This window comes from Exiguobacterium sp. s133 (assembly GCF_018618595.1).
Lineage (GTDB): Bacteria > Bacillota > Bacilli > Exiguobacteriales > Exiguobacteriaceae > Exiguobacterium_A > Exiguobacterium_A oxidotolerans.
Window position 1 is genome coordinate 56,651 of sequence record NZ_JACSMK010000013.1, and the last position, 43,073, is coordinate 99,723.

A 43,073-nucleotide genomic window follows, 5' to 3' on the forward strand; every position below is an offset into this window, starting at 1 on the left:
ATTACGCCACATGTACTCCGTCATTCATTCGCTACTCATCTACTTGAAAATGGTGCAGATTTACGGGTTGTCCAAGAGATGCTCGGTCATGCCGACTTGTCGACGACGCAAATGTACACGCATGTCAACAAAGGTCGGTTACATGAAGTCTATAAGAATCATCATCCACGTGCATGATGTTCCTTATAAAACAAAGGTCTGACTTCAGACAAATGAAGCGTTTTGTCTAGTCGGTTTGTGGGAAAATCATTAGGGCAGTCGTTCATTACAGTACGTATTAGGAGGAAATACAAATGGCACAACAATTCAAACGTGTATTTTTAGTCGTCATGGATTCTGTTGGTATCGGTGAAGCACCCGATGCGGAACAATTTGGAGATTTAGGAGCACATACGCTTGGTCACATCGGAGAGCATATGAATGGCTTGAATATTCCGAACCTGGAAAAGCTTGGTCTCGCGCATATTGAAGCCGTTCAAGGTGTTTCGGCTGATGCCGCACCAATCGCATCATACGGTAAAATGGAAGAAGTATCGGCGGGGAAAGATACGATGACGGGACACTGGGAGATCATGGGTCTTCGCATCGATACACCATTCCGTGTCTTTGAAAAATTCCCGGCTGACTTGATTGACCGTCTTGAAGCATTCTCTGGTCGGAAAATCATCGGTAACAAACCAGCTTCTGGTACGGAAATCTTAGATGAACTCGGTCAAGAACACGTCGAAACGGGCGCATTGATCGTCTATACATCTGCTGACTCTGTCTTACAGATTGCAGCCCACGAAGAAGTCGTCCCACTCGAAGAACTTTACCGAATTTGTGAATATGCACGTGATATCACGCGCGACGATCCATACATGCTCGGTCGCATCATCGCACGTCCATTCCTTGGGGAGCAAGGCGCATGGGTTCGGACATCGAACCGTCACGACTATGCCTTAAAACCGTTTGACCGGACTGTCATGAATGAGCTTGAGACAGCTGGATTCGATGTCATTTCGCTCGGAAAAATCGCTGACATCTTTGACGGTGAAGGTGTGACGGATGCAATTCGTACGAAATCGAACATGGACGGAATGGACCAACTCGTTGGTCAACTCGAACGTGACTTCACAGGGCTTTGCTTCTTGAACCTTGTTGACTTCGATGCCTTGTTCGGACATCGTCGTGACCCGCAAGGTTACGGGGATGCACTTGAAGAATTTGATGCACGTCTCCCGGAAGTATTCGAGCGGATGCAAGAAGATGATCTCTTAATCATTACAGCTGACCACGGAAACGATCCGATTCACGCTGGAACAGATCACACGCGTGAGTACGTCCCGCTTCTTGCGTACCAAAAGAGCGGTGTCGCAAACGATTTAGGAACGCGTGCAACATTTGCTGATCTTGGAGCGACGGTTGCTGCAAACTTCGGTGTTAAAATGCCGGCACACGGAAAAAGCTTTTTAACAGAACTTTAATTTCAAAGGAGCGATTTTGGATGACAGTCAACTGGAATGAAACACGTTCATATTTAGAAAGTAAAATGCAGGCAAAGCCGGAAATCGGTTTGATTCTCGGATCAGGTCTCGGCGTACTGGCTGATGAAATTGAAAATCCAATCGCGATTCCGTATGGCGATATTCCGAACTTCCCTGTTTCGACAGTGGAAGGACATGCGGGACAACTCGTCTTCGGGACGCTCGAAGGCAAACAAGTCGTCGCGATGCAAGGACGATTCCACTTCTATGAAGGCTACTCGATGGAAATGGTCACATTCCCAGTTCGTGTCATGAAAGCAATCGGCGTCGAAACATTAATCGTGACGAATGCAGCGGGTGCTTGTAATGAAGCATTCGAACCGGGAGATCTCATGTTGATCACAGATCACATCAATTTCTTCGGAACGAATCCGTTGATCGGTAAGAACGTCGATGAGATGGGACCACGTTTCCCGGACATGTCGAAGCCGTATGATAAAGAATTACTGGAACTTGCCCAAGCGACGGCAGATGAGCTCGGAATCAATGTTCGTCAAGGCGTTTACTTCGGCAACACCGGTCCGACATATGAAACGCCCGCTGAAGTCAAAATGGCACGGATGCTTGGTGGAGATGTCGTCGGCATGTCGACGGTTCCTGAAGTCATCGTCGCACGTCACTCAGACATGCGCGTACTCGGAATCTCATGTGTATCAAACATGGCAGCAGGTATCTTAGATCAGCCGCTCCATCACGATGAAGTCATCGAAACGACGGAACGGGTCCGGGCACACTTCCTGTCGCTCGTGCGTGGTTCGATCAAAAAAATGTAACAACACCTTAGAGGAGGAAATAGATTATGCGTATGGTAGATTTGATTGCAACGAAACGAGACGGCGGCGAGTTACCAACAGCCGATATTAAAGCAATGGTCGAAGGATTCACGAACGGGGACGTTCCGGATTATCAAATGTCAGCCATGTCGATGGCCATTTTTTATCAAGGGATGTCAGATCGTGAAATCGCAGATTTGACGATGGCGATGGTCGAATCAGGTGACGTCATCGACTTATCACGGATTCACGGCAAAAAAGTCGACAAACACTCAACAGGCGGCGTCGGCGATAAAATCAGTCTGATTGTTGCACCACTCGTCGCGTCAATCGGAATTCCGGTTGCGAAGATGAGCGGACGCGGTCTTGGTCATACAGGTGGAACAATCGATAAATTGGAAGCCTTCCCTGGTTTCGATGTTGAATTATCGGAAGAAGCCTTCGTCAGCCAAGTCAACGACATCAAGATGGCAATCATTGGTCAGACCGGGAACTTAACACCTGCTGACAAAAAACTTTACGCATTACGTGACGTGACAGCAACAGTCAATTCGATTCCGTTGATTGCAAGTTCAATCATGTCGAAAAAAATTGCGGCCGGCGCTGATAGCATCGTTCTTGATGTTAAAACGGGTTCAGGTGCTTTCATGAAGTCGTTTGAGGACGCGAAAGCACTTGCGACAGAGATGGTTTCAATCGGGAAAAGTGTCAACCGGAAAACGATTGCCGTCATCACGGACATGGATCAGCCACTCGGAAACGAAATCGGGAACGCAAACGAAGTCAAAGAAGCAATCGAAGTCTTACAAGGTAAAGATGTGCGTGACTTGAAAGTCATCGCCTTGACGATTGCCTCACATATGGCAGTCCTTGGTGAGTTCTACCCGACGTTCGACGAAGCGTATGCCGATCTCGAGACACGCCTCGCGAACGGTGCAGCACTCGACGTCTTTAAAAAGTTCATCGCAGCGCAAGGTGGCGACGCGTCACTCGTTGACGATATGTCAAAAGCACTTGAAACGAAATACCAAAAAGACTTCGTGGCATCAAAAGCAGGTTATGTCTCTGAAATCATCGCCGATGAAGTTGGTGTCGCAGCGATGATTCTTGGAGCGGGCCGAGCGACGAAAACAGACGTCATCGATCATGCAGCAAGCGTCACGTTATTGAAAAAAGTCGGCGATCGTGTTGAAGTCGGCGATGTCATCGCGACACTTCGTTCGAATAAAGAAACGCTTGATCAAGCAATTGAGAAAATGGATCATGCGTATCATATCAGTGAAACGAAACCGGAAGAACGTCCGCTCGTTCACGCTGTCATCGATTAAATCATGTAAAGTAGCGAGTTGGGTCTTCTTCCCAATTTGCTACTTTTTTTGTTATGATGAAAGTCAGGTTTTTCCAAAAAAGAAGGAGGAAAAAAGATGAAACCAGCTCGATTAAAAGAAGGCGATACAATCGCGATCGTGTCACCCGCATCAGCGATTGCAGCCTACGTGCCGCGCCGATTGCAACGCGGCATTGAAACATTGGAACGGATGGGCTTTCAGGTCCTTGTGATGCCGAATGCGACGGCAGTCCATAGTCATACGGCAGGAACGATTGGCGAACGGGTGCAAGACTTACATATGGCGTTTCGCGATCCGGAAGTCAAAGCGATCATCGCGACGATTGGCGGCTTCAACTCGCATCAGCTGTTAGATGAGCTCGATTATGACTTGATTCGGGACAACCCGAAAATTTTACTCGGCTATAGTGACATCACGGCACTGCATGCTGCGATTTATGCAAAAACAGGTTTGACGACGTTTTTAGGGCCGGCGATTTTGCCGCAGTTCGGTCTACTGGACGGTCTTGACGACTATACTGAACAGTCGTTCAAGCGAACGTTGATGCAGACGGAACCGATTGGGAAAATCGTCGCCTCATCCGAGTGGACGGATGAAGTACTCCGCTGGGACGTACATGACGACCGTCCGAAAAAACGACAACCGAATGCGGGGATGTTGATTGGTCGTACAGGCGAGGGGACAGGACCGATTCTTGCCGGAAACTGTGGCACACTCTTGTTACTTGCAGGTACATCGTATATGCCGTCTTTCGAAGATGTTGTCTTGATGCTCGAAGATGACGGAAGCGAAACACCGGAAACGATCGACCGTTATTTTACACAGTTGCGGCATCTTGGTGTGTATGATGAGATTTCAGCACTCGTTATCGGCCGGTTCGAGAGTCAGGTCGATTTTGATCCGGACTTTACATTGAAAGACATCATTTTACGGGCAACACGCGGCTACGACTTCCCGATTGTCCTCGACGCTGACTTCGGTCATACGGATCCGGTTCTGACATTGCCACTCGGTGTAACAGCTTCCGTTCGTGTCGGTGATGAAATTGAAATTGAAATAGTAGATTCTGCCGTCAACTGAGTAAAAAACCTGCGTTTTCCGAAAAAATTTGGTACACTGTTCCATGGAGTCACAAGTTGCTTGTGACGAACACCATTAGCTGAAAAGCGCGAAAGGTTGGTATACAATGCAAAAAACTGGATATATCTTATTAGAAGACGGAAATAAAATTGATTTTGAACTCTTTAACGACGATGCACCGATTACAACAGAAAACTTCGAGAGCCTTGCGAACTCGAACTTCTACGATGGATTGAACTTCCACCGTGTCATCCCGGGCTTCGTCTCACAAGGCGGCTGCCCAATCGGGAACGGTACAGGCGGTTCTGGGAAAACAATCCCATGTGAAACGTCAACTTCGTACCCGCACAAACATAAAGCAGGTTCACTCTCGATGGCGCACGCTGGTCGCGACACAGGTTCGAGTCAGTTCTTCGTCGTCCACGAGCCGCAACCGCACCTTGACGGTGTGCATACAGTCTTCGGACAAGTCACTTCAGGACTTGAGCATGCTCAAAAAATGAAGCAAGGCGCAGGCATTAAAGAAATTCGCGTAGAAGCATAAGTGTCTGACTCCTCTTCAACTAGAAGGGGAGTTTTTGTTTTTTAGACTAAGGGAACAGATAATAAGGCACAAATAGAATTTCAGGAGGCGTTTCATGATGCGTTTAAAAGGTAAAAAAGTGATTCAACTCGTCAGTAATGATTTTGAGGATTTAGAGTTATGGTACCCGGTCCACCGGTTACGTGAAGAAGGGGCAACGGTCGACATCGTGGGTGAGAAAGCAAATGAAAAGTATATCGGGAAATACGGTGTTCCAATCGTCTCCGACATCGCGTTTGCTGACATTAATCCAGCAGACTACGACGCGATTCTCGTCCCAGGCGGCTGGTCACCGGACTTACTGCGCCGCTTTGATGCCGTCTTAGAGATGGTGCGCCATTTTGATGAGACAAAACAGCCGATCGGTCAAATTTGTCACGCTGGATGGGTTTTGATTTCAGCAGGTATTCTCAAAGGTGTCAACGTCACGAGTACCCCGGGAATCAAGGACGACATGACGAATGCGGGCGCAGTGTGGCACGATGAGCCGGTCGTCGTCGACGGACACATCGTCTCAAGTCGGAGACCGCCCGATCTACCTGACTATATGCGTGAATTCATCGCCGTGTTAGAAAAGTCGAAGTCATAATTCGGAAAAGGTGGGGTGAAGTGATTCACTCCTTCTTTTTGTCCTTCTCGACAAAAAAATGAAGTAATTCTAGCCGATAAGGTGTAGAATAAATGAGTCTCAGTCGTTCATGGTCCTGAGAGTTGTTGAAATTAGGAAGGTGTAGAATCAGATGCTAGTAAAATATAAGAAGCTGAATGAACGGACCGCGATGGGGTTAATCGCCTTTTCGTGTGAAGTGAAGGATCCGAAGTATTTGCTTGAAACGGTTCAAGCCTATGAACAAGAAGAAGATCGTCAATTGTATCTTTACAAACAGGATGAAGACTTCGTAGGAGTGATCGGTTTTCAATTAGTGGATGGCCACGCTGAATTGAGCCACATCGCATTGTCTCCATCGTTCCGCGGGGAGCGGATGTCGTACACATTACTCGACGCTGCGGCGAAGATGATGCGTCTCGATATCATCGGCTCGACTGAAGAAACAAGTCGTCTTGTTGAAAAGTGGAAAAATCAATGAAAAAAACCGGTCCGTTTATTTCAGGGCCGGTTTTTCCATTTCCCGCGATTTTTAAGTGCGGCTTGCCTTGCGTCGATGACGTCTTGCCGGTTTCGTAACCGGTGTTTGTCGATTAAAAAGGTTCGATCAAGCGGTTCGAGTGATTGGGTCTTCATTCGTTGTTCGAGTCTTTCGTCTACTGGTAAATGGATTCTCCGGTATTCCGGCTCCATAAAAGCGGACTTTAACGTAAGCAGTTGCGTGGCATCGATGCCGAGTTGGGTAATTGACGCTGCATGCCGTTCGATTTTTTGAAAGGCTTTCGGATAGGTCCGCATCGCGCCGGTCACATTACCGCGCCGGTGGTGATACCGGGCGACGGCTAATTGAATCAAAGCGACGAGTGATTCGTCCGTCCGATTGCCGGCTTGCCACAGTTCTTCTAATACTTCATGGCATTCGAAGTAATCTTCTTGTATATTGAATTCGAAAGTAAATTGTTCGATCGGGTGCATGAGAGCACCTCCTTTCCTTTTAATATAGCATAGTCGAACAGTAACGATGTATGGTATACTAAGGCGCAAAAAACGTTGATGGGCAGGGAGAATCATGGAATCATATAGTGTGAAGATGGATGCGTTTGAAGGCCCTTTGGATTTACTGTTACACTTGATTGGGAAACTAGAAATCGACATTTACGATATTTCCGTCTCAATCGTGACGGATCAATATGTGTCCTATATTCGAGCTATGCAGCATCTTGAACTCGATGTTGCTAGTGAATATCTTGTCATGGCTGCGACGCTCTTGCAACTGAAAAGTAAACAGCTGTTACCGATTGAACAATCGGAGTTCGAGGAGGTTCCTGATTTTGATGAGGAGCCGACGCGAGAAGGTTTGATTCAACAATTGATTGAGTACAAAGCGTATAAGGAAGCAGCGGTTGTGTTGAAGGAAAAGGAAGAAGCGCGACTCGAGCTTTTTTCAAAACAACCGGAAGACCTGTTGCGTTATCTGGATACAGAAACAAATGACTATAACGGAACGTTATCATTTAGTGATTTGTTGCGTGCCTATGAAAAAATGCGACAACGTGTTGCCTGGAAAGTGAGACGGTCGAAGACGGTCAAACGTGAGGAACGGACACTGGAGCAACAGATGGTTCACGTATCAGAATATGTACTGTCGCGAGAACGGACGACCTTTTTTGGCTTCTTTACGGAACAACCGACAGTCGAAGAACTTGTCGTCAGTTTTCTTGCTGTCCTTGAACTCGTTAAACAACGGGTTATTGCTTGCGAGCAGATGAACGACGATATTTTATTACGGACCTTGGCGAAGGAGGAGAATCCGATTGGCGTATGATCGAATCATTGAAAGTCTATTGTTTGTCGTCGGAGATGATGGCATCGATCCACGTGGCCTGAGCCAAGTGCTTGAAATCAGTGAAGCAGCAGCGCGCGAACAACTGCATGCGGTCCAGCAATTGTTTGAGTCGGAAGGACGTGTCCTTCAAATTGTTGAGTCCGGTGGCGTCTTTAAGATGGTGACACGAAAAGAGATGTCACCGTACGTTCAAGCCTACGCGGGATCACTCGCGGAAGACAGTTTGTCTCGTGCTGCGATGGAGACGCTCGTCATCATCGCCTACAAGCAGCCTGTCACGCGTGCAGACATCGAAGTCATTCGCGGCGTCAAGACCGAGCGTGTCATTCATACGCTCAGTGCAAAAGGGTTAATTGAAGAAGCTGGACGCGCGAAAGGCGTCGGGCGAGCTAAATTGTATAAAACGACCGATCATTTCTTGGACCATTTTGGTCTCAATAGTATCGAGGAGTTACCTCCGCTCGAATTCGAAGAAACGTTCGAAGCGGATGGCGATCTATTTTTCAGGAATGAACCGTCACTAGAGGAGAGAATAAATTAATGGAACGTCTACAAAAAATTATCGCACAAGCTGGTGTCGCATCACGACGCAAAGCAGAAGAATTAATTACAGAAGGTCGCGTTAAGGTCAACGGAAAAGTCATCACAGAGCTTGGAACGAAAGTCGGCGGACGTGCTGAAGTCGAAGTCGACGGCGTCAAGCTCGAACGGGAAGAGCATGTCTACTATATGCTGTATAAGCCGACAGGTGTCGTCTCGACGGTTGAAGATGATAAGGGACGTAAAACGGTTGTTGATCTTGTGCCGCCGGGCCATCGTGTTTTCCCGGTCGGTCGTCTTGACTACAATACGAGCGGCTTACTTTTATTGACGAATGACGGTGAATTTTCAAACCTCTTACTGCACCCGAAATACAAAGTACCGAAGCGTTACATCGTTAAAATCAAAGGCGTGCCGGATTATTACCACGTCAAAGGTCTGGAAAAGGGGGTCGTCTTACCGGACGGATTCAAGACAGGCAAAGCACGCGTCGAAATGCGTGATGTCGACAAGAAAAAGAATACGGCAATCCTCGAGATGGTCATCTACGAAGGACATAACCGTCAAGTCCGTCAGATGGTCGAAACACTCGGCGCAGAAGTCATCAAGTTGAAGCGGGAGCAATTCGGATTCTTGACGTTAGCTGGACTCACTTCAGGAGACTGGCGTGAACTTTCAAAAAAAGAAGTCAATCAATTGCGTGAGCTAGCGGATCCCGTCGCGCCACCTACGAAAAGACGTAAGAACACAAAAAAACGTTAATTTGTAAAGCGGAAAGCTCATCCTATAGGTTGAGTTTTCTTTTTTTGTGACAAAACAATTAACGTATTTCACATTGTCTCAACATTTAAGCGATTTCAAGTACAATATGGGTGGAGGCGGTATAACATGAAAAAAACGAAGCAAAACCCGGAAGAGCGGCTCGAAGCCGCGAAACAAAAAAAGAAGAAACGCTCATTCTGGCGACTGATGATCATGACGATCGTCTTGTTTGCTGGTGCGGTCGTCATCATGCAGTTCGTCGATCAAGCGACACGCGATAAAAATGGTCGTGTCATGGCGGGAGACGATGCACCTGGCTTTACGCTCGTCGACTTGTATGGTGAGAAACAACACTCGATGGATGAGTATGCTGGAAAAGGACTCTTGCTTAATTTTTGGGGCACGTTTTGTGAACCGTGTAAAAAAGAGATGCCATTGATTAACGACAACTACAGCATGATGCAAGATGAAAATGTCAATTTTGTAGCCGTCAATGTCGGCGAAACACCGGTTCGCGTCTCGAGCTTCATCAAGGAAATTGGTGGAACGGACTATCCGATTTTAATGGATACGAACAGTTCCGTCGAGAAAGCGTACGGCATTTATAACTTACCGGTCACATTCATCATCAATAAAGAAGGCGAAGTCGTCGAAAAGTATGAGGGTGAAATTGATCAGGCGAAGTTGGAAGAAATGATTAAAAAAGCAAACGAGTAACGCATCGAGGGGGAATTGATGATGCAGGAATATAAGCAACTGGACATGCGTTATGAAGAAGCAGAGCTTCGTTCAAAACGAAAAAAACAGTCGTGGATTGACCGAACATGGACATTCTTCTCTTCCGTTAAAGTCGGACTGTGGTTGATTGGCTTAATCATTCTCGCAAGTGGTGTCGGGACGATTTTCCCGCAGGAAATGTATATCCCGCAAGCGACACCGCCAGAAGAATTTTATGGTAAGGAATACGGTACGGCAGGCGATATCTACTATGCATTAGGATTTCATAATCTCTTTGAATCGTGGTGGTACATCGGACTGATCACCTTATTACTTTTATCTATCATCATCGTATCGATCGACCGCTTCTTCCCGCTCTATCGAGCGTTGAAGAAACAACCGGTCATCCAGTCTGACCGTTTTATGGGCGGTCAGCGATTTGGCGCTGAGACGGCTGGAACGGTAAAACAAATTGACGCGATTGAGCCGTTGTTAAAAAAGAAAGGCTATAAAATCCGTCGACAGGACGGCGCTTTATTAGCAGAAAAACAACGGTTTGGACGTTGGGGTCCATACATCAATCACATCGGACTTGTTTTATTCTTTGGTGGCGCGATGTTACGGATTGTACCAGGGATGCATGAAGATGAGTTGCTGTGGCTTCGTGAAGGTGAAACGTTGCCGATCGAAGCGACGGACAACGAGTATTACCTCGAAAACAATGCCTTCAATATCGAATTTTATGACCCGGAAAAGGTCGACGCGAAATTCAGTGAAGCGCTGAAACGAGCGGGTGGTAGTGTTCCGAAAAACTACGATACGAAAATGACGTTGTATAAAAAGACGGGCATGACGGATGATTTTAAACCGGAACTTGAAAAAGTAAAATCTGGTGAAACGGCCGTTAACCAACCGTTTGAATTCGAAAACTATCAAGTCTTCCAGGAACAATATGCGGCAGATCCTGAATTCAAGACGATGTCGTTTAATATCGAAAATCAAAAAACCGGAAAAGTTGTCGATACGATTGAAGTCGATTTACGCAACCCGGACTCGACGTATGAATTGAAGGATGGCTACGAAGTCGAGTTAAAAGACTTTTTACCGGACTTCGTCGTCAAAGACGGAAAACCGACGACAAATTCTTCACGGCCGGTCAATCCGGCATTCGTCTTTAACATCAAGTCACCGGAGCACCCGGAAGGCGAACGGAGTCTGATCGGGATTAAGCTCAATGTCGGCGGGGACGAAAATCAATACAAGATGGGCTTTGCCGGGACTGAACTGTCGAATATCTCGGGAGTGCGGATTAAAAAAGATTTGACGCTGCCGTTCCTGTTCATCGGTGGAGTAATCTTTATGGCGGGTCTGCTCATCGGCATGTACTGGCCGCATCGTCGCCTTTGGATTAGAGAAACAAACGGTCGGATTAAGATTGCCGGCTTTACGAACAAGAACGCGTTAGGGCTTCAAAAAGAAGCCAATCTCGCTTTGACAGAAGTAGGTCTTCCTCAACTAGAAGACCGGCAGAAGTTGCGGGAAGAGGGGGAATCAGAATGAATTTGCTTAATTTGAGTGGGAATTTACTGCTGACATCGTTTATCTTGTATCTCATCAGTACCGGATTTTTTGCGGTTGCGACGAGTGGGAAAAAGGGACCGAGCCGGTCAGGTAAGATTGCCTTTACGCTCGCGATTATTGGATTTGCGACACAACTTGGTTATTTCTTTACACGCTGGGCAGGAGCGGGGCACGTTCCTGTGTCGAACTTATATGAATATACGACATTCTTCGGGATGATGATGGTTCTTGGTTTCCTGATTGTCTACGGGATTTACCGGAACAACGTTTTAGGATTAGTCGCGATGCCGATTGCTTTGCTCGTCATCGCCTATGCGTCGATGTTCCCGGATGAGGTCCAACCACTCATTCCGGCACTTCAAAGTGTCTGGTTGAAAATTCACGTCACGACAGCTGCACTTGGCGAAGGCATCCTCGCGGTCAGCTTTGCGACAGGATTACTTTACCTGATTCACGCAACAGATTTCAGAAAAGAATCAAAAACACGGACGTGGCTTGAAGTCGTCATGTTTTCGTTAACATGCGTGGTCGGTTATATTCTTGTCGGATTGTTATTTAACGCGCTTTCGACAAATGCGACGATTGAATATGTTGCGAAAAACGGCGCGACGATGCAACACGACTATACGATGCCCGTGTTGACTGGTCCGGAAGGCGGAAAAGTCATTTCGGGATCGGGCGCAGTCGTCGAACTGCCGAACTTCTTGAACGCGAACAAAGTCAATACAGTTCTTTGGTCACTGATCGGTGGTCTCGTCTTGTACGTACTCCTTCGATTTGTCATCTTACGGAAGCGTCTCGCGGAAAGCTTAAAACCAATCGCCCGTAAAATCGACTTAGAAACAGCAGATGAAATCAGCTATCGTGCAATTGCGATCGGCTTACCGGTCTTCATCCTGGGCGGTTTGATTTTTGCGATGATTTGGGCGCAGATGGCATGGAGCCGCTATTGGGGCTGGGACCCGAAAGAGGTTTGGGCATTGATTACGGCGTTATTCTACGTCTTCTACCTGCACATGCGCATTCAGCGTGGCTGGATCGGTAAAAAATCAGCCTGGTTATGTGTCGGTGGGTTTGGGGTCATCATGTTCAACCTGGTGTTCGTCAACCTCGTTGTCGCAGGTCTTCATTCTTACGCCTGACTAAAAAATGAAACAGGGAGTCACCGATCGATGAATGACATCGATTGGTGACTCCCTTTCTTCGTCCAGGCATCAACTATTGGATTTTGAAAGAAACGTGAAATGAATCAATCACCCTTTCCGGTCTAACCGGTTAGGGAGGTTTTTTCTTTTTGTTTCATAGTATACTAAAAGAGTAGTAGGATAGAGAAGAGAGACTAGTTTATGGGAGGAATCAACCGATGTCAGAAGAAGCTCGTATTTTAGTCGTCGATGATGAAGAACGGATTCGACGCTTATTAAAGATGTACCTCGAACGGGAGAACTTTACGATTGAGGAAGCAGACAACGGCGAGATGGCGCTCGAAATGGCGCTTGAAACGGAATATGATGTCATTCTACTTGATTTGATGATGCCGAAGCTCGATGGTATGCAGGTCTGTGAAGAGTTGCGCAAAACAAAAGCGACGCCGATCGTCATGTTGACGGCAAAAGGGGAAGAAACGAATCGTGTTCATGGTTTTGAAATGGGAGCGGACGATTATATCGTTAAACCGTTCAGTCCACGCGAAGTCGTGCTTCGGGTCAAGGCCATTCTGCGACGTGCCAGCGCAACGAAGTTCTTGCATACGGATGCGAAAACAAAAGATGTTATCGTCTTCCCGCATCTGACGATTGATAATGATGCCCACCGCGTGACGGTCGAAGGGCAAGAAGTCAACTTGACGCCAAAAGAATATGAATTGCTCTACTTCCTCGCGAAGCAGACGGATAAAGTTTTTTCACGGGAACAGTTATTAAAAGAGGTTTGGAATTATGAATTCTTTGGTGATTTGCGGACGGTCGACACACACGTTAAACGATTGCGGGAAAAACTAAACCGCTTGTCACCGAACGCGGCTCAGATGATCACGACAGTCTGGGGTGTCGGTTACAAATTCGAGAATAGTCCCGCTTGACGATGAAGTGGTTACAGAGTGTCGTCATCAAATTATGGGGAACGATTTTACTGCTCGTTTCTGTCGTTTTAATTGCTTTGACGATTTTGTTGCTCGAATTTTTTAACTCGTTTCACATTGAACAAGAACGAGGACATCTCGCGAAGCTAGGTCAACAAGTCGAGACCGTTTTCCAAGCGCACGATGGGCTAGAGGAAGGGTCGGCGACCGCCGTCGAAATTACGGATATTTACGGGGCGACGTTGATTGCGACAACGAAGGACGAAACGATTCAAACGAATATTTCAGAGGAAAAGGCACGACGTATGATTAAGGAGCTCGAGCGTCAGAACTGGAAAGCAGTTGACGGTGAAGAGGGCGAGACGGCGATTGGGAACTATGAAGTATTCAATGGCAAGGCAGCACTCGCCTATCGTGCCCCGCTCGTCACATCAAGTGAGGCGGGAACGACGTATTTGATTGAAGAACTGACGAACATCGAACAGGCGAATGAAGGCGCGAGGCAGATCATTCAACTCTGTGTCCTGCTTGCGATCATCGGGACAACCGTATTCGCCTTCTTCCTCTCGACGCGCATTACGGCGCCGCTGCGGACGATTCGTCAAGCTGTCGTCGAAGCCGGGGAAGGAAAGTTCGACCAAAGTCTGACGCAACGTTCACGCGATGAAATCGGGGACTTGGCGTTGGCATTCAATGAAATGAGCAGCCAATTGAATCAATATGTTACGGATCTCGATAAAGAACGACATCTGTTGTCATCCATTTTACGCTGTATGGCAGATGGCGTCTTGACGTTCTCTGATTCCGGGGAGTTGCTCGCGACAAATCCGCCGGCAGAAGATTTTTTGGCAGGGGCACCGGTTCCGGAAGAACTGATTGATTTGTTCAAGACCGTCATGCGGACAGAGACAGAAATGACCGTTTCCTTTGAACGGGAAGGTCGTTATTACATCATTATCGTCAGTCCGTTACTTGAGCACGAAGAGCAGATTGGTGCTGTTGCCGTTTTACGGGACATGACAGAAGCGCAGCAGCTCGAGAAGATGCGCGCCGACTTCGTTGCGAACGTCAGTCATGAATTGCGGACACCGCTCGTCATGCTCCAAGGGTACTCGGAAGCGATCGTCGACGGGATGACGGAAAGCGATGAAGCGACAAAAGAATTTGCTTCAATCATTTATGATGAGTCGCAACGTCTATCGCGTCTCGTCAATGATTTACTCGATCTTGCCCGAATGGAGGCAGGTCATCAAGAGTTACGGATTGAACCGATGGAAGCAGTCCCGTTTGCAAAACGGATGATTAAAAAATTCAAGCAAATGGGACGCGACAAACGTGTATCGTTTGACGTCGTCGGACCGAACGTCGAGTTCGAAGCGGATCCCGATCAAATGGAGCAAGTGTTGACGAACTTACTCGGCAATGCGCTTCGTTACACCGAGGATGGTCAAATCGAGATTAACATTACGGAAGATAGGGAAAACATATTCCTATCCGTAATTGATTCCGGTACAGGAATTCCGGAAGAAGATGTCCCGTTCGTTTTTGATCGTTTCTATAAGGCGGACAAAGCAAGGACGCGTGGCAAGACGGGGACAGGGATTGGTCTCGCGATTGTCGTGAACGTCGTCCGATCCCATGAAGGGGAGGTCGAAGTCGAGAGCCAGCTCGGCGAAGGCTCGACATTCCGAATTCGATTACCGAAAAAACAAAGGAAGCGAACTCTCTGATTCGCTTCCTTTCGCTATAGGAGTGAGAAAAATGAAGATTTATACAAAAACCGGGGATTCAGGGGAAACATCGCTCGTCGGTGGCCGCGTTAAAAAAAATGATGTGCAAATCGATTTGATGGGTGAACTGGATGAACTGAACAGCTTCGTCGGCCTCGCACGGACAAAAGCAACTTCGATTGAAGTAAAAGAACAATTGATTGTCATTCAACATGCCTTGTTTGATTGTGGGAGCGACTTAATGTACGTCGAACAAAAAGAATCCCGCTTGAGTCAAACTGCGACAGAAAATCTCGAGAGTTGGATTGATAGTTTAACGGAATTATCTCCCCCGCTCGATAAGTTTATCTTGCCAGGCGGAACGGAAGCGGCGGCAAGCCTACATGTTGCGCGAACGATTTGTCGACGGATTGAACGTTCGATGGTCGATGTCGCTCAAGCCCGCCACCTCTTGCCATTCATCAACCGACTGAGTGACTTTTTCTTTGCCGCAGCGCGTTATGAGAATGCAGTCAATCAAACAGCAGATATTGAATACCTTCGCAGTGCACATGTGTTTAAACGAAAGGATGGAGAGTAAATGAGTCAGTCATTCGAAACGTGGAAAAAAGAGGGGACGACGTACCATCTCGTCCCGACCGATAAATTCAAGACAACGACCGTACTCGTCACATTTTCTGCACCACTTGAAGAAAAAACGCTGACGAGCCGGGCGATCTTACCGTACATCATGGAAAAATCGACAGCGGCCTATCCATCGATGAAGGCGCTACGTGAACCACTCGAAACCTTATATGATGCGGGACTTTATGCAGATGCTTCGAAATTCGGCGAAGAGCATGTTATTTCATTCCAGCTCGACGTCGTCCGAGGTGATCTCGTACGGCATGAGACGTTGCTTGAAGAGGCGCTTGATTTGCTCGAACAAATGATTTTCTATCCTGATTTAACCGAAGGCGGCTTCCGTGAACAGTTCGTCAAACAGGAAAAACGTCTCCATGCGTTACGGATCAGCTCACTTTATGATGATAAAATGCGTTTTGCCCAGCAGCGTCTTCTTGAGTTAATGGCCCCTGGAGAAGCCGTTTCACTGTCGTCACTCGGTACGCTCGAAGGATTAGAGGCAATTACAACATCCTCCTTGCGCGATACATATCGGTCGATGATTGAAAACGACCGGATCGATGTTTTCGTCGTCGGTCATGTGACACGTGACGAAATGGAAGAGGCATTATCCTTCTTGCCTTCGCACAGTGAAAAAACGAGTCATTATATCCCGGCCTTGAAACAAGTCGCCGGTGTGAAGCGTTCATCAGAGACACAACCAATCAAACAAGGAAAGTTACATTTAGGCTACCGTGTTGCAGTCGATCCGACATCTGCTGATTCGATCCGGATGCAAATCGTCAACGGTCTTTTTGGTGGATTTCCCCATTCGAAATTGTTCATGAATGTCCGGGAAAAAGAAAGTCTCGCGTATTATGCAGCATCGCGTTATGCGGCGTTGAATGGTGCATTATATGTCTACTCCGGTGTCGAAACTCAAAAAGCGGAACGGGCAGAAACAATCATCAAGGAACAGCTTGTCGATTTGAAAGCCGGGAACTTTACGGCTGAAGAGTTGACGCAAACGAAAGCGATGCTCATCAATGCGCGTCGTCAAATTCTCGATCAACCCGGACAATTGATTGGCTGGTTGAACGGATCGAAAATGCGTGGATTGACGCTAGAAGATGAAATTCATATCATCGAGACGGCGACGCGTGAAGATGTCGTCCGTCTAGCCGCTAAAATCGAATTAGAGGCAGTCTATTTATTGCGAGGTGAAGAATAATGGAACAGTTAACGTATCATGATACAGACGAAACGGTATTTTTCGAACAATTAGACAATGGCTTGTCTGTTTATTTACTTCAGAAAAAAGGTTATGAAAAAACGTATGCGACGTTTACGACCCGCTATGGTTCAATCGACAATCGTTTCAAAAAAGGTGAGGACTGGGTGAGCGTACCGGACGGGATTGCCCACTTCCTCGAGCATAAAATGTTTGAGTCGTTGCAAGGGGACGTCTTCCAAGAATTTGGTCGTCTCGGTGCATCAGCGAACGCCTTTACATCATTCTCACGGACAGCGTATTTGTTCTCTGCGACATCGCTGATCGAGCAAAATCTCGAAACATTGATTGATTTCGTTCAAGATCCTTACTTTACACCGGAGAGTGTCGAGAAGGAAAAAGGCATCATTACGCAAGAAATTCAGATGTACCAAGATAATCCCGGATGGCGTCTATTTTTTGGACTCATCGAATCGATGTACGCGAATCACCCGGTTCGGATTGACATCGCAGGTACACCGGAGTCGATTGACAAGATTACAGCCGATGATTTGTATACGTGTTACCGGACATTCTATCATCCGTCAAACATGGTTTTGTTTGTCGTCGGAAACATCAATCCTACGGAAACGCTTGAGTTGATCAAACAAAATCAAGCGAAAAAAGATTATACAGACCGTCCGGCAATCGAACGCGATTACGGCGTTGAACCAAAAGAAGTCGCACGTCCGCGATTCGAACTCGAGCTCGACGTCAAGACACCGAAAGTCTTGATTGGATATAAGGATGAATCACTTCGCGGCGAAGAACAAGTCCGCCGAGAAATGACGAGTGAGTTACTCCTACATCTCCTGTTTGATCAAACCTCGTCGACGTATCTCGACTTGTATGAAGAAGGATTGATTGACGATACATTCAGTTTTGATTATTCGAGCGAAGAAGAATTTGCTTTTGCGACATTCGGGATGGAAACGGAAGATCCGGAACGTTTCATCGCAGCGTATGAGGAGCTTCTTACAAAGCGTCCCTCGTTCAGCGAGACGGAAGTCGTCCGGAAGCGGAATATGATGCAAGGGAAATTCTTACGGGCATTGAATTCGCCGGAATTTATCGCCAATCAGTTTTCACGTCATGCTTTAGCGGACACGAACATGTTTGCATTGCCGACACTGATTGCTTCGATTACGAAAGAGGAAATTGAAGCACGTTTTGACGAATTGTTTGCGCTTGAGAACCGAGCGATTTCAATCGTCAAACCATATGTCTAACCGATGCGGATTTTTATTACAGGTGCCAGTGGTGCCATCGGTCTAGCGACAGCGAGACGCCTGGCAGCAGCCGGACATGAACTTGTCTTGCATACACATCAACGCCGAAACGAGCTTGAGCAATTTGTACAGGAGTTGCCTGTGACGACTGAAATCGTCGCAGGCGATTTGTCGAATCGGGAAAAGATTGCCTCTCTTTGTGAGGGTTTGCCACCAGTCGATGGTTTCGTCCATATCGCCGGGACGAGCTTTAGTGGACTGTTAATCGATCAATCGACGAACTCAATTGAATCGATGATGACCTTGCACGTCGAATCGCTCATTCGCATCAGTCAGTTCTTGACACATAAGAAACCATTCTCCGCACCGTTGTCGATCGTTGTCGTCAGCAGTGTCTTAGGCGAGTTCGGCGTAGCCGGGGAAGTCGTTTATTCGAGCTGTAAGGCGGCACAACTTGGTTTCGTAAAAGCCTATAGCAAAGAACTAGGCGCAATGAACGGACGAATCAATGCTGTCACGCCTGGTTGGATTGATACGCCGATGAATGCTGTTTTTTCGAAGGAAGATCGCGAACAAGCCTTAGCGGAGATTCCGGCTGGTCGGTTCGGGACGGAAGAAGAAGTAGCCTCGGCTATCACATTTTTAATGGGGGAAGAGGCTGGATATATCTCGGGAGCCATTTTAAAAATTGATGGCGCGTGGATGTGATCGCTTGAGAATTGAGCGAGGAATGCTTTTCATTTTTCAAAAAATCATTTAACATGAGGAATGGATAACCGTATAGACGAGGAGGGCTAGCGAGTGGGTGAATTCGAACAGTGGTATCTTGAGTACGAATTGAATGTCGATCGTCCGGGGGTGCTAGGAGATATTGCCTCACTTATGGGGATGCTGCATATCTCGATTGTCACGATCAATGGTGTTGATCGTGAGCGCCGCGGCATGTTACTTCAAACGAAACAGCCTGATCAAATACCGCGACTCGCAGCCATCTTAAAGACGATGCCGACGATTGAGATCGTCAAACTCCGGAAGCCGAAGTTGCGTGACCGGATTGCGATTCGTCATGGTCGTTATATCGACCATAGTAGTGATGAATTAAAAACATTCCGTTTTGTTCGAGAAGACTTAGGGATTCTCGTCGATTTCATGGCTGAATTATGTAAGCAGGATGGGCATCTGCTGATTGGTGTCCGTGGCATGCCGCGGGTCGGGAAAACAGAATCGATCGTCGCAGCAAGTGTCAGTGCAAATAAGAAATGGTTGTTCTTATCGTCGACTTTAATCAAACAAACGGTCAGAACTTCGTTATTTGACGATGAACGGACGGGCGACTACGTCTACATCATCGATGCCCTTGTGTCCCAACGGCACTTCGATGAGCGCCATTGGCAAATTTTACGTGAAGTCATGCGTTTGCCAGCGACGAAAATCGTCGAACATCCGGATGCGTTCGTTAAGTCGAGTGAATACACGTGGGATGATTTCGATTACATCATTGAATTACGCAACACGACCGAAGAAATCATCGTGACCGAACCTCCACGTGCACTTGGCGGAAATGAATGGTTCAATTTTTAAATAAGTAATGAAAATGGAAGGTGTGTTACCGATGACCGAGCTCGGAACCTACTTAAAAGAACAACGTGAGACATTAGGCGTTTCGCTAGAACAAATTCAAAGCACGACTAAAATTCAAAAGCGCTATATCGTCGCGATTGAAGAAGGTGCCTACGATCAATTGCCCGGTGCTTTTTATGCACGTGCTTTCATCAAAACGTATGCCGAAGCACTCGGTCTAGACGTAGACGAAGTGTTTGAGACGTATAAACGAGACTTGCCGGAACCTGAAGCACAACCGGTCGTCGAGTTGTCACGACGCGCAACCTATTCGAAGTCGACGGCTCCGAAAAAGAGTGTTGCCAAACGGTGGATTCCAAACATCATTATCATCCTGTTAATCTTTGCGATTGGTGTCGCACTTTACTATGCGTTGCAAAATTTCCTCGATTCGAGTGATAAAGCCAATACGACAGCACCGAAACAGAGTGATGTGACGATTGATGAAGGAGACGCTCCGAGTCAGGAGACGGATGTTCCGGCAACGGAAGAGCCGAAAGAAGAACCAAAAGAAGAAGTGACAGAAGAACCGAAAGAGGAAGTCAAGAAGCCATTAGTGGCGAAAACGACCTCTGGGCAAGATATCACATATGAAGTACCGGCGGATAAAACGATGGATGTCTCGATCAGCATCAAAAAAGATGCATCGCCGTCACCGTTTGTCGGAGTACGTGATACATCGCTTGAAGGAGAGGCGCTCGCGCCAGACCATATCAATGCGTCCGATCCGAACCCGGTCGTCGTCAAAGATGCGAAAACAGATTTGATTCGGATTCGCATCGGTTCAATTAAAGGCATCGATAAAATCGTCGTCAATGACCAGGAGCTCAAACTTAACCGTTCGCTCCTCGTTCAAAATATTTACTTGAAGAAAGTAGCTACGCCGTAAGACGGCATAGCTACTGATCTTACATAAAAAGGAGGAGGATACCAGAATGAACTTGCCTAATCAATTGACGGTATTACGTGTCTTGTTAATTCCTGTCTTTGTCGCAGTACTCGCCATCGACCCAAACTGGGGTCAATGGGACGTTCTCGGTGCCGAACTTCCGGTTTCTCACTTTGTTGCGGCGATGATTTTTTCAGTTGCTGCCATCACGGACTGGTTGGATGGTTACTTGGCACGTAAAAATAAGTTAGTCACAAATTTCGGAAAGTTTATGGATCCACTCGCTGATAAGATGTTAGTCGCAGCTGCACTCGTTTACCTTGTAGAGCTCGATTTCGTTGCAGCTTGGGTCGTCGTCATCATTCTCTGCCGTGAGTTTGCCGTGACAGGGCTTCGTCTCGTCGCATCAGACGAAGGAATCGTCTTAGCAGCCGGAAACTCAGGCAAGGCGAAGACATGGGTTCAACTGACGTCAATCATCGCTTTCTTGCTTCACGATATCGGATTCGCATTACTCAATATCCCGTTTGCTGAAATTACGATGTGGCTGGCGTTAATCTTAACGATTTACTCAGGCGTTGAGTATTTCTCAAAAAACATTAAATTAATCACGAAATCGATGTAACTTATCTCAAACAAGGCTGTTCGCTAAATCGGACAGTCTTTTTATATACTTTTGAAAGCGGGGAATGAAGATGAAAGCAGAAATCATAGCAGTCGGAAGTGAACTATTATTAGGAGAAATCGCCAATACGAATGCACAGTACCTCTCGGAATGGCTCGCGAGTTGCGGCATCGATGTCCATTATCATAGTGTCGTCGGCGATAATGAGGCGCGGATGACGGACGTCTTCAAACAGGCGCAAGCACGTGCCGACCTCCTCGTCATCACGGGGGGACTTGGGCCGACGGAAGATGATTTGACGAAAGAAGTGCTCGCTAAGCTGCTTGGACGTCGTTTGCAAGTTGACGAAGTCGCGTACAGCCGGATTGAAGGTTTTTTGAAAACACGTGGTCGCATGATGACGGATAATGAAAAAAAACAGGCGCTGGTCATTGAAGGGGCGGATGTCCTTTCGAACGGTGCGGGTCTCGCGCCAGGGATGTCGCTGAAGACGGCTGACCACCAATATATCTTATTACCAGGTGTCCCGCGGGAAATGAAGCAAATCATCGCCGATCATTTTGATCATTTGTTTGGACAGGAAACCATCAAATCGAGAACACTTCGCTTTTTCGGAATCGGGGAATCGGCACTGAACGACCGATTGACCGATTTGATTCGTTCCTCACAAAATCCATCGATCGCACCGTATGCGGAACTTGCTGAAGTACGGTTACGTTTGACGGCGAAAGCGGCGCAGGAACAAGTTGCCATCGAGATGCTTGACGAACTCGAACAACTTGTCCTTGCGGAAGTCGAGGAGTACTTTTATGGCTATGGCGAAACGAGTTTACCGGAAGTAGTCTTACGGACTTGTGAAGAGGCAGGCGTGACGTTTGCGGCAGCGGAATCTTTAACAGGAGGAGCTTTTGCGAGCGGTTTGACTGACATTGCGGGAGCAAGCAACAGCTTTCGTGGAGGTGCCGTCGTCTATGACGATGCAGCGAAGCGTAACCTGTTAAGCGTTAGCGAAACCTTGCTGCGCGAACAAACGGCCGTCAGCGCTGACGTCGCGATTGCGATGGCTGAAGGAGCGAGACGTCTCTATCAATCGAATCTTGCTATTGCGTTGACAGGGGAAGCGGGACCGACGAGTAATAGTGGAAAAGCAGTCGGAACGGTCTATTGCGCCCTAGCAACACCGGACGGAACGGAGGTCGTTGAATTTACCTACCCAGCATTCGACCGTGGTATGATTAGATTACGTTCTGTAAAAGATGCGTACTTCCTTCTGTTGAAATACCTTAAGAAAATTGCCGTTCAACCGAAATAAGAATAATTCCAAGTATGCGAATAAATGTTCGTAAAAAGCTTGTCATTCGGTCTCAAAAGAAGTACAATAATCTCAGTAAGATAAATAGAAGGAGGCCTGCTACGTGAGTGATCGTAAAGCAGCACTTGAAATGGCATTACGCCAGATAGAGAAGCAATTTGGTAAAGGTTCAATCATGAAACTAGGTGAAAATGCAGACCAGAAAGTATCTGTTATTTCTTCTGGATCAATCACATTAGATATAGCTCTCGGTGCAGGTGGATATCCACGTGGACGGGTAATCGAAGTATACGGTCCAGAATCTTCTGGTAAAACGACTGTTGCGCTCCACGCGATTGCAGCAGTACAAAAACAAGGCGGTCAGGCAGCGTTCATCGACGCAGAGCATGCGTTAGATCCAGCCTACGCAAATAAACTTGGTGTCGACATTGATGAGTTATTGTTATCACAACCGGATACAGGGGAACAGGCACTTGAAATCGCTGAAGCCCTCGTCCGTTCAGGTGCAGTAGACGTGCTCGTCGTCGACTCGGTTGCAGCGCTCGTACCAAAAGCTGAAATCGAAGGCGAAATGGGTGATTCCCACGTAGGTCTTCAAGCACGTTTGATGAGTCAGGCATTACGTAAGTTGTCTGGTGCAACAAACAAATCGAAGACGATTGTCATCTTCATCAACCAAATCCGTGAAAAAATCGGTGTCATGTTCGGGAACCCAGAAACGACTCCAGGTGGACGTGCCTTGAAATTCTACTCGTCTGTTCGACTTGAAGTTCGTCGTGCGGAAGCATTGAAGAATGGAACGGATATCGTCGGGAATAAAACAAAAATCAAAGTCGTTAAAAATAAAATTGCACCACCATTCAAACAAGCAGAAGTTGATATCATGTATGGTCTCGGGATTTCTAAAGTCGGTGAGTTAATCGACATCGGGACGGATCTCGATATCGTTCAAAAAAGTGGTGCATGGTACTCTTATAATTCAGAACGTCTCGGTCAAGGACGTGAAAACGCGAAACAATACATGGTCGAGCATCCGGAGGTCGCTGAGGAAGTCGAACGCTTGATTCGTGAGCACCACGGTCTTGTTGAACGTGCACTTGATGCGGAAGTAGAAGAAGAAACAGAAGATCTATTCGCAGAATAATATAGAGGCGGTTCCTTCTTGAAGGTGAATCGAACAATCGATAACGTTTACTCGCTGGAGTGAACGTTATCTTTTTTTAGATTTTTCGTTGAAGTTACTTCGATTCAAGGTGTTTTTTGTTGAAAAGAGGAAAACAAAGGAATTCTTTCCCGCCCGTTCGTTGACAATGAACGAGTGCTATCCTTACAATATAGATGTACGTTTTTTAGACAGCTTCGATGAAAAACCGAAATGAACTAAGAAACACCTTGCAAAGGGGAGGTGAACCCATGGATACAATAACTTGGATTATCATACTTCTCCTCACTTTGCTCATCGCATTCATCGTAGGCTACTTCTTGCGGAAATCGATTGCTGAAGCAAAGATTCAAGGCGCGGAAACCGAAGCGACAAAAATCGTCGAACGGGCACAAGTGTCAGCGGAAGCAACGAAAAAAGAAGCATTACTCGAAGCGAAAGACGAAGCCTTTAAACTTCGCAATGAAGTAGAAAAAGAACTTCGTGAACGTCGTCAAGAGCTAACAAAACAAGAAGCCCGCTTGCTCCAAAAAGAAGAGACTCTCGATCGCCGTGTCGACTCAATCGACCGAAAGGAAGATCAAATCAACACACGAGACGCTGAGATCGCGAAGCGGAAGCAACAAGCTGAAGCGTTAGAACGCAAAGTTGAGGATCTGTATGAAGAAGGTCGCCAAGAGCTCGTACGTGTTGCGAATCTTTCGCAAGACGAAGCGCGCGCTATCATCATGGATGAGACAAAACAAGCTGCGCTGCATGATGCGGCAATGCTACAAAAAGAAATCGAACAAAAAGCAAAAGAAGAAGCCGACAAGAAAGCACGTAACATCTTGTCCCTCGCGATTCAACGGTTCGCCGCTGAACATATCGCTGAGACGACGGTATCTGTCGTCAACCTACCGAATGATGAGATGAAGGGTCGAATCATCGGTCGTGAAGGTCGTAACATTCGGACACTTGAAACGTTAACGGGAATCGATTTAATCATCGATGATACACCGGAAGCTGTTATCTTGTCTGGATTTGATCCGATTCGTCGTGAAGTGGCGAAGATGGCGCTTGAAAAGCTTGTCCAAGACGGTCGAATTCATCCGGCACGGATTGAAGAGATGGTCGACAAATCACGTCGCGAAGTCGATGAGCGAATTCGCGAAATCGGAGAAGAAGCGACATATGATGTCGGGATTCATGGAATTCACCCGGATCTCGTCAAGATTCTCGGCCGCTTGAAATACCGGACGAGTTACGGACAAAACGTCTTGTTCCACTCACTTGAAGTCGCGCATCTTGCGGGAATGATGGCAGCGGAACTTGGTGAAGATGTCACGCTTGCGAAACGGGCAGGTCTCCTGCACGATATCGGAAAAGCGATTGACCATGAAGTGGAAGGAAGTCATGTTGAGATTGGTGTCGAGCTCGGTACGAAGTACAAAGAGCATCCGACAGTCATCAATGCGATTGCTTCTCACCATGGTGATACGGAAGCGACTTCGGTCATCTCCGTCCTTGTCGCGGCAGCAGACGCACTGTCAGCAGCACGTCCAGGTGCACGACAAGAAACGCTTGAAAGTTACATTCGACGCCTCGAACGTTTGGAAGAAATTTCAGAATCATTCGATGGTGTTGAAAAATCATTTGCGATTCAAGCCGGTCGTGAAGTTCGGATTATCGTCCGTCCTGACGTCGTCGATGATGTCTTAGCACACAAGATGGCGAGTGATATCCGGAAGAAAATCGAAGAAGAACTCGATTATCCGGGTCATATCAAGGTCACGGTCATTCGGGAAACACGAGCAGTCGAATACGCAAAATAAGCAAAGTGGCGGGCGACCGCCACTTTTTTAATGTATTGGAGGAATTAGCATGAAGATTTTATTTATCGGAGACGTCGTTGGCGCACCAGGTCGACACATCTTACAACAATTTACGGCACGTCTGAAGTCGAAATACAATCCAACCGTCATGCTCGTCAACGGTGAAAATGCAGCACACGGTCGTGGCATCACGAAATCAATTTATCACCAATTACTCGAACTTGGTTTCCACGGCGTCACGATGGGAAATCATACGTTTGACAATCGGGACATTTTCGACTGGATTGATGACGCTGACCGGATTGTCCGTCCAGCAAACTATCCGGAAGGAACACCAGGTCGTGGCATGATGGTCTTAAAGGTCGGGAATAAAAAGATTGCCGTCATCAACGTCCAAGGAACGGTCTTCTTGCCAGCACTCGGAGATCCTTTCCGGACTGTTGACGCGTTGATTGCGGAAGTCGAAGGGGAAGTCGATGCGATTTTCGTTGACGTCCATGCGGAAGCAACGAGTGAAAAAATCGCGATGGGTTATCATCTTGACGGACGTGTTCAAGCGGTCGTCGGAACCCACACGCACGTCCAAACTGCCGACGAACGTGTGCTTGACGGTGGAACAGCTTACATCACGGATGTCGGCATGACAGGTCCACTGGACGGTGTCCTCGGGATGCGTAAAGATGATGTCTTACGAAAATTTAAGACACAGCTTCCAACTCGGTTTGAAGTTGCGGAAGGACGGGAACAATTAAATGGAGTCTTGATTCATATCGATGATGCGACGAAAAAAGCAACGAAGATTGAACGGATTCATTTGACGGATCAATCGATATTCTTTGATTAAGTGTCATTTTTGATTGGGAGGTACATTGCATGGACGCCCTGAAAGTATCAGCTAAATCGAATCCGAACGCCGTCGCAGGAGCGATTGCGGGCGTGCTTCGAGAGAAAGGTTCTGTCGAGATTCAGGCTATCGGTGCGGGTGCACTCAATCAATCCATTAAGGCGGTCGCGATTGCGCGAGGATTCGTTGCGCCAGCTGGCATGGATTTAATCTGTATCCCAGCCTTTACCGACATCATGATTGATGGCGAAGAACGGACTGCAATTAAACTCATCGTTGAACCACGCTAAGATCGTTCGGACATAGGTCCTAAATACACGTGATCATCTACTCGGCTAGAGTAGATGGTCTTTTTGTCGTGACGAAAATCAAAAAAACGAACGGATTTCCGGGGGAGGATTGTACAAGTATCTGTAAATCGGTATCATGAGGGAGGATAGTAAAGTAAGACGCTTCCATCATTTCAGGGGACAGAGAAGGAGCGAACGTCGATGTACAATCAATTATCATGGAAAGTAGGCGGACAGCAGGGAGAGGGAATCGAATCGACAGGTGAGATTTTTGCGATTGCCCTCAACCGTCTTGGTTATTATTTATATGGATATCGTCACTTTTCTTCACGCATCAAAGGTGGACATACAAACAATAAGATTCGTGTGGCGACACATGAAGTTCGGACCGTCGCGGACGATCTCGATATTTTAGTGGCATTTGATCAAGAGACGATCGATGTCAATTTCCACGAGTTACGCCAGGGGGCAATCATCATTGCCGACGCAAAGTTCAAGCCGACGAATCCGGATGCTTCGCGTGCCGATCTCTATCCGATTGCGTTTACGGAAATTGCAGCGGGTCTTGGAACCGCACTGATGAAAAACATGGTCGCGATCGGTGCTTCAAGTGCGATTCTCGGAATTGATCCAGAACGGTTTGAAGCCGTCGTCGAACAAATTTTTGGTCGCAAAGGTCCGGAGATGGTCGCAAAGAACTTATCGGCGATTCGGGAAGGAGCAGCTGCTTTTGAAGAGATGGCACTCGATGCCGAGCGGTTCATCCTGGAACCGGCCGACGGGAAGCAACGCATGTTCATGATTGGCAACGATGCGATTGCCCTCGGTGCCGTGACAGGGGGAGCCCGCTTGATGGCCGCTTACCCGATTACACCATCGTCAGAAATCATGGAGTACTTAATCAAGAAATTACCACAGTTCGGCGGAACGGTCGTTCAGACAGAGGATGAACTGGCAGCTGTCACGATGGCGATCGGCGCGAACTATGCCGGTGTCCGTGCCTTGACGGCGTCAGCTGGACCAGGACTGTCGTTGATGGCGGAAGCCATCGGGTTATCCGGGATGACGGAAACACCACTCGTTATCATCGATACACAACGGGGAGGACCGTCAACGGGACTCCCGACGAAACAAGAACAATCGGACTTGATGGCGATGATTTACAGTACGCATGGCGAGATTCCGAAAGTCGTCCTTGCACCGTCGACGGTCGAAGAAGCGTTTTATGATGCGGCGGAAGCCTTTAATATTGCGGAAGAGTACCAATGTCCGGTCATCCTTTTGACCGACTTGATGTTATCGCTCGGAAAACAATCGGTCGAACCGCTCGACTTAGAACGTGTCGAAATCCGACGCGGAAAATTACTGCAAGGCGACTTACCGGAACTTGCCGGGAAAGACTACTTCAAACGGTATGAAGTGACGGAAGACGGGATCAGTCCGCGTGTCGTCCCGGGAATGAAACACGGGATTCATCACGTGACGGGCGTCGAACATAACGAAGAAGGACGTCCCTCGGAAGCAACGAAGAACCGGGTCGATCAAATGACGAAACGTTTACGCAAACTCAATCAATTCCGTCTAGCAGACGCTGTCCTTGTGACGGAACAGCATCAGACACCAGACATCCTGTTCGTCGGCTTCAATTCGACGCGCGGGACGATTGAAGAAGTGATGCCACGTCTAGAGCATGCAGGGATGAAGGTCGATCGCTTGCATATTCGTCAAATGCACCCGTTCCCGAGTGAACTCGTCCGGCCACATCTTGAGCGGGCGAAAAAAGTCGTCGTCGTCGAATACAATGCGACCGGTCAACTCGCGAAACTGATTCAGATGAACTGTGGGTTCGCAGACAAGATTGAACATATCTTGAAATTCAACGGTGATCCGTTCTATCCGGCAGAAGTCGTAGAACAGGTAGTAGCAGGAGGCGTTTTTAATGGCAACCTTTAAAGATTTTCGAAATGATGTCAAACCGAACTGGTGTCCGGGATGTGGTGACTTCTCAATTCAAGCAGCGATTCAACGTGCCGTCGCGAACGTCGGTCTTGAGCCGGAAGAACTGGCTTTGATTTCTGGAATCGGCTGTTCCGGCCGCATTTCTGGTTATATCAACACCTATGGGTTTCATGGTGTCCACGGTCGTTCGCTCCCGATTGCCCAAGGCGTCAAGATGGCGAACCGGGAATTGACAGTCATCGCGTCCGGCGGGGACGGGGACGGTTTTGCAATCGGAATGGGGCATACGGTTCATGCGTTCAAACGAAATGTCGACATGACGTACATTGTCATGGACAATCAAATCTACGGCTTGACGAAGGGGCAAACATCACCGACGTCAGCTCCCGGATTCAAAACGAAGTCAACACCGAAAGGCTCGATTGAGAAGAGCATTTCACCGGTCGAGCTTGCTTTGACTGCCGGTGCGACGTTCGTCGCCCAAAGTTTCTCGAACGACTTGAAAGGATTGACACGGCTGATTGAACAAGCGACGGAACATAAAGGGTTCGCCTTCATTAATGTCTTCAGTCCCTGTGTGACGTTTAACAAGGTCAACACGTACGATTGGTTCAAACAAAATTTGACGAAGCTGGACGAGATTGAGGGGTATGATGCAACAAATCTCGATACAGCGAAACGCGTCGTCCATGAGCACGACGGACTCGTCATGGGTCTGATTTATCAAGATGATTTGCGGCTCGACTATCAGTCACAAATCGATGGGTATGATGAGACGGGACTGACGTTTGCCGATCTTGAAATGAATCAAAAAACATTTAACCAACTCGCTGCGGAATTCATGTAAAATAGAGTCGAATGATGGTTTGGTTTTTGGGGATGCTAAACATTTGGTCATTACCGATTAGAGAAACAGGTAAGACCCATGAAGGAGTCGGGGAAATATGACAAAATTAGTGACGATGGAAGAACAGACGACGCAAACGAAAACGATGCGGGCACTCGTCAAAGAAGAGCGTGGTTTTGGAGCGGTCTTGAAAGAAGTCGAGGTTCCTGTCCCGGGACGCGGTGAAGTATTGATTCGCGTTGAAGCGACTTCAATTTGCGGGACAGACGTCCACATTTACGAATGGGATGCCTGGGCCGCGTCTCGTGTCAATCCGCCATACGTGTTCGGACATGAGTTTTCGGGAGAAGTCGTCGAACTCGGCGAAGGGACAAAACGTCTGAAGCTTGGGGATCATGTTTCAGCTGAGACACACATCGTCTGTCATCAATGTAAACAGTGTTTACGGGGACAGTATCATATTTGTAAAAATACGAAAATCATCGGTGTCGATACGCAAGGCTGTTTTGCCGAGTACGTCGTCATGCCGGAAGAAAACCTCTGGGTCAATCCGGAAGAAATGCCGGCAAGCATCGCGTCGATTCAAGAACCGATGGGAAATGCCGTCCACACGGTACTTGCAAGCGACGTCAGTGCCAAGACGGTCGCCATCGTCGGCTGTGGTCCAATCGGTTTGATGGCCGTTTCGGTCGCGAAAGCGGCAGGGGCAGCGGAAGTCGTCGCGATTGATGTCAATCCGTATCGGTTAGAGCTTGCGAAGACGATGGGCGCAGATGTCGTTCTTGATTCACGCCATGATGATGTCATCGAACGGATCATGATGATGACGGACGGCGACGGAATCGATGTCGTCTGCGAGATGAGTGGTCATCCGGTCGCGATCAGTCAAGCCTTTGAAATGGTGACGGCAGGCGGAGATGTCAACATCTTAAGTCTGCCCGTCAAACCGGTTGAAATCGACTTGACGAACCATGTCGTCTTTAAAGGGGTCCGCGTCCAAGGAATCACGGGGCGGAAGATGTACGAGACATGGAGCCAAGTATCAGCCTTTCTTTCGAGCGGCAAGGTCGATGTCAAACCGTTAATCACACATACATTACCGCTCGAACGATTCGAAGAAGGCTTCGAATTGATGCGCCAAGGGAAATGTGGAAAAGTTGTACTACAACCAAGGGGGACGAATTAATGGGTTTCGAACACTTACGAACAGAATTAGAGGAAATGAAAGCGGCGGGGACGTACCGCAAGCTCGTACCACTCGAAAGTGCACAACACAATCGTGTGACGATTGATGGAAAAGAACTGATTCAACTATCTTCAAACAATTATCTCGGACTCGCAGCGCACCCGCGTCTCGCAAAACGGGCAGCGGATGCAGCGCTTGAATTCGGTGCCGGGACAGGATCGGTCCGGACGATCGCGGGAACACTCGAAATGCATGAAGCGTTCGAGCGGGAACTTGCAACATTCAAACATACGGAAGCAGCACTTGTATTCCAGTCGGGATTCGCAACGAACCTCGGTGTCTTGTCGGCACTGCTCGGACCAGAGGATGTCGTCATTTCCGATGCCCTTAATCATGCTTCGATCATCGATGGGATTCGCTTGACGAAAGCGAAACGCCGCATTTACAAACACGTCGACTTAGCTGATCTTGAAGCAGCGCTCCAAGAGACGCAAGACGCGCGGATACGACTCGTCGTCACGGACGGCGTCTTCTCGATGGACGGTAACATCGCACCACTTCCGGAAATCGTCGAACTCGCAGAAAAGTACGATGCGCTTGTCATGGTCGATGACGCGCATGCCTCAGGCGTTTTAGGAAAAAGTGGTCGCGGGACGGTCAACCACTTCGAGCTTGACGGTCGTGTCGCCCTCCAAGTCGGTACCTTGTCGAAAGCAATTGGTGTCCTTGGCGGGTATGTCGCGTGTGAACAGCATGTTAAAGATTACTTAATCCATAAAGGGCGCCCGTTCCTCTTCTCGACATCACATCCGCCGGCAGTCGTCGAAGCAAACCGGGAAGCACTGCGGGTAATGGAAGAAGAGACGGAACTGTTCGATCGTCTTTGGGAAAATACAGAGTTCTTCAAACAAGGACTACGTGATCTTGGCTTTAACATCGGGACATCGACGACGCCGATCACACCGGTCATCGTCGGGGACGAAGCGCTTTGTCATAAGTTGTCCGATCAACTGCGTGCTCACGGCGTCTTCGCACAAGGAATTGCCTTCCCAACCGTTGCCAAAGGGAAAGCACGTGTCCGGACAATCGTTACGGCAGAGCATACGCGTGGCGATTTAGAACAAGCAATCGAAGCCTTCAAACAAGTCGGACAAGAATTAAACTTGATTTAACAGGATAGAAAAACAGCCGATGATTGATTCGGCTGTTTTTTCGATTGTATGATAGGGAAAAGAGAACTTCAGAAAGGAAGTGCACGTGCTTTATGACGATTCAAAAAAAGCTGTTGCTGGCGTCGCTGTTGATGCTGACGTTTTTGCTCGGTGGCTGCATTCGCATTCAGTATGATGCGACTGTCCATCTGGATCAAAGTGTCACCTTGAAGACGACGTATGCAGCAAAAGAACATCCGGTCGCACGATTATTGAACTTTAATCCGGACTGGGAGATGTATGCGAAGCAGGCTGAAAAAAACGGCTATGCAGCGTCGACCTTCAAAACGAAGGACGACTATGAAGGACTTCGTATGGAAAAAACCTTCGCGAACCTTGAAGATTTGGCCTCGATTAAAGATGAATGGAAGACAGGTGTCGGGGGAATCTTGATTCCGCCCGATACGACGTATGATGTGGACAAGCATGAAGGCTTTTGGTTTAATACGTACCGTTTAAATACGAACATCGACTTAAGTATCGATCGCTTAAATATCAAGGGCTATCATCCTACAGGTCAAGTTAAAAAGTTAGCCGATCGTTACATCCGCCAAGCGGACATCGAGATTAAACTGCACGTCCCGGAAGTCGTCGCTTTGCAAAATGCGGAGAAAATCGACTGGGCGAACTACAATGACGTCTCGTGGAAATTATACGGGACGAAAGACAATCAATTGCAACTCGTGGCATACGTTCCGAATCCGACGGGCTGGATTATCACGGGGGTCGTCTTATTAATCGGACTCGGTCTCTTGACGTTTTGGATCATCCACCACGTGCGGAAATTACGCCGCAAGCAACTTCAGACAATCAGTATCTCGCTACTCGTTTGTCTGTTACTCGGAGGTGGTGCTTGGTTAATATTTGCTGACGAGACGGCCAGTGCCCCGCCGCCGACAACGCAAATCGTGACGGAATCGAAGGGGGAGATTGTCCCGACGTTCATGGTGCATGGCTTGTTCGGGACGGAACGCACCTTCTTACCGATGATTGAAAACTTTACGGAAAAAAAGTTGGCGGATGAAGGAGGGCGATGTGATGTTGATCGGACCGGGAAGGTAACTTGTAAAGTCAAGGACTCGTCGACCGGCTTCCCACTCGTTCGTATCATCTTCGAAGACGATGAAGCAAGCCTTGCGCAGCAACAGACGTGGCTTGAAGCCGCGATCGCTCAGTATGACAAGCAACAAAAGGCGACGTTTACCGACATCCAACTTGTTGGTCACAGTATGGGCGGAGTCGACGTCGTCGAATATACGTTGAATGAAAATCTTCCGTATACGATTCGAAAAGTCGTCACGCTTGATGCACCGATTGGTGGATCAAATTATGCAACGCTCGGCTTGACGCTTGCTCCGTTCGGGACGAATACGAACAGTCCGGCGATTCAGGATTTAGCAGAGAACTCAAAGGCGATCGAGCGGTTGAAAGCGCGGCTCGAGACATGGCCGCGTGATGTCCTTGTTTACTCCTTCGGTGCCAAAGGAGGCGACTTCAATTTGATTCCGTTAGACAGTTCGTTCACGCTCGAAGATTATACGGACAACATCCAGACGAAGTCATATAAGTATGATCACTTCACGATTCACCGGCGCGAACCGGTCTTCCGCGAAGTACGCGATTTCTTATTTAAAGAAAATCTAGTCTTGGAAGAGGAGGACGATCAATGAAAAGCGTCGCGATTATTGGCGGAGGGATTGCCGGCGTGACAGCGGCGGCACTCCTCGCTCGAGAAGGGCATGACGTGACATTGCTTGAAGGAAGTCGCGAATGGGGGGGCTCCGCAGGCAAATTCACCCGGAAAGACTTGACGTACCCGGTCGGCGCGACACTCGGGATGGGCTTTCAACGAGGCGGCATTCATGACCGGGTTTTGCAACACTTGGGGTTAGATGTCGAAACGGAGTTACTTGATCTTGTGATGACGATTAAAATCGACGGGCACGATGTTGCCTATTACCGTGACCGTGCTCGATTCATCGGGGAACTACAGGATGTATTCCCACAACAGGCGCAGCAAATCGGCGCATTTTTTGAAGAAATCGATAAGATTCAACGTCATGTCGCTCCGTTGATGGAGTCACTTCCGGCACTACCTGTACGAACTTTGTACGATGCACAGTTGATAATAAAAGAAGCGCAATCGAGCCTGCCTTTACTTCCGTACGTCACACAGACCGTCGGACAAGTGTTACGGCGCCATGGGTTGGAAGGATCGGTTTTCGCTCGGCTGGTGGACGGGATTTTATTAGACAGTATGCAGACCGGTCAGGAAGCGTCCGCGTTACTCGGTGCCGTTGCCTTATCGATTTATCACGACGGTGCGTACTATGTGCCGGGCGGTCTTTATCGAGTCGCAGAAATCCTGAAAGAATCGGCAGAACATGACGGCGCGACGATGTTACTTGGTCGTAAAATCACGTCGGTCATGCAAACGGCAGATGGTTTTTTACTAGAAGATCGTCGCGGTCGTCTATTGCTAGCGGATGTCGTCATCGGTGCGCTCCCACTCGAAGCGATGCAGCGTCTCGTCAGTCCACCTCTTTTACGGACGCTTAAACGGACGTACGCAAGACAAAGGAAACTGGCGCAATGGGCCACATTCACGTATTATGCTGCCTTTCCGGAAAAATTGGTTACATCCGATAGTGCCTTTCGACAAATTCACGATGAACGGTTACCATCGGGTCATGCCTTTTTGTCATTATCACGTTCGAGTGATGTAAAACGGGCTCCGGAGGGCGTACGGACATTGACGATGTCCTGTCACGTCCCGATTGGTTACTTTGATGCTACGGACAACGTACATTACGGGCATCAGATCGAAAGAATGCAGGATGTATTTGAAACGATTGTCGAACAGGAGTTTCCCGGCTTTCGCGAGCAGGCAATCGAACGTCATCCTGGTGGACCGGGCGCCTGGGTGCGTTACACGTCACGACCGGACGGTGGCGTCGGCGGTTATCCGCAATTGCGTTCAACGAGTTTGTTCCGCGCGGCATCATTTCGGACCGGTGTCCCGAATCTCTACGTCATTGGCGATACCGCCTTTCCGGGGGCAGGGACAATCGGTGCGTCGACGTCAGCGATTCATGTCGCCAGACAGTTAGGTGTCAAGATTTGAATGACTTTGTGAAATGATGAAAGAAGCGGCCGAATGGTCGCTTTTTTGTCAGAACAGGATTATGATGGGGGAGAGACGGGAAGTAAGTAGTCATGACCATAAAAAGAGAGAAGGAGTGAATCGCGTGAATCCCTTTGAGGAAAAATGTCAACTCTTCATCCAGGAGCGTCGTCCGGAAGTCGGGCCGATTGTTTTTGCAACGGCACGAACGTTCATCAATGCCCGAGGACTGAGTGTCTATGAACGAATTTATCAAGGCAAGGAAGAGGTTCGGTTAGCATTTGTCGAACAAACGAACGGACAACAGCTTGTTTCTTTAATGGAGAACACATTCGGAAACGGATTAGTCTATTTCGTATCAACCGCAACGGCGACGTGGGACGGCAAAAAATTCGGAGATTACACGTTTTAATTACATAATGAGTCCCAGTCAGGTGAGGCTGGGGCTCTTTCTTGTCGAAACTTATCAAAATGGGGTAACGTATAATCAACTATACGCTCAATCAATCCCTTTCTACGAAAAGGAGGAAGTGTTTTGCAACACGAGGTGAACACACCAAAATCTTCGACACGACGCCTCGCGACCGTCTCGTTGATTTTTATGGCAGTCGGTTTTGTCGCGTCGCTACCGTTTAAAGAAAATGCTTGGATTTTTTGGCTTCAAAGTGGTTTTGAGGCCGGTCTCGTCGGTGGAATCGCCGATTGGTTCGCGATTACAGCCCTGTTCCGTCATCCGCTCGGTTTAAAGATTCCACATACGAACTTGCTGCCGAAAAATCGGGAACGGGTCATCGAATCGATTGTCCAGATGCTCGAAAAAGATTTATTGAACAAAGAAAGCATCGTCGAAAAGCTGCGCCACATGACGCTTGCAGATCGCTTCATCAAATTATTACGTTCACTTGTGTTAGTCCCAGCGTTTCGATCGACCGTGACGGAACTATTGATCGGGATTTTACGAAAGCTTCCACGGGCATCAATCATCAAGGCGGTCGATGAGCGAATCGTTGAAACGATTCGTGCTTACCCGGCGAAGAAATTAGCCGATCGCTTAATCGATTTAAACGATGAGCGCCGACTCGATGAGTTGGCGATTGATCAACTGCTCGGTTACGGACAAAAACTCTTGCAGGACCCCGTCATCCGCGATCAAATCGGACGACTTGCCTATCAGGCAATGATTGATCAAGAAAAAAATACTTTCTTACGGGTGACAGCGAAGACGGTCCAAAAAGTCTATTCGGAGGAACGCCTCAGCCTTGTCATCCAAAGTGTCCTCTTGAGTGTGATTCAAGACATGAAACACGTCCATCATCCAAATCGGTTGGCGATCATCGATCACATCCGTCGGAATTTGGCACAGCTCGCACAAGATGATGTCCGATTAGGGAAAATCGATGCGTGGAAGATGCAAGAAATCGAACGGATTGATTTAGAGCCGATCCTCGATCGTGCCTACACGTCAGGCATCGCAGAGCTAGAGACGTACTTTATATCAGATGCATTTTGGGAACAACGGGCACTGCCTTTAATGAACCAGGCGCTTGATGAGTGGGAACACCATCCGACGTTCAAAGAGGAGAGCGACCGCTGGATGAAAGACCAACTCGTCCGGTTCGTCGACCAAAACCATGCGCGGATTGGCGGACTCGTCCGTGAGAACTTGAACCGGTTCGATACGGAAACGTTGATTCATATGATTGAGGATAAAGTCGGAAACGACTTACAATGGATTCGGGTCAACGGAGCGATTTGTGGATTTTTCATCGGTTTAATTTTAGGTGGAGTCAAACTATTTTTTGCGTAAAAGGAGACTTCTGATGTGGCAACAAGAAGTAACATTGACGACTGATTATGATTTTGAGGGCGTCCGGACCCGCCTGTTGAATGATTCGTTACAGCAACAATCGGCAGATGCCTTACGGATTCCAATTCGTATCGACGAAGTGCCGTGGATTGGTCAAATCCGGGCGGACGATCGTCGAACGATCGTGTTGGCGGGGGATGGACCAAAACAACCGATGGTCGACGCGATGCGCCGGCGGTTTCGTTTAGATGAATCGAACCCGGCCCTTGAATTAAAGCGGACGACGCTGGCACCGATTGTTGAAACGTTTGGTGCGGAACGGCTTGTGCTCGATGTTGATCCGTTTACAGCATTGATTCGCTCCATTATCCATCAGCAAATCAACCTGTCGTTCGCACGTGTCTTGACAGACCGGGTTTTTCGGACATTCGGGACGACAATCGACGGCGTCGTTTTTCCGCCGACGCAAGCTGAACTTGCGGGTGCTTCGGAAGAACAACTTCGGGCGCTGCAGCTATCGGGTCGTAAAGTCGATTATTTGTTACGGGCGGCGACCGCAAATCTTGACTTTGAACAACTCCGTCAGGCGGAAGATGCGGTCATCGCGGAACAATTGATTGCCTTAAAAGGCGTCGGTCCCTGGACGGTCCAAAATGTGTTGATGTTCGGATACGGACGCAGAGATTTATTTCCGGCGTCCGATATCGGAATCTTGCGGGCATTCGAACGCTTGAATGGCGTTCGTCCGACTGTCAATGAAGCGATTGTTCTCGCCGAACAATTTGCCCCGTACCGCAGTCACGCTGCTTACTTATTGTGGCGTTCGATTGAATAAGGAACTATTCTTGTCACCCTCTAGTGAGAACGGTATAATGAATGCGACAGAACGAGTCATCGTTCGCAGAAACGACGAGTAGCGGTCTGACCGCTCGACATAGAGGGGACGAATGTGTATGTATACAGATGAACAAATCATCGAAAAAGCAAATGAAATCGCGAAAATGATTTCTGAAACGTCAGAAGTCGAACGGTTTAAAGCGGCAGAGGCCAACATCAATGGCAACGAAAAAGTCCAAAAGATGATGAAACAAATCAAGTTCCTCCAAAAAGAGGCAGTCAACTGCCAGCACTACGGAAAAACAGAGGCACTCGCGCGTGTTGAAGCAAAACTGGATAAATTATTTGCTGAGCTCGATGAGATGCCGGTCGTCCAACAGTTCCAAGAGTCGCAAGAAGAAGTCAACGGCTTACTTCAGTACATCACGGTGACAATCTCGAACGGGATTACGGATCAAATCATCGAAGCAACGGATGGCGATGTCTTAGCTGGAAAAACGGGCAGTGGGATGGAAGCTGAAAACAAAAGCGGCGGTTGCGGCTATTAATCAATGAAACGAATGGGGAAGCCGACGGAAATCCGTCGGCTTTTTCTACGAATGAGGTGGAAAGATGGAAGCAGTACACAACACACCAATGATGAAACAATATTTTTCAATTAAGGCGGATTATCCGGATGCCTTTTTATTTTATCGACTCGGTGATTTTTATGAATTGTTTTTTGATGATGCCAAACAAGTGGCCCATGAACTGGAGCTGACGTTGACGGCGAAGAACGGGAAGAATGCTGAACATCCGATTCCGATGTGCGGCGTGCCGCATCATGCGGCGAACGGGTACATCGAACAATTGATTGAACGGGGATATAAAGTCGCTCTGTGTGATCAAGTCGAAGATCCGAAGTTGACGAAAGGACTCGTCAAACGAGAAGTTATTCAAGTCATCACACCGGGTACGTTAATGTCGTCCTTAACGGAAAAGGAAAACCGTTACCTCGTCGCAATCGCTGAACAGGAAGGACGGTTCGGGATTGCCCGCGGGGACGTCTCGACAGGCGAGAGTGCTTTGACGAGTGTTACTTCGCTCGACGCCGTCATCAAGGAACTGAGTATCATCTTGCCCCGGGAAATCGTCGTGACGAATCCGGAGCACACAGCAGCATTACAGTCGTTACGGATCCCGTTGACGGAAAGCACGCGCCGTGAAAGTCATCCACACGGTGACCGGGCGATCGACGCGGCACAAGCGGATGCGTTCGCTGTCCTCTATGCCTACATGCATGATACGCAAAAACGTGCCTTGTCGCACTTGCAACCGGCGCTCGTCTACGAAGCGACGGACTTTATGCAGCTCGAGCCGAATACGGTCAAAAACCTTGAACTCGTCCGCTCTGCACGAACAGGCGACAAAAAGGGTTCGTTGCTTGGATTACTCGACATCACGGGAACAGCGATGGGCGGCCGGATGCTTAAGCGTTGGCTTGAAAAACCGCTCTTGTCGGAACAGACGATTACGGAGCGGCTCGACGCGGTCGAAGAACTGCTTGGACACTACTTTGAGCGGCACCAGTTGAAAGATACGTTAAGAGAAGTCTATGATCTCGAGCGACTCGTCGCAAAAGTCGGCTACGGAACGGCTTCTGCCCGTGATCTCGTCCAACTGAAAACGACGTTACGATTGATTCCACGGATACAGGCAGCGCTCGAAGAACTGCTCAGCCAGCGTCTCGGGCAATTAGCGATTGGACTTGATCCGCATGACGAGCTAACGGCGTTGCTTGATGCGGCATTCGTCGAAGCCCCACCGATTTCAACAAAGGACGGTGGGATGATCCGGACCGGCTTTAACGCTGAGCTCGATGAATTGCTGACGGCTTCAAAAGACGGGAAGACGTGGCTTGCGACACTCGAAGCGAGTGAACGGCAGGCGACGGGCATTAAAACGTTAAAAATCGGCTACAACCGTGTGTTTGGGTATTACATCGAAGTATCACGTGCCAACGCCAAGTTGCTCCCAGAAGGACGGTATGAACGAAAACAGACGCTTGCGAATGCTGAGCGTTACATCACGCCGGAATTGAAAGAAAAAGAAGCCTTGATTCTCGGAGCGGAAGAAAAAAGTATCACGATGGAATATGAACTCTTCTGTGGTGTCCGTGACCAAGTCAAAACACACATTGAGAGCTTGCAACGGGTCAGCCGCCGGATTGCGGAACTCGACGTCCTCGTCGCGCTCGCGGAAATCGCCGAAACACATGATTACGTTCGTCCGGTGACGACGAACGGTCGAAGCGTAGCGATTGAAGACGGCCGTCATCCGGTCATCGAGACGGTCTTACCACGCGGGGAATATGTCGCAAACGGAATCGCATTAGACGAAGCGCGTGAAATGTTATTGATTACGGGACCGAACATGTCCGGTAAATCGACCTATATGCGCCAGTTCGCCTTGATTGCCTTACTCCACCAGATCGGTTCGTTCGTCCCAGCGTCACGGGCAGAACTTCCAGTCTTCGATCAAATCTTCACCCGGATTGGGGCAGCGGATGATTTAGTCAGTGGACAATCGACGTTCATGGTCGAGATGGTCGAGACACAAGAGGCATTGGAACGAGCGACGGATCGGTCACTTATCTTGCTGGATGAAATTGGTCGGGGCACGTCAACGTATGACGGAATGGCTCTCGCCCAAGCGATTGTCGAGCACATTGCCGATTCGGTCGGCGCAAAAACCCTCTTCTCGACCCACTACCATGAGTTGACGGTGCTTGAGGAAACGATTGCGAAGCTTGCGAACGTCCACGTCCGCGCCGTCGAACAAAACGGGCGGGTCGTGTTCTTACATGAAGTCCGGGACGGGAAAGCCGATCAATCCTACGGGATTCATGTCGCCCGTCTCGCAGATTTACCGGAAACCTTGATTTCGCGGGCAGAAGTGCTATTGTCTGAGTTCGAGCAAGCTGATCAAGGCGTCAAACCACCGGCCGACGTCACGCCGCCAGTACTCGAGGCACCAATCGATCAGCTGAGCCTGTTCGCAGAACCGGATCCTGTCAAGGAAACGATTGCGACGCTTGATTTGATTAACATGACACCGCTCGATGCACTCAATACGTTGTATCGGTTGCAAGCAGAAGCCAGAAAGTGAGGAGATAAGGGATGGGCATCATTCGTGAACTATCGGATTCGTTAGCAAACCGAATCGCGGCGGGAGAAGTCGTCGAGCGACCGGCTTCCGTCGTCAAGGAGCTCGTCGAAAATGCACTCGATGCCGGAGCGACACAAGTCGATGTCGAACTTGAAGAAGCAGGGATGAAACGGATGACGATTCGCGATAACGGACACGGATTTTATCCGGACGATGCGGAACTCGCTTTCGTTCGTCACGCGACGAGTAAGATTAAGGATGAACACGATTTGTTCCGGATCAAGACGCTTGGTTTTCGGGGCGAGGCATTGGCCTCGATTGCGTCCGTCAGTAAAGTCACGCTGAAGACGAAACGGGCCGATCAAGAAGGGGTCCAATTGATTCTCGAATACGGAAAATTACTCGATCGTTCGGCTAGCGCGATGAACCGGGGAACAGAACTGACCGTTGAACACTTATTCTTTAATACACCAGCCCGCCTGAAGTATTTGAAGACGACACATACGGAGCTTGCGGCAATCACGGATGTTTTGAACCGGATGGCGTTCGCGCACCCGGAGGTCAAGTTCCGTGCCGTCCATGAAGGGAAAGTGTTGATCCAGACGAATGGCTCCGGAGACGTCCGGCAAGCTTTAGCGAGCGTCTATGGGCATCAGACGATTCAAGGGACACTTGTTGCGACAGCATCGAATGCGGACTATCAATTGACGTGTCATCTCGTTAAACCCGAAGTCACACGGGCGTCGAAAAACTATATCACCTTGATTTTAAACGGGCGGTCGGTCAAAAACTTTGCTTTGTCGCAAGCTGTCCTGAATGGCTATCATACGTTACTGCCGATCGGTCGTTTTCCGATTGCCGTCATCGAGGTGACGATGGACCCGCTATTGATTGATGTCAACGTCCACCCGGCAAAACGGGAGGTCCGTTTGTCGAAGGAAGCGGAGCTATGTCAATTGATTCAAGAGACGATTCGAATGACACTCAGTCGCGAGACGTTGATTCCGCAAGTGACGAAACCAAAACCTAAAAAAGACCCGAGTGCTCAGGAACGACTCGACTTCTCGTATAGCGTCGATTCGGTTGAAGATACGTCGTCGCGTGCAGTCTGGAATTACCCGATTCCAAAACGCGAAGCGGTTCATGAGACAGAAGGGCAACAATCTGAACAAGCAGTTAGCTTCGGAGGGGAGCAACGGGAAGAAGAAGGAGAGAACGTTCGACAACCGGAGGACACTCGACCGAAGTTTCCCCATCTCGATGTCATCGGTCAACTGCACTCGTCCTATATCGTCTGTTCCGGCGAGGACGGGATGTATTTGATTGATCAACATGCTGCCCAGGAGCGCATCAAGTATGAAACGTACAAAGTGATGTTTGGTCGTCCGCTCGAGCAACAACAGCAACTGTTATTGCCGTACACGTTCGAAATTTCATCTGACGACATGAAGCGGATGGATGAAGCATTACCGTTACTGCTGGAAGTCGGAATTGAGCTGGAGGCGTTTGGACCACAAAGCTTCATCGTCCGTGAAGTGCCGACCTGGTTTCCCTCGCACCGGCAGGAAGAGACGATTCAAGAACTGATGGATGAAGCGTTGGTAAAACAAAAAGTCGACATCGAACAGTACCGGGAAGATGCGGCGATCATGATGGCCTGCAAAAAATCAATCAAAGCCAATCATCCTTTAAATGAAGAGATGATGCGACGGTTGATCGTCGACCTGTCACAAACCGAGATGCCGTTCACGTGTCCACACGGCCGACCGGTCATCATCGAATGGACGACATATGAACTGGAGAAGTTGTTTAAACGCGTGATGTGAGAAGAGTATTTACCTCTCGCAAACGAAAAGAATCTTCCTGAAAAAACGCCGATGATTCCGTATGAAAAACGGGATTATCGGCGTTTCGTGTGTCATGGTCCATCCCGTCAAATATCGACTGTCTAAGCATAGTCTTAGGCAATAACAGCTTTTTTTTTTTCGTTACTTGCCCGCCTCTTATCATCGCGTGAAAACGCGCTTCAGGCTTTAGACAAAGTGCCATCGGGAGATCAAGCGTCTTTTTTCGTTGCTTTCCTCGGGCGAGGCGCAAGCCGTTGCTCCTTCGTCCTAACGGAC

General features: G+C 48.3%; 42 protein-coding genes (1 of these 42 cut by a window edge). 40 read left to right on the top strand and 2 right to left on the bottom strand.

Going from position 1 to position 43,073, the window contains the following annotated elements:
- From xerD to KNP96_RS14910, 8 genes are all read left to right on the top strand, one after another.
- On the top strand, positions 1 to 177 hold the 3' end of the coding sequence (xerD, locus tag KNP96_RS14875) for a site-specific tyrosine recombinase XerD (protein WP_214771632.1). 708 nt of this gene lie to the left of the window's left edge; 177 of the gene's 885 nt are visible here — the last part of the coding sequence; its start codon lies off the left edge, out of view; the stop codon is at positions 175 to 177.
- A gap of 116 nt (positions 178 to 293) precedes the next feature.
- Entirely contained in the window at positions 294 to 1,466 is a 1,173-nt protein-coding gene (deoB, locus tag KNP96_RS14880) for a phosphopentomutase (protein ID WP_088836690.1), read from the top strand.
- Positions 1,467 to 1,486: 20 nt separating this feature from the next.
- Entirely contained in the window at positions 1,487 to 2,299 is an 813-nt protein-coding gene (locus KNP96_RS14885) for a purine-nucleoside phosphorylase (protein ID WP_029333165.1), read from the top strand.
- A 26-nt stretch (positions 2,300 to 2,325) separates the two neighbouring features.
- Complete coding sequence (locus KNP96_RS14890) at positions 2,326 to 3,627, top strand: pyrimidine-nucleoside phosphorylase (RefSeq protein ID WP_088836691.1); 1,302 nt, start codon at positions 2,326 to 2,328, stop codon at positions 3,625 to 3,627.
- 96 nt (positions 3,628 to 3,723) lie between these two features.
- On the top strand, positions 3,724 to 4,728 hold the full coding sequence (locus tag KNP96_RS14895; protein WP_214771635.1) for a S66 family peptidase: 1,005 nt from the start codon (positions 3,724 to 3,726) through the stop codon (positions 4,726 to 4,728).
- A gap of 106 nt (positions 4,729 to 4,834) precedes the next feature.
- The gene (locus KNP96_RS14900; RefSeq protein ID WP_088836693.1) at positions 4,835 to 5,272 is read left to right on the top strand and encodes a peptidylprolyl isomerase; all 438 of its coding nucleotides are present in this window, start codon (positions 4,835 to 4,837) and stop codon (positions 5,270 to 5,272) included.
- A gap of 97 nt (positions 5,273 to 5,369) precedes the next feature.
- Entirely contained in the window at positions 5,370 to 5,900 is a 531-nt protein-coding gene (locus KNP96_RS14905; protein ID WP_214771662.1) for a type 1 glutamine amidotransferase domain-containing protein, read from the top strand.
- Between the two features lie 151 nt (positions 5,901 to 6,051).
- Entirely contained in the window at positions 6,052 to 6,399 is a 348-nt protein-coding gene (locus KNP96_RS14910) for a GNAT family N-acetyltransferase (RefSeq protein WP_088836695.1), read from the top strand.
- A gap of 20 nt (positions 6,400 to 6,419) precedes the next feature.
- Here KNP96_RS14910 and KNP96_RS14915 read toward each other — a convergent pair whose 3' ends face one another.
- A complete protein-coding gene (locus tag KNP96_RS14915; protein ID WP_029333171.1) occupies positions 6,420 to 6,893 on the bottom strand; it encodes a DUF309 domain-containing protein in 474 nt (157 codons plus the stop codon).
- A 94-nt stretch (positions 6,894 to 6,987) separates the two neighbouring features.
- Between KNP96_RS14915 and KNP96_RS14920 the strand changes: the two genes are divergently transcribed.
- The 32 genes from KNP96_RS14920 (at position 6,988) to mutL (ending at position 42,776) form a co-directional block, all read left to right on the top strand.
- Positions 6,988 to 7,743, top strand: coding sequence for a segregation/condensation protein A (locus KNP96_RS14920; RefSeq protein ID WP_088836696.1), 756 nt, complete (start codon positions 6,988 to 6,990; stop codon positions 7,741 to 7,743).
- Positions 7,733 to 8,305 (top strand): SMC-Scp complex subunit ScpB, encoded by a 573-nt coding sequence (scpB, locus tag KNP96_RS14925; RefSeq protein WP_029333173.1) that lies wholly within the window; start codon positions 7,733 to 7,735, stop codon positions 8,303 to 8,305. The genes KNP96_RS14920 and scpB overlap by 11 nt, the downstream gene beginning before the upstream one ends.
- Complete coding sequence (locus KNP96_RS14930; RefSeq protein ID WP_014969990.1) at positions 8,305 to 9,066, top strand: pseudouridine synthase; 762 nt, start codon at positions 8,305 to 8,307, stop codon at positions 9,064 to 9,066. Before scpB ends, KNP96_RS14930 begins: the two co-directional genes overlap by 1 nt.
- 126 nt (positions 9,067 to 9,192) lie before the next feature.
- Positions 9,193 to 9,783, top strand: a complete 591-nt coding sequence (locus KNP96_RS14935; protein WP_029333174.1) for a redoxin domain-containing protein — start codon at positions 9,193 to 9,195, stop codon at positions 9,781 to 9,783.
- 21 nt (positions 9,784 to 9,804) lie between these two features.
- A complete protein-coding gene (resB, locus tag KNP96_RS14940; protein ID WP_251132130.1) occupies positions 9,805 to 11,343 on the top strand; it encodes a cytochrome c biogenesis protein ResB in 1,539 nt (512 codons plus the stop codon).
- Complete coding sequence (gene ccsB / locus KNP96_RS14945) at positions 11,340 to 12,506, top strand: c-type cytochrome biogenesis protein CcsB (protein ID WP_088836698.1); 1,167 nt, start codon at positions 11,340 to 11,342, stop codon at positions 12,504 to 12,506. Before resB ends, ccsB begins: the two co-directional genes overlap by 4 nt.
- Before the next feature lie 221 nt (positions 12,507 to 12,727).
- Positions 12,728 to 13,444 carry a response regulator transcription factor gene (locus KNP96_RS14950; RefSeq protein WP_029333177.1) on the top strand — a complete coding sequence of 239 codons (717 nt, stop codon included), beginning with the start codon at positions 12,728 to 12,730 and terminating at the stop codon, positions 13,442 to 13,444.
- Between the two features lie 2 nt (positions 13,445 to 13,446).
- On the top strand, positions 13,447 to 15,174 hold the full coding sequence (locus tag KNP96_RS14955; protein WP_088838458.1) for a sensor histidine kinase: 1,728 nt from the start codon (positions 13,447 to 13,449) through the stop codon (positions 15,172 to 15,174).
- A gap of 31 nt (positions 15,175 to 15,205) precedes the next feature.
- Complete coding sequence (locus tag KNP96_RS14960; protein WP_088836700.1) at positions 15,206 to 15,754, top strand: cob(I)yrinic acid a,c-diamide adenosyltransferase; 549 nt, start codon at positions 15,206 to 15,208, stop codon at positions 15,752 to 15,754.
- Complete coding sequence (yfmF, locus tag KNP96_RS14965) at positions 15,755 to 17,008, top strand: EF-P 5-aminopentanol modification-associated protein YfmF (protein WP_088836701.1); 1,254 nt, start codon at positions 15,755 to 15,757, stop codon at positions 17,006 to 17,008.
- On the top strand, positions 17,008 to 18,276 hold the full coding sequence (gene yfmH / locus KNP96_RS14970) for an EF-P 5-aminopentanol modification-associated protein YfmH (RefSeq protein ID WP_088836702.1): 1,269 nt from the start codon (positions 17,008 to 17,010) through the stop codon (positions 18,274 to 18,276). The genes yfmF and yfmH overlap by 1 nt, the downstream gene beginning before the upstream one ends.
- A gap of 3 nt (positions 18,277 to 18,279) precedes the next feature.
- Positions 18,280 to 18,984, top strand: a complete 705-nt coding sequence (ymfI, locus tag KNP96_RS14975) for an elongation factor P 5-aminopentanone reductase (protein WP_214765307.1) — start codon at positions 18,280 to 18,282, stop codon at positions 18,982 to 18,984.
- A 93-nt stretch (positions 18,985 to 19,077) separates the two neighbouring features.
- Entirely contained in the window at positions 19,078 to 19,857 is a 780-nt protein-coding gene (locus tag KNP96_RS14980; RefSeq protein WP_088836704.1) for a DUF3388 domain-containing protein, read from the top strand.
- A 31-nt stretch (positions 19,858 to 19,888) separates the two neighbouring features.
- The gene (locus KNP96_RS14985) at positions 19,889 to 20,785 is read left to right on the top strand and encodes a helix-turn-helix domain-containing protein (protein ID WP_214771640.1); all 897 of its coding nucleotides are present in this window, start codon (positions 19,889 to 19,891) and stop codon (positions 20,783 to 20,785) included.
- A 46-nt stretch (positions 20,786 to 20,831) separates the two neighbouring features.
- Positions 20,832 to 21,410, top strand: a complete 579-nt coding sequence (gene pgsA, locus KNP96_RS14990; protein WP_088836705.1) for a CDP-diacylglycerol--glycerol-3-phosphate 3-phosphatidyltransferase — start codon at positions 20,832 to 20,834, stop codon at positions 21,408 to 21,410.
- A 70-nt stretch (positions 21,411 to 21,480) separates the two neighbouring features.
- Positions 21,481 to 22,722 (top strand): competence/damage-inducible protein A, encoded by a 1,242-nt coding sequence (locus tag KNP96_RS14995; protein WP_088836706.1) that lies wholly within the window; start codon positions 21,481 to 21,483, stop codon positions 22,720 to 22,722.
- A gap of 103 nt (positions 22,723 to 22,825) precedes the next feature.
- A complete protein-coding gene (recA, locus tag KNP96_RS15000; protein ID WP_029333186.1) occupies positions 22,826 to 23,866 on the top strand; it encodes a recombinase RecA in 1,041 nt (346 codons plus the stop codon).
- A 269-nt stretch (positions 23,867 to 24,135) separates the two neighbouring features.
- The gene (gene rny, locus KNP96_RS15005; protein ID WP_029333187.1) at positions 24,136 to 25,698 is read left to right on the top strand and encodes a ribonuclease Y; all 1,563 of its coding nucleotides are present in this window, start codon (positions 24,136 to 24,138) and stop codon (positions 25,696 to 25,698) included.
- 49 nt (positions 25,699 to 25,747) lie between these two features.
- Positions 25,748 to 26,542, top strand: a complete 795-nt coding sequence (locus tag KNP96_RS15010; RefSeq protein ID WP_088836707.1) for a TIGR00282 family metallophosphoesterase — start codon at positions 25,748 to 25,750, stop codon at positions 26,540 to 26,542.
- A gap of 29 nt (positions 26,543 to 26,571) precedes the next feature.
- Entirely contained in the window at positions 26,572 to 26,832 is a 261-nt protein-coding gene (locus tag KNP96_RS15015; RefSeq protein ID WP_029333189.1) for a stage V sporulation protein S, read from the top strand.
- 201 nt (positions 26,833 to 27,033) lie between these two features.
- Positions 27,034 to 28,785, top strand: coding sequence for a 2-oxoacid:acceptor oxidoreductase subunit alpha (locus KNP96_RS15020; protein WP_214771643.1), 1,752 nt, complete (start codon positions 27,034 to 27,036; stop codon positions 28,783 to 28,785).
- A complete protein-coding gene (locus tag KNP96_RS15025) occupies positions 28,772 to 29,638 on the top strand; it encodes a 2-oxoacid:ferredoxin oxidoreductase subunit beta (RefSeq protein WP_214771645.1) in 867 nt (288 codons plus the stop codon). The genes KNP96_RS15020 and KNP96_RS15025 overlap by 14 nt, the downstream gene beginning before the upstream one ends.
- Positions 29,639 to 29,735: 97 nt before the next feature.
- On the top strand, positions 29,736 to 30,824 hold the full coding sequence (gene tdh / locus KNP96_RS15030) for an L-threonine 3-dehydrogenase (RefSeq protein ID WP_214771647.1): 1,089 nt from the start codon (positions 29,736 to 29,738) through the stop codon (positions 30,822 to 30,824).
- Positions 30,824 to 31,996 (top strand): glycine C-acetyltransferase, encoded by a 1,173-nt coding sequence (locus KNP96_RS15035; RefSeq protein ID WP_214771649.1) that lies wholly within the window; start codon positions 30,824 to 30,826, stop codon positions 31,994 to 31,996. Before tdh ends, KNP96_RS15035 begins: the two co-directional genes overlap by 1 nt.
- 92 nt (positions 31,997 to 32,088) lie before the next feature.
- Positions 32,089 to 33,705 (top strand): alpha/beta hydrolase, encoded by a 1,617-nt coding sequence (locus KNP96_RS15040; protein ID WP_214771651.1) that lies wholly within the window; start codon positions 32,089 to 32,091, stop codon positions 33,703 to 33,705.
- On the top strand, positions 33,702 to 35,159 hold the full coding sequence (locus KNP96_RS15045) for a phytoene desaturase family protein (protein ID WP_214771653.1): 1,458 nt from the start codon (positions 33,702 to 33,704) through the stop codon (positions 35,157 to 35,159). Before KNP96_RS15040 ends, KNP96_RS15045 begins: the two co-directional genes overlap by 4 nt.
- Positions 35,160 to 35,283: 124 nt before the next feature.
- Complete coding sequence (locus KNP96_RS15050; protein WP_214765289.1) at positions 35,284 to 35,571, top strand: hypothetical protein; 288 nt, start codon at positions 35,284 to 35,286, stop codon at positions 35,569 to 35,571.
- A 123-nt stretch (positions 35,572 to 35,694) separates the two neighbouring features.
- Complete coding sequence (locus tag KNP96_RS15055; RefSeq protein ID WP_214765287.1) at positions 35,695 to 36,966, top strand: DUF445 domain-containing protein; 1,272 nt, start codon at positions 35,695 to 35,697, stop codon at positions 36,964 to 36,966.
- 13 nt (positions 36,967 to 36,979) lie between these two features.
- Positions 36,980 to 37,801 (top strand): DNA-3-methyladenine glycosylase family protein, encoded by an 822-nt coding sequence (locus KNP96_RS15060; RefSeq protein WP_214765285.1) that lies wholly within the window; start codon positions 36,980 to 36,982, stop codon positions 37,799 to 37,801.
- A 112-nt stretch (positions 37,802 to 37,913) separates the two neighbouring features.
- Positions 37,914 to 38,351 (top strand): YlbF/YmcA family competence regulator, encoded by a 438-nt coding sequence (locus tag KNP96_RS15065; protein WP_029333202.1) that lies wholly within the window; start codon positions 37,914 to 37,916, stop codon positions 38,349 to 38,351.
- Positions 38,352 to 38,415: 64 nt separating this feature from the next.
- The gene (gene mutS, locus KNP96_RS15070) at positions 38,416 to 40,950 is read left to right on the top strand and encodes a DNA mismatch repair protein MutS (RefSeq protein ID WP_214771655.1); all 2,535 of its coding nucleotides are present in this window, start codon (positions 38,416 to 38,418) and stop codon (positions 40,948 to 40,950) included.
- A gap of 11 nt (positions 40,951 to 40,961) precedes the next feature.
- Positions 40,962 to 42,776 carry a DNA mismatch repair endonuclease MutL gene (mutL, locus tag KNP96_RS15075; protein ID WP_214771657.1) on the top strand — a complete coding sequence of 605 codons (1,815 nt, stop codon included), beginning with the start codon at positions 40,962 to 40,964 and terminating at the stop codon, positions 42,774 to 42,776.
- On the opposite strand, the gene KNP96_RS15080 is transcribed toward mutL, so the two are convergent.
- On the bottom strand, positions 42,760 to 43,073 hold a 314-nt coding region (locus KNP96_RS15080; protein ID WP_214771660.1), incomplete at its 5' end, for a hypothetical protein. The genes mutL and KNP96_RS15080 overlap by 17 nt on opposite strands.

Bases quoted from the DNA above. Each gene is read 5' to 3' on its own strand.
- KNP96_RS15060 (WP_214765285.1), top strand. From the start codon at position 36,980: ATGTGGCAACAAGAAGTAACATTGACGACTGATTATGATTTTGAGGGC.
- KNP96_RS14935 (WP_029333174.1), top strand. From the start codon at position 9,193: ATGAAAAAAACGAAGCAAAACCCGGAAGAGCGGCTCGAAGCCGCGAAA.
- KNP96_RS14955 (WP_088838458.1), top strand. From the start codon at position 13,447: ATGAAGTGGTTACAGAGTGTCGTCATCAAATTATGGGGAACGATTTTA.
- KNP96_RS15045 (WP_214771653.1), top strand. From the start codon at position 33,702: ATGAAAAGCGTCGCGATTATTGGCGGAGGGATTGCCGGCGTGACAGCG.
- KNP96_RS15065 (WP_029333202.1), top strand. From the start codon at position 37,914: ATGTGTATGTATACAGATGAACAAATCATCGAAAAAGCAAATGAAATC.
- KNP96_RS14885 (WP_029333165.1), top strand. From the start codon at position 1,487: ATGACAGTCAACTGGAATGAAACACGTTCATATTTAGAAAGTAAAATG.
- KNP96_RS14910 (WP_088836695.1), top strand. From the start codon at position 6,052: ATGCTAGTAAAATATAAGAAGCTGAATGAACGGACCGCGATGGGGTTA.
- KNP96_RS15020 (WP_214771643.1), top strand. From the start codon at position 27,034: ATGTACAATCAATTATCATGGAAAGTAGGCGGACAGCAGGGAGAGGGA.
- KNP96_RS15035 (WP_214771649.1), top strand. From the start codon at position 30,824: ATGGGTTTCGAACACTTACGAACAGAATTAGAGGAAATGAAAGCGGCG.
- KNP96_RS14920 (WP_088836696.1), top strand. From the start codon at position 6,988: ATGGAATCATATAGTGTGAAGATGGATGCGTTTGAAGGCCCTTTGGAT.
- ccsB (WP_088836698.1), top strand. From the start codon at position 11,340: ATGAATTTGCTTAATTTGAGTGGGAATTTACTGCTGACATCGTTTATC.
- KNP96_RS15015 (WP_029333189.1), top strand. From the start codon at position 26,572: ATGGACGCCCTGAAAGTATCAGCTAAATCGAATCCGAACGCCGTCGCA.
- KNP96_RS14905 (WP_214771662.1), top strand. From the start codon at position 5,370: ATGCGTTTAAAAGGTAAAAAAGTGATTCAACTCGTCAGTAATGATTTT.
- KNP96_RS14915 (WP_029333171.1), bottom strand. From the start codon at position 6,893: ATGCACCCGATCGAACAATTTACTTTCGAATTCAATATACAAGAAGAT.
- mutL (WP_214771657.1), top strand. From the start codon at position 40,962: ATGGGCATCATTCGTGAACTATCGGATTCGTTAGCAAACCGAATCGCG.
- rny (WP_029333187.1), top strand. From the start codon at position 24,136: ATGGATACAATAACTTGGATTATCATACTTCTCCTCACTTTGCTCATC.
- KNP96_RS14895 (WP_214771635.1), top strand. From the start codon at position 3,724: ATGAAACCAGCTCGATTAAAAGAAGGCGATACAATCGCGATCGTGTCA.
- KNP96_RS14930 (WP_014969990.1), top strand. From the start codon at position 8,305: ATGGAACGTCTACAAAAAATTATCGCACAAGCTGGTGTCGCATCACGA.
- mutS (WP_214771655.1), top strand. From the start codon at position 38,416: ATGGAAGCAGTACACAACACACCAATGATGAAACAATATTTTTCAATT.
- KNP96_RS14890 (WP_088836691.1), top strand. From the start codon at position 2,326: ATGCGTATGGTAGATTTGATTGCAACGAAACGAGACGGCGGCGAGTTA.
- KNP96_RS14960 (WP_088836700.1), top strand. From the start codon at position 15,206: ATGAAGATTTATACAAAAACCGGGGATTCAGGGGAAACATCGCTCGTC.
- pgsA (WP_088836705.1), top strand. From the start codon at position 20,832: ATGAACTTGCCTAATCAATTGACGGTATTACGTGTCTTGTTAATTCCT.
- KNP96_RS15040 (WP_214771651.1), top strand. From the start codon at position 32,089: ATGACGATTCAAAAAAAGCTGTTGCTGGCGTCGCTGTTGATGCTGACG.
- KNP96_RS14985 (WP_214771640.1), top strand. From the start codon at position 19,889: ATGACCGAGCTCGGAACCTACTTAAAAGAACAACGTGAGACATTAGGC.
- yfmH (WP_088836702.1), top strand. From the start codon at position 17,008: ATGGAACAGTTAACGTATCATGATACAGACGAAACGGTATTTTTCGAA.
- KNP96_RS15025 (WP_214771645.1), top strand. From the start codon at position 28,772: ATGGCAACCTTTAAAGATTTTCGAAATGATGTCAAACCGAACTGGTGT.
- KNP96_RS14950 (WP_029333177.1), top strand. From the start codon at position 12,728: ATGTCAGAAGAAGCTCGTATTTTAGTCGTCGATGATGAAGAACGGATT.
- KNP96_RS14995 (WP_088836706.1), top strand. From the start codon at position 21,481: ATGAAAGCAGAAATCATAGCAGTCGGAAGTGAACTATTATTAGGAGAA.
- deoB (WP_088836690.1), top strand. From the start codon at position 294: ATGGCACAACAATTCAAACGTGTATTTTTAGTCGTCATGGATTCTGTT.
- KNP96_RS14900 (WP_088836693.1), top strand. From the start codon at position 4,835: ATGCAAAAAACTGGATATATCTTATTAGAAGACGGAAATAAAATTGAT.
- resB (WP_251132130.1), top strand. From the start codon at position 9,805: ATGCAGGAATATAAGCAACTGGACATGCGTTATGAAGAAGCAGAGCTT.
- tdh (WP_214771647.1), top strand. From the start codon at position 29,736: ATGACAAAATTAGTGACGATGGAAGAACAGACGACGCAAACGAAAACG.
- KNP96_RS15010 (WP_088836707.1), top strand. From the start codon at position 25,748: ATGAAGATTTTATTTATCGGAGACGTCGTTGGCGCACCAGGTCGACAC.
- ymfI (WP_214765307.1), top strand. From the start codon at position 18,280: ATGCGGATTTTTATTACAGGTGCCAGTGGTGCCATCGGTCTAGCGACA.
- yfmF (WP_088836701.1), top strand. From the start codon at position 15,755: ATGAGTCAGTCATTCGAAACGTGGAAAAAAGAGGGGACGACGTACCAT.